Origin of the sequence: Facklamia sp. 7083-14-GEN3 (genome assembly GCF_024742075.1) — a bacterium.
Taxonomy (GTDB): Bacteria; Bacillota; Bacilli; order Lactobacillales; family Aerococcaceae; genus Facklamia.
Map to the genome: position 1 here is coordinate 1 of NZ_JANSGD010000001.1, position 57,671 is coordinate 57,671.

The following is a 57,671-nucleotide window of genomic DNA, read 5'->3' on the forward strand; positions in this document are numbered from 1 at the left end:
GACCATCAGAGAATAAACCAACTAATCCTAAGCCAGAAGAAAAGCCAAGCACGCCATCAGAACCAACGACAAGAAAGACCTACACTGTACGTCCTGGTGATTGGCTAGGTAAAATTGCTAATATGCACGGCATTACCGTGTCTCAATTGAAGTTATGGAATAATTTAAGAAGTGATTTAATTCACCCAGGTAATGTATTGGTAGTGGCTAAAGGAGAAGCGCCAAAAACAGAAAGACCATCAGAGAATAAACCAACTAATCCTAAGCCAGAAGAAAAGCCAAGCACGCCATCAGAACCAACGACAAGAAAGACCTACACTGTACGTCCTGGTGATTGGCTAGGTAAAATTGCTAATATGCATGGTATTACCGTGTCTCAATTAAAGTCATGGAATAATTTAAGAAGTGATTTAATTCACCCAGGTAACGTATTGGTAGTGGCTAAAGGCGAAACAGCAACTTCAATACCAAAGCAGCCATCTAATTCAGATACAGATACACAAGCTAAAGTAAAAACATATGTTGTCAAAAATGGAGATTCTCTGTATTCTGTTGCCAAAAAGTTTGGTGTCTCTATTTCAAATTTAAGAAAATGGAATGAGATGACGTCCAACACACTGTATGTAGGTTACACTTTAATTGTTAATAAAGCTCAGCCTACAGCACCGATTATTCAAATTGAAGATCAAGGAAAGCAATATAGAGAAAATCAATCAATAAAACATACTCCTTATGAATACAATTATCATATTGTCCAAGAAGGAGATAGTTTAGAAACGATTTCATGGCAACATGAAGTCAAATTAAGTGAGTTAAAAAAACTTAATAATTTATCTTCTTCAAATATAAAAATAGGACAAAAGATAATTATTTCTAAAGTTCCTACTCAAGAAAAAGTAAATATTGAGCCAACAGAAGTAACTAATGCTAATGTTGAACGTTTACTAGACATAGCACGTAGTTACTTGGGTGTAACCAAGTACTCACCTGAACACAGAGCACTCGTTGATGCATATAATCGTATTTATCCCAAACCAGTTGGTTATAGTTTAACTTACGATGATGACTGGTGTGACGCTTTTGTTACGCATATAGCAGATGAGGCTGGACTTTCTAGACTAACTGGGCGTGAAGTAGGTGTAGAACGTCATAAAAATATTGTAAAAAATAAAGGAGTTTGGATGGGACTTACAAAACCCAAAGCTGGGGATCTTATCTTCTATAATTGGGATGGATATCGTAATGGTTGGGGACATCATATTGGTATTGTTGAATCCTATAATAACGGCTTGATTACTACTCTTGAAGGTAATACAAGAATCAACGATTCTAAACTGATGGTGGCTCGTAAAGAATTCGCTTGGGATTCTATCTATATTCAAGGATATGGACGTCCACGCTATTAAATTGATCTTTTTAAAAGATCGGACATTTAATTATGTTCGGTCTTTTTTTAATTGGAATTCTTTAAATTTTACAATTATAATCATTAATATGAGATGAATTTAAATTATTTTGAAGTTTACTTATAAAATTGTACTTGTATTTTAATCTAAAGGAGTTTCCAATTGAAATTTTATAAAAATAAAGACGTATTTAAAAAAAGAGGCTTAAATTTACTACTAATACTTCTTTTTTATCGTATAGGTCAACTGATCCCGCTACCTTTTATTGAACCAGAATTTTTAAAACCATTATCAGAAGATTCAACTTATTTAAATCGTATCAGTGAGATGACAGGCGGGCAGTTTGAAAATTTATCACTCTTGTCCCTAGGTTTATCTCCTTGGATGACGACGATGATTATTTGGTATGTGTTCACGATGAATCGTCGTTCAGAATTAAAGCGTTATCCATCAAGGATCTTAGATCGTTATAAGTACAGCCTAGCTTTTTTTCTTTCTATCATACAAGCATGGGCTTTGATTTTAAGGCTCGATGCGCAAGCATGGATCACAGTAAACGGCTTATCAATTACCTTTGTAAAAGTATTTGTAATCATTATTTTAACAGCAGGGGCTTTTCTAATGATCTGGTTAGCTAACTTAAACTCACGCTATGGTATTGGAGGATTAGCGAGTTTGATATTGGTAAATATTTTGATGCGACTAATAACAACATTCAAAGAAATGGCTAATATACTGTTAGAACAAAACAACCTAGCTCTGCTATTGACGATAATCGTTTTATCAATTAGTTTAATTCCTTTTTGGATAATCATGGATCGAATAGAGATACAATATCGCCTCAAACGGCCGATGATAAATAATGAATTTGCTCAAAATGTTTTCGTTCCAATAAAACTAAATACAGCCGGAGCCATGCCAATTATGTTTGCCTATTCCTTTTTTATGTTACCTCAAAATATTTTGAAGATACTCAGTCGAATCTTTCCAAAAAATAATGAATTTGCTTCAATAGGAGAAAATTTAACTTTAAATCATCCATTTGGCATTTTTATTTATTTGATATGTCTATTACTTTTGATTATTGCTTTTGCATTTATTCAATTTAACCCTGATGACTTAAGCGATAAATTATTGAAGAATGGGGATTATATCATTAATTTGCGGCCAGGAAAGACCACCAATCATTTTTTAATGAGACAATTAATCAAATACTCTTTAATAGGTGGAGTGTTTTTGATAATTATAACGGTTGCTCCTTTAATAGTGGCTTTGAGGCTTGAAGAATTGAACAGTTTTTCAATGCTACCAGGAACGATGTTCATAGTCGCTTCTTTAAGTTTAACAATAATCGAAGAAATGCAACTTTATCGAGTGATTCATCATTATAACCCCCTGTTTCCTCTGGAAACTAACATTAATAAGAAAGGATAAATCAATGTATTTCTTAGTTTCTTCTTGGTACCACAAAATTGATCCTTGGCAGAGTGTTACTCAACCACATTTTTTTGCTTCGGACTATGAGAATTTTGATGAAATGGTTAGTTTATCGCAAATGATGCTTAGGGAATCAAAAAACTGTCAACTGTGTGTCTTGAATTATCACCCACATCTTAGAACTTTCTTACAAAGGAAAAGTTTACGAGAACTTCCTTATTTCTCTTTTTTTGATTTTATTCAAGGATTTAAAAATGAAACAACTGTACCCTTTAACATTGACAACCTTTTTTTACCTGAAAAAAGTGAAATCCTTTATACTCCTCATAAGACAAGAATTCAAGTAGATAATAAACCCTATATTGACGCTTATTATGGACAATCTGGAACAATTATATATTTAGATTTTTTTGAGAACGAAATTTTTTCTAAACGTATCTATGTGGACGATCGCGGCTATTTATCGATGATAGAAAAATACGAAAACAATCAAGTTATTACCAGAGAATTTTTAGATAAATATGGACAAGTTGTTCTTAAAGAAAATGTATTGTCAATGACTGTTGAATTAGCTAATAAAATAGCAGGACTACAAACTGTGTATTCTTCTATGACAGAATTAATGGCTGAAGTGGTTAAAAAACTAACAAAAGAATATTTAGACCCGGATGATATCATTGTTGTTTCTTCTGCTTATCAGCACGACAATTTTTTTCAAGACTGTCCACAAAAAATAATCTATACAATCAATCAACAAAAAGTAGATCAGTTAATGAGTGAACAAGTACTAACTTATTTGAATCGGCAACTAATAATTGTTGATTCAGAAGTCACAAGACACCTACTGACATCAAAAATTACCAGTAATTTTCCCAACCAAAAGGTTCCTCAATTACTGATGATTCCACCTTTTGATACAAGATTTTCTTTAGGAATTAGTTCACAATTAAGCGAAATGAAAATCCTAGTTATGATGGATGATCTAGAAGAAGAATGGTTAAAAGGCCTTTTGCTAGTTTTTGAAAAATTATTAAGTCAAAACAGATTACTTCGTTTGCAATTTGTTTCTTTAATTAATCATTCACCTTTTAAAAAAGAAGTTGAACAATGGATGCTTGAGCGACAGATTGAATTTAATGACTATATGAAGAATGATTTTGAAGATTTTGTTGAAACGGATATATTCTTAGTCGCAGAGTGGCTAGATTTAAATCAAGAAGAGACTTTAATGGCTTGTATTAATGAAGCGCGAATCGTAGTTGATCTTAGCGAGAGGCCAAATCTTTTTGTCGAATTAGCTGCAATAAGTTGTGGAATACCTCAAATTCACCGAGTGGAGACCGGATTTGTGATTCAAGATAAAAACGGTTGGATCATTCAATCTTCTGAGGAGTTAGTGGCTGCCATTCAATATTATTTAGAAGAAATTACGCATTGGAATCGAGCTTTAATTGAAAATGTTCAAATGATTGAGAAATATCAAAGTGATAAGATATTGAATAATCTACAACAGGCAATTGAGGAGAATAAGTAATGGTAAAAAAAATTAACGTTCTTCAAATAGGTTTTATTGAATGGGAATTGCCAATCGGACAATGGCATTTATTCGATTGGAATTTTGTGATGCTCCCAATAGACAAGAATGTTATTGAGGAAGCAGTAGCAGGAAAGTCTTTTGATTTGGTGATTATTGAAGGTCAAGTTGCAGATGGTATGTTAGAAATACTGTCCAAATGTACAGAACCTTATCGATTATGGGTTGATTCATCAACTTTAAAAGAAGCTAGTCAATTGTACGAGAACTATCTAAAGAGAAAAGTGGCAATCTGCAAAGACTTTAATGATAAACAAAGTATTTTTGATGAGATTCTCCATAGTTACTTCCATCGACAATATGGAGAAAAGTTAAAAAATCATGCGATGAAAGTCTCTCCAAATTTTAAAGGTAAGCAGTTTTTTTATGGGAACAATTCACTTTTTCTAGCAGGTGATTTTTCAAATGACTATCAACAAATCATTACATGGAAACAATTTATTAGAAAAGATGACTATCGTAACATTGATTTATGGTTAGAATTCACCTGTGACAAAGAGGTTCAAGTTTATTTAAAAGTTTTTGAATGGGAGTCACAATCGGGAAAAATGTTGAATCAATTTGAATTTGATCTTGATGATGCTCGTTTGAAGACTGTCCGAAGTTCAAAATATTCTGAAGTAACCTATTTATCTGTTTCTTTAATGGCAAAGGGCCATGGAAAGCTTTCAGTAGGAGCGTTACACTGGAGGCATAGTCGCGAGAATCAATCTACTTTAATTCCTGGAGGCAAACGCTATTTTGATCAAAATCGAGAAGAGATTTTATATTATTTTTCTCCAGGCAATTTAAAGCCTCCTTTAAACATTTATTTTTCTGGATATCGTCCAGCTGAGGGTTTTGAAGGTTATGGAATGATGAAAGGTCTGAAGCATCCTTACTTATTATTGAGCGACCCACGAGTAGAAGGGGGAAGTTTTTATATAGGGAGTAAAGAGTATGAAGAAGGGGTTCTTGCCATCATAAAAGAACATATAGAGCTTCTGGGCTTTTCGAATCACCAAACCATTTTTTCTGGTCTTTCAATGGGAACATTTGGCGCACTTTATTATGGAAGTCAGTTTTCTCCTTATGCAATTATTATTGGGAAGCCAATTATTTATTTATCTTATGTAGCAGAGCGCATCGTCTTAGAACGACCAGACGAATTTTATACAATCTTGGATGTCGCTTTAAAAAATAAATATCGATTAGAGAATTCTCAAGTGAAAGATTTAGATCGGATTCTTATGCAAAAAATTAAGGCTGCTGATCTTTCTCAAACGACATTAGCAATCGCTTATATGTTGCATGATGATTATGATGATCGTGCACTTTCTTCACTTTTAATGGGATTACAAGATCAAAACACGCACATCATAAGTAGAGGTTTTGAAGGTAGGCATAACGATAATTCACCAGCCATCAACCGCTGGTTTTTAAGTCAATATCGTCGACTTTTAAAGGAAAGTTACGGGAGGGGTATGTAATGCAGTCGCATAAAATTTTTTGGGGCCCCTTACAACCAGAAACCTTCATGTATGGTAGTGTGATAAAAAAGAAAAGTAATCATGGTATTTTATTTAATAATTCTGATTTACCTTCTGGAACCATTATTCATCAGTGGTCTTCTAAATCAGACTATTTTGTTTATAAAGAAGTACCCTTGTTACCCCAATTACAAACCAATCAATCTTATTGTTTGAAGATAATAGGGCAGCCAACTCCGGCAGGTACAACTTATATCAGGATTAAGTTCTTTGGTCCAATGGATAAACTGATTGACCAGATATATAGTAATGATTTAGAGGTTTTGTTTAAATTTCCAACAGGAACTATTCATTATAAAATTGAGTTAATTTATGCTGGCTTTAAATCTTTTGACTTTGATTATCTCTACCTTACTAATCAAGAGCTAGATGCTAACCAGGTTAATGTTTTCGAATATAAAAATTTATCACAGTCTTTACTAGATGGTAGAGAAATTGTTGCCAAAACAAAGCGCCCTTTAAAAATTATTTTTGAAGAACCTTATTTTCGAAAGCAATCTTTATACTATGATTTTCAAGCTCAAAATGCCTGCTTAATCAAGTCGCCAGCTAGGACACTTGAGGAATATTTAAATGATCCATACATCAATTGGATTGGAAAAATTTTAAACCGTCTTCAGAAAAATCAATTAGCTATTGAACTCGTTGGATATGGACCCATTAGTAACTTTGTAGCCTTATATTTTGCTAATCGTTATTCTACAAAAACAGTATGGTTGAATTCCTATATGCTAAATAAGCAATCCTATCAAAGGATGTTAGTGGAAAAGACAGCGATTGATGTTGAAGAAATCTTTTCTTTAGATAACCTACGAACTAAGAATTACCAAGAAGATATGCAGATTACTGAAAATTGGAAAATTCTATCTTATTACATTGATTTTTCTAAAACGCTTGATGAATTATTGAAAAAAGTGAGTGATTGAGTATATGTTTAAAAAGTTGAGTCTCAATCAATGGAGACTAAACAAACTAAATAAAGTCTTAAAGCAAGTCAATGACCTTCAAGAAGAGATGAGAGGATATTCAGATCATCAATTACAAGCACAAACCATCAAGTTAAAAAAGTTGATTAAGCAAGGTTCAACTTTAGACCAACTTTTACCACAAGCATTTGCAACAATTCGAGAAGCGGCTTACAGAGTTTTGGGTATGTTTCCCTATGATGAGCAGGTTCTTGGAGGGATTGTCATGCATCAAGGGAATATTGCAGAAATGTTGACAGGCGAAGGCAAGACACTTACCGCCATTATGCCTCTATACTTAAATGCACTGACAGGTAAGGGGGCAATGTTAGTTACGGCCAATGACTATTTAACCGTTCGAGATGGAGAAGAAATGGGGGCCGTTTTTAAATGGTTAGGATTGACTGTAGCCATTGGGGTTAAAAGATCTTCAAGAGATCCCGATTTTACGCCCAAGCAAAAAAGAGCTATCTATCAATCCGACATTGTTTATACAACTTATGGTACTTTAGGCTTTGATTATTTGATTGAAAATTTAGCCAGTGAACCAAGCAAACAATTTTTGCGCCCTTTTAATTATGTGGTTATTGATGAGATTGATTCCGTACTGCTTGACTCCGCTCAAATGCCTTTAATTATATCTGGAGCTCCACGTGTACAATCAAATTTATATAAGTTAACGAATCAGTTCATCGAATTAGTCGATGATAATGATTTTGAAATGAGTGAAGAGGAAGATCAGGTATGGTTCACAGACCAAGGAATTTCAAAAATTGAAAAGTTTTTCAACATTAAAAACCTATATGAAGCTTCTAATTATGAATTGAACCGTCATTTGCTTTTAGCTTTAAAAGCCCATAAACTTTTTCATTTAAATAAACACTATATTATTCGTAAAGATGAAATCTATTTACTTGATCAGACTTCAGGACGTGCACTAAGTGGAACTAAATTACAAGCTGGACAACATCAAGCAATTGAGAGTAAAGAGCAATTAGAAATTTCAGAGGAAAAGCGGGCAATGGCTTCAATTACCTATCAAAATCTTTTCCGTAAATTCAACAAGATGTCAGGAATGTCAGGGACAGTTAAAGTAGCTGAAGCAGAGTTTAATGAGATATATGGTATGGATGTCATTGTGATACCTACACATAAGCCGGTTCAGCGTAAAGATTTAGCTGATCGTATTTATCCAGATTTAGAGAGCAAGATTCGTGCCTCTATGAGATTAATTATTGATGAGCATCACAAGGGGAGACCCATTTTAATCGCTGTAGGTACGGTAAATATGTCTAAAATATACTCTAACCTTCTCTTAAATGAAGGAATTGCTCACAATGTTTTAAATGCCTATCATGCTGCTAAAGAGGCTGAAATGATAAAAAGGGCTGGCCAAAAATATGCCGTTACTATTGCAACCCCAATGGCAGGAAGAGGAACCGATATCAAATTGAGTCCAGGAGTAGCGGAACTAGGTGGTTTATTAGTCATTGGAACTGAAAAAATGCCATCAAAACGTACGGATCTTCAATTAAGAGGACGGGCAGGTAGGCAAGGAGATCCAGGTGAAAGTATCTTTTTCGCTAGTTTTGAAGATGAATTGATTCGTCGGTGGGGCTTGGATTTAGAGGCTAAACATTCAAGTGTTTTTAAAAATAAAAAATTGTTTCGAAAATCTCAACTTCAAAAACGTATTGATTTAGCTCAAGAAGCGAGTGATTCCTTTTCAAAAGAAAGGCGTCAACAAGCATTGTATCTTGATGAAAGTTTATCCTTTCAGCGAGATTATATTTATCAGCAAAGAGATCTTTTTCTGGATGAAAACTATCGGATCTCACTCGATTATTTAGTGGAAATCGCCAATGTCTATCTAGATGACTTTATCAAAGAATACCAAATCGACTCTTATACATTGATGCGTTTTATTGCAGAGCACTTGAGTTATCAGCAACAAAAGATTCCTGAAACCATATTAAATATTGATAGTAATGATTTAAAAAAATTTTTATTAGGACTATTTGTTCAAGAATTAAATAGAAAAAAGACTTTGCTAAATGATGAGACATCATTTCAAGCCTTTATGAGAAAAGCAATTCTTAAAGCAATTGATGAAGGGTGGATTGAACAAGTAGACTATCTGCAACAGTTCAAACAAGTCGTAGGGATGCGTCAGTTAGCTCAAAGAAATATTTACTTGGAATATCACAAGGAAGCTTTAGAAGCTTACAATAAAATGCAACGATTGATTTATAAGAAAATCATTCAATTTCTTTGTTTGAGTAATATTGAATATAATGAAGATAATGAAGCTGTAGTTATTTTTACTTAATGAGGAGATATTATGACAATTTATAATTTTAATATGGGAATAGGGTGGGCAAGTTCAGGAGTCGAATATGCCCAGAGTTATCGAGCGCAAGCTTTCGAAAAATTAAAGGTAGATAACAAATTTATTTTCACAGATTTAATTCTAAATGAGAATATTATTCATTTAACCAATAATATGGGTTTTAAAAAAGAACATATTATTTGGCTGTATCAATTCTTTTCAGATATTCCTTTAACAGAAACTACCGTCACCGTGGAGCAAATTCTAAGTCAATTTAATGAGCGACCTATCCGACAAGAAAACGGACGAAATTATAGTCGATTTTACTTTAATGAAGAGGGAGACTTTATTACTTGTTATTTTGTTAAAGGATCGGATCAAATGGTTCATCGAACCGAAGTGGTTACCAGACACTGTCTCATTAGAAAGGACTTTTATTCGGACCAAAAATATCTTTGTGAGTATTACATTCCTCATGAAGGTCGGGCGACTGTTTATTATAGAAGATGGTTAAATTCAAATGGACAAACGGCCTTGGAAGAAATTGTGAATGATAAAGAATCATTGTACAGAGTTAATTCTCACACCTTTTATTCCAAGACGGACCTAGTGGCCTATTTTATTAGCTGCTTGAAATTGACCAATGACGATATAATCATTATTGATAGAAGTAATCAAATAGCACCTGCTGTCTTTGCTAATCACGGACAAGCTAAAATTGGGATTGTCGTTCATGCAGATCATTTTAGTGAGCCCTCCACTAATGATACGACTATTTTATGGAATAATTATTACGAATATGAATTTCATTATATTGATGAAGTCGATTTTGTGATTTGTGCAACGCAGCCTCAAACGAATCTTTTGAAAGAGCAATTTTTACATTATAAAAACAAGCAGCCTAAAATATATACCATCCCTGTTGGCAGTTTAGATAAGATTCACTATCAAGAAGAAAGAGTGCCTTATTCTTTAATTACTGCCTCTCGTTTAGCTAAAGAAAAACATATTGATTTGCTTATAGAGGCTGTGGTTGAAGCTAGAAAAGCATTCCCTCAAATCCATTTAGATATTTATGGAGAAGGTGGAGAAAGGGAGGATTTAACTAACTTGATAAGCCAGCATAATGCTGGGGAGTATATAAAATTGAGAGGTCACCAAAATCTTACAAGAATCTATAAAGATTATGAAGCTTATCTTTCTGCTTCAATGTCTGAAGGATTTGGACTGACTTTAATGGAAGCCTTAGGCTCTGGTTTGCCAATCATTGGTTTCGACGTTCGATATGGCAATCAAAACTTCATTAAAGATAATTGCAATGGTTATCTCTTAAATCTTGGAGATCGAAGTAAGAAACATTATGTAGAAGTCCTTGTCAATGCAATTAAAATGCTGTTCAATCAAGATAGAGTAAAACTTAGAAGTTGTTCTTATCAATTAGCTCAAAATTATACACTTGAATCCGTTTCGAAATTATGGAGTCAATTAATAGAGGAGGTCAAGAATTGCTAAACCTATTTGATAATTACTCTAAAGATTCTAGAAAATTACAAGAAACCTTGTGGAATGCGGGTTTTCATCATCCCACTCTTGTTTTAGATGAACAAGGTGATTTGCCAGAAGGCGTATTTAATATCTTTCATTATTTTATGGGAGAGTTAACAGACGGACTTGAAAGAATCAAAAAACAAGGACTCGGACGTCCACGGTATTTTAATGAGATTCCGATTCAGAAATATTGGGAAATAGCTGGAGACAATCAAAGTGCGACCATTAAAGATGATTATCGCCTTAGAGCAAAGATTTTTTATCACTATCCTCATCATTTACGCCAAGTTAAAAATGTGGATTGGTACGATGAGCAAGGGAATGTTCGTTATATAGATAGTTATAATCAGTTTGGTCGGCTATATAGCCAAATTATATTTAATGATAAAAAAGAACCTCTCGCAACAAGCTACTATGATTTGAATGGTAAAGAAGTTGTGGTTGAAAACCATGTTACTAAAAGTTTGATTATTAGTTATAAAGAAAAAGAATATTTATTCGAAAACCGCTTAAGAGTCATTCTTTTTTTACTGTCAGAATTAAATTTATGGCAAGAGGATATGTTATTTAACTCCCTCCATTGGAGTTTTATGATAGCCAATCAAAGGCAAGGAAAGGCTAAAAACTTTCTTTTTTGGCAAGAGGGTAAAAGAGAAAGTCTTCCTGGAAACATGGAAGTTTTGCTTTCTTCTCAAACTCATCCAGGATTTGTCATAATACCGAACGAGCCCGTCTATCATCAGATGGTTCAACTTAGTCCTGAAGAATGGCAATCTAAATTTTATCAAGCAGGATATGTCTATCAATATAAACAAAAGGCAAAGAGTGGTAAAAACATTTTAATTTTTACCAACACAGATCAGATACAAGATATTAGAGAAATTATACAAGCATTACCACAAGCACATTTCCATATTGCGGCACTGACAGAGATGTCTAGTAAGCTCATGCAGCTTGATCGATTCGCGAATGTCAGACTTTATCCAAATGTTACTCCAGAGCAAATAGATGAGCTCTGGGAAGAATGTCAAATATATCTTGATATTAATCATGCCAATGAGATTTTAAATGCGGTTGAAGAAGCTTATCTAAACCAATTATTGATATTTGCGTTTGAAGAATTAGGTCATAATATGACTTATGTGGCAAAAGAGCATCGCTATAAAATCATGAATGTTAACGGAATGGTTCGTCAACTTGAATCAGTTTTACTTGATGAGAGTAAGTACTTTGAGGCACTTGATAAACAGCACCTTCAAGCGGATTCAATCTCACGCCAGCAGTTTAATAATGCATTAAGGAATGATGTCTAATGGGGGACAAAAAAAGTTTAGAAAAAATTATTGAAGCTGATATAAAAAAAGAAAAGATTCATAAAAGCAATGACGAAAAAAAGAAGAAACGCCCTTTAGCAAATATGTTTATGATAATGTTTATTCTGACAGTAGTAACATCTATGATTATTAGATTTTTTTAATAAAAATCTTATGGTAATTATATTTAAAGAGATAAGTCTACATTCTAAATTTTAAGCTCTGACAAATATGCGAACATTAAATGTAATTATTGTGGAATTTCAAGAAAAAAGACTATTTTATTTGTTAAAATTTTTGTGTTTAATTATAATTTTAGTAGCATCGTTATATTCGATTCTCAAAATATGGAATGGAGCGGTAAAATGAAGAGGAAATTTCCAGTGATGGATCGGAAGGAAAGGTTTAAACTATATAAATCTGGGAAAAAATGGATTAAGTCGGGTTTGTCGAGAATAAGTTTCATGAACTGTGCAATGGATGAAGAATTAAATGTCTCTGAGGAATTCACAGATCTTTCGAAAAATATGATGAAAGGTATTGTTTCTTTTGGAGCCTTGCTTGGTGGTGGGGCATTAATACCAGATGATACTGCTTATGCTATGGATATGGAAGAAGATGTTTTAGCTACTGCTGAGTCCATGATATTACCTCAAACTTCTAATTCAGATTCGACTGAACAGTTGACTTCAACTGCAGAAGCTATCGAAATTTCCAGTGAGACAATATTTGAAAAGGAGACGAAATCTCTTACTGAAAAGGAATTTTCTTCTTCTGAAGAAAAAGAAAATTCATCTTTAAGTACAAGTAGTCAATCTTTAGGGTCAGATAGTAAAGTTGATTCTGAAAGTTTATTTAACTTTAAAAGTCTATCTAAGTCTGAAAGCTTGGTTAAATCTGCTAGTACTTCTACATTAAAAAGTGAATCGCTTTCTTTAGAGGAGTCAGAAGCAGATTCTCTATTAGCATCTGATAGCGAGTCTGAAGTAGATTCTCAGAAGGCCAATGATTCAAAACTTTTATCAGAATCATTAAGTTTGAGTCAATCTAATTTAGGAAGTGAGTCTCAGCAATCAGATTCTTCTGATTCTAGCAATAGTGATTCTAATGACGAGATTCAGTCACTCTCATTATCGGATAGTGTCTTAGATAGTTTAGCTACCAGTGAATTTGAATCAGTTAGTGAAAGTATATCCGTTGCTTTAAGTCAATCACCTGCTAGCAATCAGTTTTTTTCAGTTAGAAGTTCTGATATGAACTTACGAGCTTTTGCGACTTTAGCTAATCCAATTACCGATGTTTATACAGGTGAAGGGCTAGATACAACTTATAATGTACCCATTTACTACATTTTAAAAGTAACCAGTAATGGTGAGAAGTTAGATTTCGTTTATACTGTTACTTATGATAATCCTGCGACAACTGAGATAGAAAAGTTATCATCCGGTAGCTTAGGATACTCAATTAGTAATACAAGTACAAGTAATAACCCAATGATAAAACTAGGTTCTGGTTTACAAAAACCAGACTCTGTTAAGACAGATCTTACTGACACCAATGGAAATGTTGCTTTGCTTGGTGTCAGCAAGAATATGGATAATGTTCAAGATGGTTATTCATGGTCTACAGGTTTTTCAATGAATGGATACTATGCAAGACGTGGATATGGCTTAACAACGACCTTTTCAGCTCCAATTGTTGGTGGGGATACTGAGTGGACTTTTAATCCTTTTGCTGCACGTAGTTCTGATTCACCAAACTATTTTGAAAATGTTGATACAGTGGTAGGCTATGACCCGGTTGCATCGACTTCCACGAGTAACTCAGTGAGCAATTCAATATCATCAAGTAATTCTATAAGTAGTTCTAAGTCTTTAAGCAATTCAATCAGTGGCTCAAATTCTTTAAGTAAAAAAGCGAGTGACGCATTATCTACTAGTATTTCTAAATCGGCTAGCACATCAGTAAGTACTTCGAATTCAATTAGTAGTTCAATCAGTGGCTCTCTATCGGATAGTCTATCTACTAGTAAATCTAACTCAATTGTTGATTCTGATAGTGTTTCAAGGTCAACGAGTCTATCGACTAGCTTGTCAAATTCATTAAGCAGTTCAATCAAAAACTCATTATCCACTAGCACTTCAACAAGTGTGTCTAAATCGACGAGCGGCTCGAAGAGTATTTCTGATTCAACAAGCGTGTCGATTAGCAATTCAATTTCTTTAAGTGCTGCAACAAGCACTAAAATATCAGAAAGTGTTTCCACTAGTACATCCACTTCAATAAGTGCTTCTAAGAGTGTTTCTAATTCTTTAAGTGACTCTGTAAGTGGTTCGCTTTCTTTAAGTTCCTCTTTAAGTAATTCCTTGTCTAAAAGCATTTCAATTCGTACCTCTGAATCTACTAGCGAGTCAGTCAGTCTCTCAACGAGCCTAAGTGAATCTAAAAGTGAATCGACATCTTTAAGTTTCTCATTAAGTAAATCTTTATCGGCAAGTGAATCTACTAGCTCATCTGACTCTCTAAGTATTGCAATAAGTAGTTCAGAGTCTTTAAGTAAGTCTGCTGTTGATTCTACTTCATTAGACGATTCAACAAGCTCATCTATTTCAAAGAGTCTTTCAGAAAGTAATTCGTTATCTCTGATTAAATCAACTTCTTTATCTAAATCTATGAGCAATTCAAAAATTGAATCGGCCTCGTTGAGTGAAGTTGTCAGTGATTCACTATCAACTAGCGATTCGAAGAGTACCTCACTATCAACCAGTATTGTTGCCTCTGATTCGCTCTCGGCTAGCAAATCTACAAGTGATTCGAAATCTTTGAGTAATTCGCTAAGTCAATCAGTTTCAGCAAGCACATCAACATCACTATTGGAATCAGAAACCCTTTCAGATGAAATCAGCTTGTCTAGCAGTACTTCGACATCGTTGAGTGCTTTAGAAAGTGAGTCACTGTCTAAGAAAAATTCGCAGTCAATCAGTACTTCAGAAAGTGATTCTCAATTCATTAGTGACTCCATTAGTCAGTCCAAGAGTAAGTCAGTAAGTTTATCTATAGTAAATAGTAAGTCAACAAGTGACTCTCTATCTACTAGTCTTTCTAAAAGTGCTTCAGAATCCTTATCATCTTCGAAGATACTGTCAGAATCAATCAGTGATTCAATAAGTCTCTCAACTTATTTAAGTGACTCCATTAGCGATTCTCTGTCTGTGAGTGTTTCTGATAGTCTGTCGACCTCTTTGAGTAAGTCAACAAGTCTTTCTGATTCTGTAAGTACTTCAACAAGTGGCTCTGTGTCAGCAAGTATATCTGATAGACTTTCAACTTCAGAAAGCAAGTCATTGAGTGAATCGGAATCGGTGAGTGAATCTAATAGTGACTCTTTATCTGAAAGTATTTTTAAATCAGCTGTAATATCAGCAAGCATTTCTGATTCTAAGAGCTTTTCAACAAGTGACTCATTATCTGCTAGTGATTTTATTAGTACATCCTTATCAACAAGTATTTCTAAATCGACTAGCACCTCAATAAGTGATTTCACCTCAACTAGTAGTTCAACCAGTGGCTATCTATCGGATAGTCTATCTACTAGTAAATCTGTCTCGACTTCTGTAAGTACTTCATCAAGTGAGTCTATATTAACAAGTAGCTCTACTAGTCTTTCAATTTCAGAAAGCAAGTCACTAAGTGAATCAGAATCAATGAGCGAATCTACACTTCTAAGTGAGTCCTTAAGCACTTCGCTATCCATGAGTATCTCATCAAGTGTAGCGGTTTCTCTTATAAAATCAGCAAGCATTTCAGAATCCTTAAGTGACTCGATTAGCGAATCGATCTCATTAAAAAATTCATTGAGTAGCTCACTGTCAGATAGTAGTTCATTAAGCACATCAATCTCTTTAATAAAATCAGAAAGTGTCTCAGGATCACTCAGCGACTCTCTTAGTCAATCTGTTGCTTTAAGTGATTCGATCAGTGATTCCATTTCAACTAGCACTTCTTTAAGTGCCTCGACTTCTTTAATCAAATCAGAAAAAGTGTCTGAGTCCATTAGTGGATCGCTTAGTGATTCAGTATTACTCAGTGATTCAATCAAAGCATCACTATCAACTAGTGTATCCAGCAGTGTATCAACATCCATCAGTACATCTGAAAGTGTCTCAGATTCTACTAGTGAATCGATAGTTGAATCATTATCTATAATGGATTCAATCAGTGTGTCTTTATCTGAAAGTATCTCGTCTAGTATTTCAAACTCATTAAGTGAGTCAGAAATCCTTTCAGACTCATACAGTGAGTCAACTAGCCAATCGGATTCTTTAAGTGATTCTAAGAGTAATTCGGTATCTTCAAGCTTTTCTATGAGTACTTCTCTTTCTGCAAAAGAATCAGAAAGTCTATCGACGTCTTACAGTGTTTCAATTAGTGAGTCAATTTCTCTAAGTAATCTCGAGAGTCTTTCAGTCTCAAACAGTGTCTCAGTTTCAGTTGTTAAATCTGAAAGTATAGTAGAGTCTCTAAGTGATTCTATTATTAAATCCAATTCTATCAGTGAATCTATTAGAGATTCATTGTCGCAAAGCAGAAGTCTAAGTGATTCATTATCAAAGGCTAAATCAGAAAGTCTTTCACTTTCCTTAATCGACTCACAAAGTAATTCAAATAGTCTATCGGCTTCATTAAGTGGCTCGTTATCTGAGTCTTTATCTAACAGTCAATCTATTTCTGAAGATGAATCATTGTCTGTAAATGAATCAATTAGCAAATCTTCCTCATTGGTGGGCTCAATAGAAGACTCACAAAGTATAGCTAATAGTAAATCCTTGTCAGAGGCTTCCTTGATAGCTTCTAATTCTGTGAGTGTCTCAAATAGTTTGTCTGATAGTATAAGTAATTCAATCATTGACTCACTTTCTGACAGCATAGCTGAAAGTCAATCATTATCCGAAATAATTTCTTTAAGTGAATCTAAAACTATTAGCCAATCTATTGAAGCTTCAGAATCAGTCAGTGCCGAATTAAGCCAAGATATTTCTAATAGCTTAAGTAGTAGCACATTAGAATCAGAAAAAGAATCTCAAATCATTTCGGATTCAATTCAAGCTTCGGTTTCATCAAGTAAAACTATTAGTGAATCTTTATCTAATAGTATTGCAGAAAGTATTACTGAATCTGAAAAGATGTCAGAGACCATATCTAATTCAATCAGTGGATCTATTAGTACTTCTTTAATGGATAGTCAGGTGATTAGCATCTCACTATCGGATAGCTTAGCTAATAGTAGTTCAACATCTCTAAGTCAATCAATATTTATATCTAATTCGCTCTCAGATTCGACCAGCAACTCTATCAGCTTATCTTTAGTTGATAGTCAGCTAGATGATGATTCTCTATTAGAAAGTTTGTCGAATAGTCTAAAAGAGTCAATTAGTTTATCAAACAGTCTATCTGAATCAATGAAAGAATCACTCAGCAGCTCTTTAGAAACTAGTGAACTGATTAGCCAATCACTCCTGAATAGTGAGTCTAATAGTGACTCAGAATCCGAAAACATTTCTACAAGTTTATCTGATTCTGTAAGTTCCTCAATTAGTACATCTCTGTTAAATAGTCAGTTGAATAGCCAATCGCTTTCAACAAGTGGATCTACAAGTGTGTCAGACTCAGTTAGCATATCATCAAGTCTATCGGATTCGATTAGTAATTCTATAGTTAGTTCATTGGCAGCTAGTCAATCAATCAGCACGTCATTTTCAGCTAGTCAATCGACAAGTTACTCAGGTTCACTAAGTATATCAATAAGTTTATCTGATTCTGTGACTGATTCTATTATGACGTCATTATTAGATAGTCAGTTGGTTAGCAGTTCCTTATCATCAAGTATGTCTAATAGTAGTTCACGGTCTACAAGTACTTCGATTAATATCTCGAACTCTTTAAATGATTCGACTAGCGTTTCTCTATCACTAAGCAATGCAGGCATTGAATGGATTTCTTATAGTACTTCCCTCAGCAATTCCATTAGCGCATCCACTTCTTTAAGTAATTCGATAAGCACTTCGATATTATTAAGTAATGCTGTAGCAACAGATTCAATTTCATTAAGCAGATCAGAGTCTATTAGTAATTCAATCAGCACATCAATCTTATTAAGTGCGGTAGCAGCAAATTCACTTTCATTAAGCAAGATGGTTAGCCAGTCGCTAAGTTCATCAATTTCAGAAAGTCAATCAAATAGTATAGCAAATAGTAATAATCCTGAAAGCAATCTTTTACCTAATACGGGTGAAGATGAGGATTCTTATGGAGCAGCAGGTTCTATCCTATTAGGAATTGGATCTTTCCTAGGTTTATATCGCAAGAAAAAATAGTTAAAAAAATCATATATAAGATTGGTGGATTTTCAAGGCAAACCCCCCCTGTCAGATGACAGAGGGGGTTAAATTAAAATATAATTTAAATTAATACGATGTGTAAGTAAAACCACCTGAAACTCAGGTGGTTTTCTTTTAAATTTATTTATGGCTAATTCCAGGGCTTGTCATTTTTTCTGGAGCTAAAATATTTTCCAATTCTTCTTCATTTAATAAGTTTTCAGATAGGATGATGTCTTTCACACGTTCGTTGTTGTTTAAGGCACGCTTAGCAATCTCTGCAGCTTTTTGGTAACCAATATGAGGAACTAAGGCAGTGATTGTTCCAACGCTTTGATCGACAAGTTCTTGACAGCGATCAGGATTGGCAGTGATATCTGCAATACAATTATCAATAAAGGTTGCGATACCATTTTGAAGAATTTTTATTGATTCAAAAAGTGAATAGAAAATGACAGGTTCAAAAGCATTTAATTCTAATTGACCTGCTTCGACAGACATCGAGATAGTAGTATCATTACCGACTACTCGATAAGTAATTTGACTCACTACTTCAGGAATAACAGGGTTTACCTTGCCTGGCATAATAGAAGAGCCATTTTGCTTTTTAGGTAAATTAATTTCATTAAATCCTGTTTTCGGTCCTGAAGACATCAAGCGTAAGTCATTAGCAATTTTAGAAAGACTAAGAGCGAATGTTCGTAAGACACCTGAAACAGCTGAAAATGAATCAATATGCTGAGTCCCATCTACTAGGTCTTCATTTTGAGTTAATGAGAGATTAGTGATCTCAGCTAGAGTAGGTACGACTTGTTTAACATATTCTACGTCGGCGTTAAGACCTGTACCAATGGCTGTTGCTCCCATATTTACTACTAACATTTCTTCAATTACTTGAGTAAGTCTTTGATGCGAGCGACGTACAGCACTAGCATAAGCTTTAAACTCTTGACCTAGACGAATAGGAATGGCATCTTGCATTTGAGTCCGGCCCATTTTAATAACATCATTGAACTCTAAGGACTTTTGAGTAAGTGCTTTTTCTAAACGTTCCATTTCATTCAAAAGGCCTTGACTTAATTGGTAAATAGTCAATTTACCTGCAGTTGGGATAACGTCATTTGTGGATTGGCCATAATTTACATGGTCATTTGGGTGAACAGGATTGTATTTACCTTTTTCTTTGCCAAGAATTTCATTGGCACGATTAGCAACAACTTCGTTAATATTCATATTCATCGAAGTCCCTGCTCCACCTTGGATAGGATCTACAATAAACTCTTGGTTAAATTCACCTGTAAGAACTTCCTCACAAGCTTTAATAATTGCTTGCATAACTTCTTCACTTAAAAGACCTAATTTACCATTTGTCATGGCTGAAGCTTTTTTAATATAAGCTAAACTTTGGATAAAGATAGGATCGAGTAATTGCCCGGTAATAGGAAAGTTTTCTTTTGCTCGGATGGATTGAACGCCATAATAGGCAGTTTCCGGCACTTGATGAGAACCGATTGAATCAAATTCTTCTCTAAATTCCTTGTTTTCAGGGTTTTTCATGGAATGCCTCCTAAAGTATTAGTATTTCTTGTTTATTATATAATGAAAGGGCTTTAACTTCAACATGGATTGAGTTATACTGGATATAACATAAAATTTATAAAGGGGTGCGGTAATGTTTCACGGAAAAGAATATGTTATGACCGTTTTTGAAGAGCAATCCTTTTCAAAGGCATCAGAACGTTTATTTGTCTCTCAGCCATCACTAAGTGCAAATGTTAAACGGATCGAGAAACGTTTAGGTCATGATATTTTTGATCGGTCGACCATTCCAATCAAATTGACCGAATTTGGTGTGGAATACATTCGTAATGCTAAGGAAATCCAAAGAATAGAAGAAGATTTTCAGCAGTACATATCGAAGGTCGATAATTTACAATATGGACGCATTGCAATTGGCGGAACTAGCCTCTTTGCTTCAATGATTTTACCTAAGTTAATGGCTAAATTTAACGAAGCTTATCCCGAAATTCAAATTGATTTATTTGAAGAAACATCAAGTAAATTAATTGCTTTATTACATGAAGGTGAAATTGATTTACTACTAGATAATACCTTTTTAGATAGCCGTTATTATGATCATTTTCAATTTGTCACTGAATCCTTATTATTGGCCGTTCCTGAAAAATTTCAAGTTAATGATTTGTTAGCAGATTATCAATTAAGCTTAGAGACGATTAAAAAGAATGCTTCAGATTCTATTAGTTTACCGCTTAAATATTTAAAAGAATTTAAAGACGCACCATTTGCTTTCTTAAAAGTAACTAATGATACAGGAGCTAGAGCACGAGCAATTTGTCAAGAAGGTCAATTTGTTCCTAATATCGCTTTTGAAGTAGAACAGCAATTAACTGCTTATAATATTTCTTCATCAGGTATCGCTATTTCCTTCATTGGAGAAGCCTTGATTCAACACATTAGTCATACTGACCAAGTTAAATATTATCGTTTAGAAAGTGAAAATGCTAAGCGACCGGTTAATTTCTATTGGAAGAGAGACCGTTACCAATCAAAAGCTGTGACTGCTTTTCTAGATATTATACGGAAAAAGTAAGAATTTTTTGTAAAGGGTTTCATTTTAGAGCTTAGAGTGTATAATTGGTGATATAAGCTAAATGTTATATATTTTAGAAGGAGGAAGGTTTGTGAAAGTTAGAATTGAGCATGATTCGCTTGGAGAAATTCAAGTTCCAGCAGATAGGTATTGGGGGGCAGTTACGCAACGGTCTTATCAAAATTTTGAGATTGGTAGTGAAAAAATGCCTCGCGATGTGATTTGTGCGATTGCTCTAGTTAAAAAAGCGGCTGCAAGTACTAACCAAGCATTAGGTGTACTCGATCAAGAACGCTCAGAACTGATTCAGCAGGTTTGTAATGAAATATTAGCAGGCGATTTAGATGAACACTTCCCATTAATTGTTTGGCAAACAGGGTCAGGAACCCAATCAAATATGAATGTCAATGAAGTGGTTGCCAATCGAGGAAACGAGCTTGCAGGCAAACAATTGCTTCATCCAAATGATCATGTCAATAAATCTCAGTCTTCGAATGATGTTTTTCCAACAGCCATGCATTTGGCTGCATTAGTAAAAATTCATTCGCAACTGTTTCCGGTTCTTGATCATATCATGGATACATTAAGCAAAATGGAAGAAAAATACCGCCATGTTGTTAAAAATGGAAGAACCCACTTGCAAGATGCTACACCAGTTACCTTTGGACAAGAAGTCAGTGGATGGTTAGCATCTATTGAGCAATCCAAACGAATGATTGAATTAAGTTTACAACCACTTTATGAAGTGGCTTTAGGCGGAACAGCAGTTGGAACTGGATTAAACACACCTGAAGGTTATCCTGAAAAAGTAGCACAAGTCTTAGCTGAAATAACGGACTTACCAATCGTTACTTCATCAAATAAATTCCATTCTTTATCCAGTAAAGATGAATTGGTCTTTGCTCATGGAGCGCTAGCAGCTTTGGCAAGTGACATGATGAAAATCGCTAATGACGTTCGTTGGTTAGCTTCCGGACCACGTAGCGGTATCGGGGAGATTACTTTACCAACTAATGAACCGGGATCCTCTATTATGCCTGGTAAAGTAAATCCAACTCAATGTGAAGCATTGACAATGGTGTCAGCTCAAGTGATGGCTAATGATAGCCTGATGACCTTAGCCAATTCTCAAGGAAACTTTGAATTAAATGTCTATATGCCGGTGATGATTTATAATTTCATTCAATCGGTTCAATTGTTATCTGATGCGATTGCTTCATTTGATCACAAGTGTTTAGTGGGAATTGAAGTGAATGAAAGTCGTATGAAAGAATTAGTTGATCAATCACTTATGCTAGTAACTAAATTAAACACGCATATTGGTTATGAAAAGGCTGCTGAGATTGCTAAAAAAGCTTTTAACGAGGACACTACGCTTAAAGAAGCATGTTTGGCCTTAGATTATTTAGAAGCAGAGGAGTTCGATCGCTTAGTCGATCCGTCTACAATGGTTTAATTAGAAAGGAAGTTAAAAAATGGATGTATATGAAAAATCACTGAAATTACATTATGATTTAGCTGGTAAAATTGAAGTTAACAGTCGTGTGAATATCGATACAGCTGAAGATTTATCTTTAGCATACTCACCAGGAGTTGCTGAACCGTGTCGTGTGATTGCTAAGGATTATGAAGAATCTTTTAAATTAACGCGTCGTAACAATCTAGTAGCTGTTGTAACAAATGGGACAGCGGTTTTAGGATTAGGAGATATTGGTCCAGCAGCTGGTATGCCAGTAATGGAAGGTAAATGTGCTTTATTCAAACGTTTTGCTGATGTTGATGCTTTCCCAATTTGCGTGGATAGTAAAAATGTTGATGAAATCGTTAATACAATCGCTATGATTTCTAAAAGTTTTGGCGGTATCAATCTTGAAGATATCTCAGCACCCACTTGTTTTGAAATTGAAGCTAAACTAAAAGAACGCACTGATATCCCTGTTTTTCACGATGATCAACACGGAACAGCCATTGTAACTGCGGCAGCATTGATTAATGCCATTAAATTGACCAAAAAACCAATGGGTAAATTGAAAATGGTTATTAATGGTGCAGGAGCGGCAGGAATTGCTATTGCGAAATTATTAATTCAAATGAAATTTGGAGAAATCATAATGGTGGATCGAAAGGGAATTATTTATGATGGGAACCCAGATTTAGATTCAGCTAAAGCAGATATTGCAAAATTGACAAATTCTAGTAAAATGCAAGGTGAATTGGCTGATGCTTTGAAAGGAGCAGATGTCTTAATTGGCGTTTCTGCGCCAGGGGTAGTTAGCAAAGAAATGGTAGAATCGATGAATGAACCATTAATTTTTGCTATGGCAAACCCGACTCCTGAAATTATGCCTGAAGATGCTTTAGCAGCAGGTGCAAAAGTGGTTGGAACGGGTAGATCGGATTATCCAAACCAAATTAATAATGTTTTAGCCTTTCCAGGGATATTTAAAGGTGCTTTATCAGTGCGTGCAAAAGAAATTACTGATAAAATGAAAGAAAGAGCAGCTATTGCAATAGCTGATATGTTAGCAGAAGAAGACTTACGTCCGGACAATATTATTGTCTCACCCCTAGCGGATGGAGTGGCTGATGCTGTAGCTAAAGCTGTAGCAGATTGCGCAGTTGAAGAAGGCGTCGCTAGAATTTAGGGGTCATTTTAATAATTTATAGGAGTCAGTTAGCATTCTGCTGATTGACTCCTTTACTTATAGGAGTGTTTAAGATTGAAGCAAAAGATTAATAACAGGGATTTTCTAACGCAAGGCCCTATGTTGAAGGTTATCTTGACAATTTCGGCCCCCTTGATGATTAACAATTTGGTCCGTACTTTTTATACCGTTGCAGACGGTTTGTTTTTGGCTCAACTTTCTGCTGAGGATTTTGCAGCCTCTGCTTTTTCATGGCCTTTAAATTTTCTTTTTATTTCATTAGGTATGGGAATAGGTGTGGCAGCTACAGCCCTTTTATCAAACTTTTTAGGGTCCAAACAATATGAGAGAGTTCAAGTATATGTGGATAACACTTTGCTGTTGACATTAAGTCTGGGTATCATTCTTGCTATCTTAGGTTATCTAGCAACTCCTTGGATGCTTTCAATAATGGGCGGGAGTGGAAGTTTTTTAGACAAAGCAATTATTTATTTTAAAATAAGCTTTATTGGTCTGGTGTTTGATTTTGTTTATTTTACCTATCAGGCCATTTTAAACTCTCAAGGCAATACCAAAATCATGACGGCTATCTCTGGCATTTCAATGACGATAAACATTTTATTAGATCCTCTATTTATTTATGACCAAGTTCCCGTGATAAACATTCCTGGTTTAGGTTGGGGGATAGCAGGTGCTGCCTGGGCCACCGTTGTATCAAAGATTGTTTTAATTGTACTGGCTATTTATGTAGTCAACCAACAATCTAGAATCCAACCACAACTTAAGGGAATTCGCTTTGATTGGCCAACAAGTCAACATATTATGAAATTGGCTTTACCATCATTTTTAGGCTATGGAGGATCCTCGCTCGGTTTTACGGTTATGAACGCTTTAATTACCTCTTATGGAACAAATACCCTGGCAGCTTTTTCAATGGTCAATCGTATTTCTGATATTGTGATGCAACCGCAAATGGGAGTGGGAATGGCACTTACTTCCATTATTGGTCAAAATATGGGAGCTAAACTCTATACTCGAGCTAACCAAATTTTTAAACGAGCAATTATTTTTATTTTATTCATGTCGATAATCTCTTCAGCTTTGATGATTCTCTTCCAACAACCGATATTGAGTATTTTCATTAAAGAGTCAGCAGATAGTGACCTCTGGATGCAAGCTCAAGAGTACCTTGCTTATACAGCTTTTATTATTTTCTTTATGGGTCTATTTGCTGCCCTCAATGGTTTTTTCCAAGGCTGTGGTCAAACCAAATATTCTATGTTAATGACATTAGGACGTTTATGGTTTATTCGTGTACCAATTGTGATGTATCTACGTTATTTTACAGATCTAGGATCGACAGGTATTTGGATTTCTATGCTCGTTTCTAATATGCTGATTGTGGTATGGGGCTTTTATATCTATCGTAAAAAAGATTGGAAGACCTTAGTACAAGCGCAGATGGGCTAGTGTAAATAGTTAATTCAACAAAAAAGTGTAGGTGAAATTTTCACCTACACTTTTTATTAACATTTTATACAAGGCCATGCATTTGAATGAGTTGAACAATCTTTTGATATGCAGCTATATCTGCTGCCACTGCATAATTTTTACCTAAATCAAACGCTAAGCATGTTTCCTTACAGCGAGTAAAAATATCCGACATAATAGTTTGTAGTTTTTCATCGACTTCTTCAAAAGACCACTTTAGACGCATAGCATTTTGTGACATTTCTAAACCAGAAACTGCTACTCCCCCCGCATTGGCCGCTTTAGCTGGAGCCCAGATAAAATCTTTACTTTGGTTGAATACTTCAATAGCTTCCGACGTACAAGGCATATTGGCACCTTCAGCTAGAAAGCGCACACCATTAGCGATTAATTTTCTGGCTTGCTCAGCATTGATTTCATTTTGTGTAGCACAAGGTAGGGCGATATCTGCTTCTATTTGACGCGACCAGATGGAGTCTTTAGAAAAAGAAGCATGAGGACGCTCTTGTGTATAGATTGACAAGTCTTTGTTATGATTCACAAGAATATCTTCTAAACACTTAATATTAATGCCTTGTGGATCATAAAGCGATCCTTGACTATTAGAAACAGCTAACACAAGTCCTCCTAAATGAATAACTTTTTTGATAGCATTTAAACCCACATTGCCAAGACCCGAAATTATAAAACGCTTCTGTGAGACTTCTTCATTTTCTTCATTTAACATGGCTTGTAGGAAATAGATTAGACCATATCCAGTGGCTTCCTCTCTACCAAGTGAACCATTTGCTAAGACGGGCTTTCCAGTCAAACTACCTAATTCCACTCCCTTAAGCCGTTTATATTGACCATACATATATCCAATTTCACGTTTTCCAACTCCGATATCACCGGCAGGGACATCTAAGTTTTCATTTATGTGCTTAGCTAGCTCAGTCATATAGGATTGACAAAAGCGCATAATTTCTTGATCAGATTTACCACGTGTTGAAAAATCAGCACTACCTTTACCGCCTCCCATAGGTAGTCCAGTCAGGGCATTTTTAAAGGTCTGTTCGAAAGCTAAAAATTTCATTACACTCTCATTAACTGGTGTGTCAAAACGTAATCCACCTTTATAGGGGCCTAGTAAAGAAGAATGTTGGATTCGATACCCCCAGTTTATATGAACTTGACCTTGGTCATCTTGCCAGGGGACACGGAACTTAATAATTCTTTCCGGTGTAACCATGCGCTCAAGTATAGCTTCTTTTTCTAAACCTTTATCTTGTTCTACTAAAGGCTCGATGGCAGATAGAAATTCTTTAACTGCCTGCAGATATTCGATTTGTTCATTAAATTTTGTTTGAAGATCATTATAAACTCTTATTATATAGGGGTTTTTCAACATAACTCAGCTCCTAACTTATATTTTGAAATAAGTATAGCATACAGAACTAAACTGCAAGAGAATTTACCGAGTTGAATGGCAATAGATAATAGGTAATTATTTGAACGTCTGTGATAAAATAAAAAGAATTAGAAAAGATGTAAAGGGGATGAGAAAGATAAAAAAAAGAAATCATGCTCATGTTATATTGGGCCTAATCTTATTGGTGTTTGGTATAGGACTTCTTTTATTTAAATTAGGAACCGCAAATTTAATCATAAATAGTTTAGCTTTAATCCTTTTAATAATGGGAATTCTTCGTTTGTGGAAAATTAAATTTGTGTATAAATCTAAAAACTCATCGATAGCTAAGTCTTTTTTAACTATATTAAGTTTAGGACAAATTATTTTTGCTTGCGGACTACTGGTTTATCAGCAAAACTCATATCTTTGGATCGTGCGTTTAATTGGAAGTTATCAGTTATTAGTGGCACTTTTAAATTTCTTTTCTTATTACTTAATGCTTAAAGATGGTGCTATAGAGCGGTATCAACGTTTAGCTTTTGCTTTGGTGAATTTTATATTTGCGATTGATGGTATTTTAACAACGAATCAGGGATATCCTGCCTTACTTCGTTTAGGTATTTATCTTACTTTCATTGGAATTTCCTATCTAAATGATGGAGGATTTACTCTATTTGATTCAAGAAAAGAGCAAATTTGGCGAAGAAGTTTGCGATTGCCTTTGCCCGTGATTTTTTCAGCGCTATTCCCTCAAAAATTAATTAGCAGTATTGATGAAATAATAGTAGGGAATGTTCAAGATGTTGATACAGATTATAGGGATTCGCTTTATACTTTCAATCAGAGTTTTCCAGAGCAAGGAGAGAATCTAATCACTATCCAAATTCCTGTCGGTAAGTCAACTTTTGATAAGGTTGGTCATATGAATATTGCTTATAAAAACACTGTTTATTTTTATGGCAATCACGATGATGATACAAGAAATTTATGGGATTCAAGTGGAGAGGGTGTCTTAGCGTTAATTGATCGATCAGAGTATCTAACCTTTTCTTTAAAAAATCATCTCACAATTGCAGAATATGATATCGCTATTACAAGTCAGCAAGCTCAGAAGCTAGAAGAAAAGTTAACACAGATAAAAGAGCAAACAGTAAACTGGGTTCCTCAATCTAAAGCAGTCCTTAATTCTTTTGTTGGAAAACTGATGCGTCAAACTGAACATACCAAATTTTACAAATTCAAAGAAGGCCAATTTCAAACTTATTTTGTTTTTTGGACAAATTGTGTTTTGTTCTCTGATAATATGCTCGAAGCTATGGGATTGAATCTCTCTCCCTTAGTAGGAATTCAAACACCAGGGACTTATTATGATTTTCTAGAAAGAGAATATCAGCAAGAAAAATCAATTGTCTTAGAGCGGAGAATTTACAATCAAGATTTGGGAAAGTATTTAACGAAGATTGAAAGAGAAGAGTCTAAAAATATCAATTAAAAAAAGTGAAAGTTCAAAGTATTTTCACTTTTCATAGAGAATAGCAAGTAAGCTTTACCTAGGCATGAAACTTTCCTATAATAAGGCTATTGAATAGTAAAAGAGGTAAAAAAATGAAACGTAGTGATTTGAAAAATGCAAAACGCATTATTATTAAATTAGGAACAAATACAATATTATCCGATGAAGGAATTAATTTTACTAAATTGGATCGCCTAGCCTATGTCTGTGCTAGCTTGATACAAGAAGGGAAAGAAGTGGTCATTGTTTCTTCTGGGGCTATTGGAGTAGGAAGTATGGAGTTAAATGAAGCCAACTATCCGACGACCATCGCAGATCAACAAGCAGCTTCAGCAGTTGGTCAAACTTTGTTAATGGGACACTATTCTCGCTTCTTTAAATATTATGGCGTGAATGTGGGTCAAATTCTTTTAACACGAGATGTAGTGGACTATCCTCAATCGCTACAAAATGTTCAAGTAGCCATGGATACCTTACTAAGACGAAAAATTGTACCGATTATTAATGAAAACGACGCAGTAGCAGTGGAAGAATTAAACCATCAAACCAAATTTGGCGATAATGATACACTTTCTGCCATAGTAGCTAAAATTATAGAAGCCGACCTTTTAGTTATCCTTTCGGATGTCGATGGTTTATATGATTCAAACCCACAACAAAACCCTAATGCTCAACTAATTGATCAAGTCAGTGAAATTACAGACGAAATTCAGCAGATGGCTATGGGAAAAGGATCAGAATTTTCAACTGGAGGAATGGCTACTAAGTTAAATGCAGCTGAGGTAATTTTTACGACCGACTCTTCCTTAGTCATTACTTCAGGATCCGATCCTTCGATTATTTTTGATATTCTTAAAGGTGAAAGTATTGGAACTTTTTTCCATAGGAAAGGGGACAAATAAAATGGCGACATCAATCGATTTATTAACTATTGGAAAAAGAGCAAAAGAAAGCTCCGAAAAATTACGTAAGTTAGGCAGTCAAGCGAGAAACCAGGCTCTATTAGCCATGGCCCAATCGTTGGAGGAGAAGCAAGATAACATCTTAAAGCAAAACATTCAAGATGTGGAGAACGCGCGAGCGGATGGTATGGCAGTTGCTATGCTCGAGCGATTAACTTTGGATGAAAAGCGTTTTGCATCCATGGTAGCGGGTATTCGGAAAATCGCGCAATTACCAGATCCGTTAGCCAATACACGTAAGCAATGGATGAATGAATTGGGCTTACGTATTAGTCAAAGACCTGTTCCGCTGGGTGTAATTGGCATCATTTACGAATCGCGTCCCAATGTAACAGCGGATGCCTCCGGTTTATGTCTTAAAGCAGGGAATGCTGTTATTTTACGTGGTGGTAAAGAAGCCATCGCCACCAACCAAGCAATTGTTGAAGCCATTCAAGCGGGCCTTGAAGTAGCTGGTTTATCTAGATACTGTGTCCAGTTAATTACAGACCCTGATCGACAGTTAGTCACTCAATTAATGCAAATGAATCATTATGTTGATTGCTTAATCCCAAGGGGAGGGGCAGGCTTGATTCAAAATGTGGTGCAAAATGCAACCGTTCCTGTTATTGAAACAGGAGTGGGGAATGTCCACATTTATGTACATGAAAAAGCGGACTTTAAAATGGCACAGTCGATTGTTGTTAATGCTAAGACACAACGTCCTTCCGTATGTAATGCTGTTGAGACAATCATTGTTGATGAGACATTTGCTAAAGCTTACTTACCGCAAATAGGGAATGCCTTGTTTGATGCCAATGTTCAAATCTTAGGAGATGAGCAAACACGTGACTTATTGCCTTATTCCGTTCAAGTCAGTGAAGAAGACTATGAGACTGAATTTTTAGATCTAGTGGTGGCAATAAAAATCGTAAAAAATTATGATCAAGCGATTGATCATATTAATCGTTATTCAACTGGTCATTCAGAAGCTATTATTACGCAAGATTATTCAGTAGCTCAAGATTTTATGAATGATGTAGATTCTGCAGCTGTTTATGTGAATGCTTCAACTCGTTTTACTGATGGCGAAGTCTTTGGATTTGGAGGAGAAATCGGTATTTCCACTCAAAAACTTCATGCCAGAGGACCAATGGGGTTAGAGGCTCTCACCACTTATAAATACCTGATAGAAGGTTCTGGTCAAATTAGAGAATAATAAAAAAGCTGAGACATTGTCTCAGCTTTTTCTATTGTTTTATTGATTGTATTTGTCAGCGAAACCAGTTGTACGCATAATAAATTTAACAATTTCTACCACTACTACGATAGAGAAGGCTGCTGCAACGACAATGCCCCATTGTCCAGTTGTTAAGGCATGAACATCAAAGAATTGACTGATACCTGGAATTAATACCACACCTAAAAGCATTGCTCCTGATACTAAGAAGGCTAAATTTAACCATTTGTTGTCAAATGGATTACGGCTGAATAGTGAAGCAAAAACAGATTTGACATTATACGAATGGAATAATTGGATTAAACCAAGCGTAATGAAGGCCATTGTCTCAGCAAGAACATGGCGTTCCTCACCAACTAGGGTTGTTTGCATTGGTCCTTCAGCAGCATACCAGTATACAAATAGAGTGATTAAAGCTTCTAGAATTCCTTGATAAAGGATAGAAGGTGCGACCCCAAAGGATAAGAAGGAATCTTTTTTAGTACGTGGACGGTGTAACATGACATCGGATTCTGCTTTCTCCATACCTAGTGCAATAGCAGGGAAGACATCCGTTACTAAGTTAATCCACAAGATATGGATGGGTTCTAGAATAACCCAACCAAATAAAGTGGCTGTAAATAAGGTGATGACTTCTCCAAGATTAGCAGAAAGTAAGAACTGAACAGCTTTTTGGATATTTGCAAACACTTTTCGTCCTTCTTCAACTGCCACTACAATTGTTTGGAAGTTATCATCAGCTAATACCATGTCTGAAGCTCCCTTAGAAACTTCAGTACCAGTTATACCCATACCAACACCGATATCTGCTTGTTTTAGGGATGGCGCATCATTAACACCATCACCAGTCATTGAGACAACAGCATCATTAGCTTGCCAAGCACGGATAATACGCACTTTGTGCTCCGGTGAAACACGGGCATAGACTGAATAATTTCCAACTTCTTTAGCTAGTTGATCATCTGTAATCTCATCTAATTGTGCTCCGGTCATTACGTGGCGTTCATTATCGCTATCATTAGGGTCTAGGATAGTTAAACGTTCAGCAATAGCCTGAGCAGTCATTGCGTGATCCCCTGTAATCATAACAGTGCGAATACCAGCCAGACGCGCTTTTTCAATAGAAGCTTTAGCTTCTGTTCTTTCTGGGTCAATCATACCGACTAAACCAGTGAAAATTAAGTCTTTTTCTAGGGTTTCGGTTGTAACTTCTGTAGGAATTTCATCGATTATTTTATAAGCACCCGCTAAAACTCTTAAAGCTTGACGACCTAAATTAGCATTGACTTCAATGATTTCTTCTCTATCTGCTGCGGTCATTTCAATAACTTCTTGATCTTTTTGAATGGATGTTGAGCGCTTAATTAATTGATCAGGCGCTCCCTTTACAAATACTAGATAGCGACCATCATCTGTTTCATGAATAGTTGACATCAATTTACGACCTGAATCGAAAGGAATTTCCTCTACACGAGGAAATTGTCTTAACTGTCCTTTAAGATCCATATCATGGTCTAAAGCGTATTGAATGAGGGCTGTTTCAGTAGGGTCTCCGTTGACATTTCCTTGAGCATCGACTTTTGAGTCATTAGGGAAAGCGAATGAACGAATAAACTTGCCACTAGAATCAAGGGGGTCTTGAGCATAATGCAATTGTCCATCATAATAAACTTTTTCAACTGTCATTTGGTTAAGTGTTAAGGTACCAGTTTTATCTGAGCAGATGACTTTAGTTGATCCTAAAGTTTCAACAGCAGGAAGAGTCCTAACCAAGGCATTTCTTGCTGCCATTGTTTGCGTTCCTAAAGAAAGAATGATTGTTGAAATAGCTGGCAAGCCTTCTGGAATAGCGGCAACGGCTAATGAAATAGAAACTAATAACATTTGGATTGGCGAGAATCCTTTAAGAAAGACACCAACGATAAAAGTTAAGATAGCAATCGCTATGATTAAGTAGGTAAGTGTTTTTCCCAGTTTTTCTTGGTCTTTTTGAAGTGGAGTGAGCTGTTTTTCTGTTGAAGATAACATAGCTGCAATATGTCCAACTTCTGTATCCATCCCTGTGTGAGTAACGACTCCTAAGGCGCGCCCGTAGGTAATATTAGTAGAAGAGAAAGCCATATTGGATCGATCGCCAATCCCAGCTTCTTTTTCAATAACCGCTTCGGCATATTTTTCAACTGGAACAGATTCACCTGTTAGCGCTGCTTCTTCGACTTTTAAGGAATTAGTTTCAACTAAACGTAAGTCCGCAGGAACAATATCGCCAGCTTCTAAACTGACTACATCGCCAGGAACAAGTTCAGTTGATTTAATTTTCACATATCCTCCGTCGCGTAATACGTTGGCTTCAGGTGAAGACATATCACGCAAGGCGTTAATGGCGTCCTCTGCTTTAGCCTCTTGAAAAACCCCAAGAACAGCATTTAGCAAGACAACAATTAGGATGATGATTGAATCAGTAGGTCCTTCACCTTCCATATATCCAACAAATGCAGATATGACAGAAGCAACTAATAGAACAATAATCATAAAATCCTTAAATTGGTCAATAAACTTTTGAAGAAGAGACCTTGTTTCTTCTTCTTTTAGCGTATTTTCACCATATTGTTCCAAACGAGCTTCTACTTCTTTTTGACTCAATCCGCGCTGGATATTGGTATCTAATTCGCTAATAATCTCTTGACCAGATTTAGTATAGGCAACAAAATCTTTTGTAGACATCAACTTTCCCCCTTTTATTTCCGTGTTTATAAGTTTGACTTCGAATAGAAAAAAGACTCATGCCACTTGGGCAACACAAAGCTGCGCTCAACGGCATAAGTCTCACTTTTAAGACTGTACCAGTAGTAAAAACTACTTAACGTTGTTGATACAGCCAAGATAATATCTACCTTAAGTTACTCCCTTATGAACATCTAGCTAAATTATAATCAATCTGACTTTGTTATGCAAATTTTTTTTGCAAAGAAAGGTAAAGCATAAATTGGGAAATACAAGATGAATTTGAAGAAAGATTGATGAAATTAGGGAAAAATCTTTATAAATTGTGATAATTAAGCGATTTAAGAACCTTCTTTCCCAATTTATGGTAAAGTAGAATTGTAGATGAAACATAGTATTTAAGGAGGTAATCAGGATGTTTAAGAGAAAAAATATATTATCATTCGTTTTAGTTAGCAACCTATTGGCTGTGCCGATTTTTGAAACACAAGAGGTTTTAGCCCGAGTTGAAACACAGACACAAGAAAATGTGGTAGAGCCTACTTTTAATGTCTTTTTACAAGTGGATGAAAATGCCCCTCAATCTCAAAAGAAAATTTCATATGACATCATCGATATAACGAGTCAAGAAGTTGTTTACTCTCATCGTAGTGAGGATAAAGAAAAGCAACCAATTGAATTGACCGCTGGCGAATATATTTTCCGTTTATATGATGGAGGTAAATTCCAAAGAGATGACCAATCAATTAAGCCTTACCAGGTTCAAATTGGTCAGGAAAACCAAGAGAAAGCTGAAGAAATCGCTGATGATTCAGGTGAAATTGTTGAATTAGCTGACCAAACTATCGTGTATGATTATGCCTTTACAATTGATGAAAGTCATTTAGAAAAGGCTCCGGTTTTTGCCATTTATTTAGTCGGTGATCAAGTTCAAAATCCTCAAGTCCCAGAAATTGAATCACTCGCTGAAGATAGTAGTCAAGAGGCCGAAAGTAGTCAGGAAAGCAGTCAAACGGAGGTTGCTAATGAAGTAGGAGATATTAATGTAATTCTTCAAGACAGTGCAGGCAACCTCATTCCAAATGTAGGAATAGTTATCGATGATCAAGAAGTTTTGACGAATGAACAAGGGATCGCTCAGTTCCAAGGAATTGCTGCCGGTAACTATGTAATGACTTTTGGTCAATTGCCAGAAGCAATGACAGGATATGAGATTGAAGAAAATGTAGAGATCTACCCTGGCCAAGCGACAGAATTTAATCTTACATTGTCAGGTATAATTGAAGATTCAACAACTTCTCAAACAACTGTAGAAGCTAAAGCTGATTTACAAGAAGTAGGAGACGTTAATGTAATCCTCAAGGACAGTATGGGTAATGTTGTTCCAAATGTAGGAATTGTTATCGGTGATCAAGAAGTTTTAACGAATGAACAAGGGATCGCTCAGTTCCAAGGAATTGCTGCCGGTAACTATGTAATGACTTTTGGTCAATTACCAGAAGCAATGACAGGATATGAGATTGAAGAAAATGTTGAGATTTATCCAGGTCAGGCCTACGATTTTCCTTTGACATTGTCAGGTGTAATTGAAGATTCAACGACTTCTCAAACCACTGTAGAAGCTAAAGCTGATTTACAAATAGAAGTATACGACCAAGAGGAAGCACCGGTTGAAGGTGTTAAGATAGAATTAACTAATATGGATGATCCAGAATTTAAGCAAGAATTAGTATCCGATCAATCAGGTATCGCTCAAGCTTCTGAAATACCAGTGGGTAATTATCAATACAAAGTAATTGAAACACCCGAGACACATTCAGCTCAAGGCACATTGTTGGAAGCACCAGTGCTTGCCAATGAAGAAAATCGTCAAGTAATTGGTATTACCAAGTTAGACCAAGTTGGTCAACTTAATATCTTAGTTACTGATACTCAAGGCCAAGCAATTCCACAAGCTCAAGTCCAATTGTTAGGCAAAGTCTATACGACTGATGATAATGGATCTATCTTGATTGATTCATTAGCAGTTGGTAATTACGATGTGACCTTGGTGACTGTCCCAGGAAATGCTGATTTAGAAAATAATGTTCAAAGTGTTGAGGTGTCATTTAATCAATCTACTGATTTAACATTTGAAGTAGAAGAGACGACTACAACAATGGAAACAACAACAACGGTTGAACCAACGACTGAAGAGCCAACTACGACGACCCAGGAGCCCGAAGCTGTCTTGACTATTCAAGTGCAAGATCAAAATTCTGATGCTGTTGAAGGTGCCAGTATACGTTTAATGAATAAAGAAAATGGTCAAGAACAAGAAATAATCACCGACAGTCAAGGCTTAGCATCAGCGAGTGACCTTGCTTTGGGCAACTACCAATACCAAGTCAGTCAAACGCCTGAAGGATATGCAGCTGAAGGCAATCTAATAGATGTTGCTGTAGAAAATGAAGAGCCAGCATTACAAGCTGTGACTATTCAAAAAGAAGATGAAGTGGGTCAAATTTCAGTAGCTATCAGCAATGAGCAAGGTCAAGGTGTTGCAAATGTCCAAATGCAAATCGGTGAACTAACTGTTGAAACAGATGAGACAGGAATGGCTGTAATCGAAGAAATGCCAGTTGGAAATTATGAAGTCAAGATGCTTTCTGTTCCTGAATCTTATCGAACAGATCAATTCTCTCCAGAAACGATTGAAGTGGTTGCCAATCAAAAAGTTGAATTAGCTTACCAGTTGGAAGAAATTCCTACGACTGAGGAGCCAACCACAACAACAGTCGCACCAACCACTCAAGAATCAACAACTACAACGGTTGCAGAAGAGTCTAAGGTTCCTGAGATGGTCTTTAAAGACCTAGAGAATGGTGGAGAAGTTCTCTTAACAAAGGCAGAAGCTAAGAAAGTGAATAAAGTTCTTATTCAACCGGTTAACTTAGATCCCGCCAATCTTCCTTCTGAATTGAAAGGCAAAGATTTTATAGCTTATGAAATCAAGGCTTTTGACCAAAACGGCAGTGAAATAAGATTGGAAAATCCTACTTTAATCAAACTTCCTACCCGTCCAATTAATAGTCAACTGTTAGCTATGAAAGTTATGGGACAACAAGTACAAGGCTTAAAAGTACGAGTTAACCAACAAACGGCCAATGTTGAAAGCCAAGGTCTTGGTACCGTAGCTTTAGTATATGGAGACGCTAAAGCTGACCAAACAACAACTAATCAAACACAAGAAGACGGAAAAGCAGTTGTTGTTAAGAAGTCAACCGATCGTAAAGAGGCTGAGAAAGGTAATCTACCTACAACAGGTGAAATGACTTCTAAAGTGATTTACCTAGTCGCAGGTACATTAGTAGTTGGAGGAGCATTACTCATTGCTCTAAAAAGAAGAAATCAAGTTGAAGATAAATAAAATTTAGAAAACAATCCCTAAGATATTAGGGATTGTTTTTATTTTTTTAATAAATTTTATAAATGGTCGGTAATTAGATGCTGAGTAAATAAGAGTATGCTAAAATTGAGGGTGTGAATAGTAGAGGAGGCTTAACATGAATACACAACTTATGTTTGGATACGGCTCACAAGCGGTTGGATTAAATTTAGACAAGTTGAATCGACATGGTCTTATAGCTGGAGCCACTGGAACAGGCAAGACGGTTACTTTAAAAGTTATAGCTGAACAGTTAAGTTTGGCCGGAATTCCCGTTTTTTTGTCTGATATTAAAGGCGATTTGGCTTCTTTAGCTGAAGAGGGCAGTTCTCAAGCATTTATTGAAAGAATACAAGCCACTCACTATGAAAATTATGACAATCAAGCTTTTCCTATTGAACTATGGGATGCTCATGGGCAAGCTGGGCTGCCACTCAGAGTAACGGTTTCCGAAATGGGACCTATTTTACTCGCCAACTTATTAGGCTTAAATGATACCCAAACCAGTATTTTAAATGTGGTTTTTTCGGTGGCAGATGAAAAAGGGCTTTTATTAATTGATTTAACAGACTTAAGAGCAATGCTAAATTTTGTAGGGGAACATGCAAAAGAATTAAGCACTAGCTATGGGAATATTTTTAAAGCATCAATTGGTGTTATTTTACGTAGTATTGTTGTTTTAGAACAGCAAGGAGCGGATGCTTTTTTTGCTGAGCCTAGTTTAGAAATTGAAGATTTACTAAGAGTAGATGAAACAGGGAAAGGCATCATCAATATTTTGTATGCAAGCAAGCTTTATCAAACACCTACTCTCTATGCCATGGTCTTATTAGCACTTTTAGGAGAGCTGTTTGATAGCCTTCCAGAAGTAGGAGATTTAGCTAAACCCAAAATGGTTTTCTTTTTTGATGAAGCGCATGTTTTATTTGATGGGACCCCTAAAGTGCTGGTTGAAAAGATAGAATTGATGGTAAGATTAATTCGCTCCAAGGGAGTAGGCATTTTCTTCGTCACTCAAAATCCTATGGACCTATCAGACAGTGTGTCTTCGCAGCTAGGCAACCGAATACAGCATGGGTTGAGGGCATTTACGCCTAAGGAACTTAAAGTTGTCAAAGCAGTGAGCCAAACTTTTCGTCAAGCAGAATCCTCAGAAGTTGATTTAGAAAAAATCATCCAAGAGTTAGCAACTGGAGAGGCTGTTGTTTCTACTCTTGATTCAGATGGTGCGCCAAGCGTTGCTGAACAAATCGTCATTTATCCACCAATGAGTAAGTTGGGTCTTGTCGATCCTCAAGTTATTTTAAAGACGATTAACCATTCTCAGCTCTTAGATAAGTACAGTGAAACAATTAATCGTGAGTCTGCTCATGAGCAGTTAAATCAAGCCATGCAAGAAACTCAAGAAGAAATGATTGAATCGATTGATGAGAAAGTAGAAGGCTTTTCAAGCAATCAACGTATCAAAGAACTTGAAGCAGAGTTAGCTAAGCAAGCTAAGCAGTCAGTCAAAAAATCTTCAAGGAGAACCGATTCTAATTTTGACCGTTTTACTAAAAACATGATGAGTCAGGTTGGCCGTGAGATAGGCCGAGTAATCACACGTTCTATTACAGGGATGTTCAAAAAATAAATTTTAGCGATTAATAAAGGATGATGATTCTTTAAAAAATGTTATAATCAGTTAGGAATGCAATATGATAAATGTTTAAGATTTCTTCTAGCAAAATAAAAAAGGAGCATTAATTTCTATGACTTTAAAACTCATCACTATTGACCTTGATGAAACTCTCCTCAGAACAGATAAGACTTATGATCGTGATCGCTTTAACCGCGTTCTGAAACGATTACGAGAAGCAGGAGTGATCGTTGCGATAGTTACTGGCAATTCCTATCAGAAAATTGCGGATTACTTTGAAGAATCTGTTTGGCCAGAATTATATTTTGCTTGTGATAATGGAAATTATATAGTTAAGAATAATCAAACCTTAAAAAAGGTTGGCATTCCATATCAAGACTTTACCCAGATTATTGATTTTTTAGATGAATTTCACGCCTATTCTCCTGTTTTGGGATTAGGAGATGCGGCTTACTTTAGAGAGACTAAGGGGCCATTATTTGATTTTATCTCACGCTACGCTAAAGATGTGAACTACATTCCTCAATTTTCAGAGCTTTCAGAAGATTCTGTGGTAACAAAAATTGCGATTGCGACCCAAGACACCCTCGACCGTAATAAAGTCTTAGCTCGTATCATCAACGAACGCTATGAAGAAGTTACAGCAGTTACTTCAGGAGACGGATGGGTAGATGTATATAATAAAGAGGGCGGTAAAGGAAGCGCTTTGCTTTATCTTCAAGATAAATACAATATCAAAGCTGAGGAATCAATGGCTTTTGGTGATTCGTTGAATGATGAGAGCATGATGGCTCAGGTTCATTATAGTATAGCAATGGATAATGCCGATAAAGATTTAGCTATGCAATGCCGGTATAAAATTGGAAATAATAATGACCAGTCAGTTATTTGTGTTTTAGAAGAATATATACAATCATTTGAATTAGACTTTTTAGAAAAATATCGCACAATTAAAAAATAGATAGGTTGGATTAAATGGCAAAGAAAATAAAGAAGAAAAACGTCAAAAACAGAATGGATGAGATGGTTCAAATCGATGCCTTCTTAATTCCAGCGCACCAAGCAGAAATGTATAAAGTTTTAAGAGAAGCAGTAGCCGAAGAAGCCATCAACTATTGGCAAGCTAAGTATCCTTACGTTTCTCGCATGAATGATAATCCTGATGAAGGCGAAGCCATCCAGATTAAAAATGCAGAGGATCAAGAAGTTTTCCGTTTTTATCTTAATCCTTCCAATATTTCTCAAGCGCAAAAGGCAAGAGATAAAGATCAACTCGATAAATTTTTAATCAAATTTGAAAATATAGACTAAAAAATTCCCACCTTTGGTTTGATCAAAGGTGGGGCTTATTTTTATAACTTCATTCGTAATGCCTCTTGATATATTGAAAATAGCTGTCGACCAATTTGAGGAAGATCCCGTTCGATGGCTATTTCGTATGCTGGTTCTACTAAGGAAGGCAAGTTACCTTCGTAAGCCAGTTGAATTTTATCTAAAAAAGCTTGAAGATCTTTGGCTTTATGGACATTAACACCATCTTCTAACCAACCATCAAATACAGGGATATCACGAACAATAAAATCTGCCTTCATAGCGCAAGCTTCAATTGCAGGAATGCCTTCAGTTTCTTCGAAGGTAGGGAAAATATAGAGATTGCTAGCTATTAAACCGGCCCGTATGTCTTCACTAGGAACATAGCCAGCAAATTTTAAATTTGGTAATTTAGTAGTGACAGCCTTTTTTATTTCATCCGGTACATAGCGTAAATCAAGATAGCCAAACCAAATAAATTGGATATGAGGCATCCGTTTAGCTAATTCAACAAAGTCAAGGATACCTTTACGTTTTAAGTAGAGGCCAATCCCCATCACTATAAAATCATTGGCTTGATAGCCATATTTTTGACGAAAAGTGTTTGTAAGTTCCTCAGTGTTTAAAGCTTGAAACTTTGACAAGTCAATGCCGTTTGAAACCGCATAAATCGGTTGTTCGAGGCCGTAATTTTCGAGTAGATTCTTAGAATATGGAGTGGGAGTGATAAGTATATCGCCCAAACGGTAACACGTTAATAGCCACTGTTTAAAGCTAGGTGCCAGAAGGTTTGAAAATCGGAAGGAATTCTCAAAGTCTTCTTTAGTCGAGTGAGCATGATAAATGACAGGAATATTCTTTCGGCGACATTTCGCTGCCAAAAGATAGGACTTAGGAAAGTAGGTATTAATATGTAATAGGTCAAAAGAGTCTTTTGGGTTCATCGTATAATCGATTCCCATGTATTCTAATGCTTTTTGCTGATGCTGGATAGCTTTGCCTAAACCTGAGCGTTTGATTTGCTCGAGATTGCCTGAATAAAGTAAAACGCGCATCTAGTTACCTACTTTCTCTTTGTAAAGATCTTAAAACTACTTATTTTTAATAACTGTATTCCTTATTCTATCGAATAGGTCTTTTTTTAACAAGTTTTACTGAGTCTTGATAAAGCAATTTAGTTTTTATGAATGATTTGATGTATAATCCAATAGATGAGTAAAATTGACTTTGAGAGGGGGGCCTTATGATGACAGGACATTTTGGGCAAATATTCTTACTACCAGGACGTTCATTACTTGAAAAAGAAATTAAGAGGTTGCAGGCTGATTTACTACAAGCCGTGTTTGAATACGATGAATTGATCTATAAAGATTGTTTCTATTTAGAAAAACACTTCTATTTTAATTTTGGTAAAGAATGGTTCAGTTTATTAAAAGCTCATTTTCAAACTATCTACTTAGAAAGAAAGTATGGAATAATGCGTCGTTATAAGAATAACGATCAAAAACTTAGACTTCAACAATTAGAAAAAGATCTATCAGTCTATCAGCAGTTAATTACTAAAACTGAAGAAAAAATTCAATCAGCAGAACTCTGGATTTATGAAGATAAGCTTACAGATGAAGAATCGCGATTGATGCGGGGCATGTATCGCCAAATAGTCTCGAATGTTCATCCGCTTTTATATCCTTTGCAAACAAAAAATCAAGAAGCTCTCTATCAAAAAGCTTTGACTGCCTATAAAAGAGATAATAAAGAAATTCTTCAATTGGTTTTAGATCAGTTAAATGAAGATTATGCCCAAGCGTCCCCACTAAAATTAAGCCAATTAGTCGATGTGAGGAATACTTTACTAGTCTCTTTATATGAAACGAGGAACCAATTGGCTATAAGACGATCTGATTTCCCATATCTCATTCGAAACTACATTTTAAATGATAATTTAGGTGAGAAAATGCGCCAAAGTCTGATTCATAGACGAAGTCAATTTACCCATAAAATAAACCAATTGGAGTTAGAGATTGCTAAGTTGAAAGAGCGTTAATACTCTATTTATCCAATTCATTTCAAGATTTAAGTTTCAACAAAGACCTAAAACAAATGACAGAGGAGCAATACATGACAAATAATTTTGAAAAAAACCAACTTTTAAAAGCAAAAGTAGAAGACCTAACGCATGAAGGAATGGGTGTCGCTAAAATTGAGGGCTTTCCGTTCTTTATTGAAGGAGCCTTACCCCAAGAAGACATTGAATTTAAAATCATTAAAATCGGTAAAAAATATGGCTTTGGTAAATTAGTAAAAGTAATAAAGGAAAGTCCTGACCGTGTAGCTATAACAGATGATATCGGACGACAAACGGGAACGATGACCTTACAACATCTGTCTTATAAGGCACAATTAGCATTTAAAGAAAAAGTTGTGCGCGATGCTTTTGAACGTATTGGGCATTTTAAAGAATTGACGATTCAACCTACTATGGGCATGGATGATCCTTGGGGATACCGTAATAAGGCTCAAATCCCAGTTCGTATGGTTAAAGGCCAATTAGAAACGGGATTCTATCGCAAAAATAGTCATGATCTCATTCCAGTTGAAGATTACCATATTCAAGATCCCGCTATCGATCAAGCCATTTTAATTGTTCGAGACCTTTTAAGAAAGTTCAAAATTCCAGCTTATGACGAGCGGGCTCATACAGGCTGTATCCGTCATTTAATTGTAAGAAAAGGACATTATAGTGGTCAATTAATGGTCATTTTAGTTTCCAAAGCAAAAAAAATTCCTCAACTTGAAGAATTGCTGCAAGAGATGATTGAAAAAATTCCTCATCTGGTATCAATTATTCAAAATATCAACCCCGCTAAAACAAATGTCATTATGGGGAAAGAGACTTATTGTTTATGGGGACAAGAGTACTTTGAAGATCAAATGTTAGAGATGACATTCCGTATCTCACCGCAGTCTTTCTATCAAATTAATACGCCACAAGCAGAACGCTTATATCAGATGGCTATTACTACGGCAGAACTTGATGGGAGTGAGACTGTTTTGGACGCTTATTGCGGTATTGGTACCTTGACCTTAGCGCTTGCCAAACATGCTAAAGCGGTCTATGCCATGGAAGTAGTGGTTGAAGCGGTCAAAATGGCGGAGAAAAATGCCGAAATCAATCAGATAGAGAATGTGCATTTTGAAGCAGGTTTAGCCGAAGATTGGTTAGCAAGATGGAACCAAGAAGACATTCATTTTGATGTGGTGACAGTCGATCCACCACGCAAGGGATTGGATCCTCAATTTATTGAAAGCTTAGTGGATCAAGATCCAGCTAAGATTGTTTATGTCTCTTGCAATCCAGCTACCCAAGCGCGTGATTGTCAATTGCTTGCTCAAGCAGGTTATCATATTCAAAGCATTCAACCTGTTGATCTTTTCCCATTTACTAATCATGTGGAGACTGTAGCTTTATTAACAAAAGATAAATAAATAAAACTTTATATCAGTGAAATTAAGAGCCCTTCCAATTCTCTTTAATAGAGAATTGGGAGGCCTCTTTTCTTTATTGAGTATGGATAATTTGTATTAATTAGTAAAGAATACAACCAAATCAAAGTTTTATAGGTTGATCTTCGATTATAATCGGTTCAGCTTACTCCTATAATTAAGCTATAAAGAAAAATACATTTTGAAAGGAAACCATTATGATAGGAGAAAATATTTTACTCAGTTCCGTTTTTATTGCCGGACTATTGTCATTTTTTGCACCATGTACCTTCCCTTTAATTCCGGTCTATATCGGTTTTATGACAGACGAAGCAGGAGAATATCAAAAATTAAAAATTGGCAAGTTCGAAATTAATAAAGGAGGCATTATTAAAACCATGTCCTTTGTTTTAGGCCTATCAACCAGTTTTATTATCTTAGGCTTTGGTGCCGGATGGTTAGGACAGGCCTTAAATAATTCGTATATTCTAGTTTTTGCAGGCTTTTTAGTTTTTTTACTGGGTGTCCACCAAATGGATATCATCCACTTTAAAAAATTGGACCGTATGCGTGGGATACAAGTGAATGTAAAACAGAAAAAAGCCTTAGGAACCTATCTGATGGGTGTTTCCTTTAGCCTTGGCTGGACGCCTTGCGTAGGCCCCATATTAGGAGCCGTTTTAGTCACTTCCGCCAGCGGAGGCACTCAATTTTACGGAGCATTTCTAATGTTGATTTACTCATTAGGATTAATGATTCCCTTCTTGATTATGGCGATTCTGTCTACTTATATGTTAGACCGTGTGAGCTTTTTCAAAAAACATCTGGTAACCATCAAACGAACAGGTGGCTTCTTGGTTATGCTAATGGGAATCGTCCTCATGACCAATCAATTACCCAACTTAGTCGCTTATTTTAATAACTTATTCAATTAGGAGGAAATACCATGAAAAAATTTATATTAATACTGGGTGTTGCGTCGATAACAAGTGGGTGTGCCTTAGCATCCAACCAAAAGACTACAGATAGCGAATCAAACGATTCAGCCCAAAAGCTTAAAAAAACAAAAAAAGCTTCAGAGGAGTCAACTATGTCAACCAAAAAAGAAAGTGCCTATGATTTCACCTTAAAAGATTTAAAGGGTGAAGATTATTCCTTAGCAGACCAAAAAGGTAAACCAGTTTATGTCAAGTTTTGGGCTTCTTGGTGTCCGGTTTGTTTAGCGGGATTAGAAGATTTAAATACTTTGGCTAGTCAAGACAATGACTTTGAAGTCGTAACAATTGTTTCTCCTGGCTATAACGGAGAGAAAAACAAAGAAGATTTTGTAGAGTGGTTTAATTCGTTAGAGTACGACAATATGAAAGTCCTTTTAGATGAAGAGGGGCAGACCTTTGCTGATTATGGAGTGCGTTCAATGCCAACTAATGCCTTGATTGATAGTCAAGGAGTCCCAGTAAAAATTATACCAGGTGAAATTCGCAAAGAAACTTTGACACAATTGTTTGAAGCCTTAACAAAGGAGAATTAAGATGAAAAAGATACTCGTCTTATTAGTATTTGCCTTATTTTTAGTTGCCTGCTCTCAAGTGAGTTCAAATAATAAAGCAAATGATAGTAAATTAGCTGAAATTGATGCCATATTGGATGAAGAGAAAGCCAAGAGCAAAGTGAATCCTAACAAAAATATCGATTATACTTCCGCTGATTTGAAAAAAATCTATTTAGCTGGTGGCTGTTTCTGGGGTGTGGAAGCCTATATGGAAAGAGTTTATGGCGTGGCTGATGTAATCAGCGGCTATGCGAATGGAGATAAAAAAGAAGTCAGTTATGAAGAAGTTATTAAAGGGTCGGGGCATGCCGAAACGGTTGAGGTGACCTATGATCCAGAGCGAATTTCTTTAGAAGGACTGCTAGATTATTATCTAAAAGTGGTGGATCCAACGAGTAAGAACCGTCAAGGAAATGACCGTGGGGTTCAATACCGGACAGGTGTTTATTTTACTGAAGCGGATGAGCAAGCGATTATTCAAGCTCGCTTAGATAAAGAACAATCAAAATATCGTAAAACCATTCAAGTAGAGGTAGAAGAATTAAAAGATTTCTATCCAGCTGAAGAATACCATCAAGATTATTTAGAGAAAAATCCCAATGGGTATTGTCATATTGACTTGAATAAGGCTAATGAGCCTTTAATTGATCCAGCTTTATATCCAAAGCCAAGTGATCAAGAGCTTAAAGATAAATTAACAGCCATACAGTATAAAGTAACGCAAAAAAATGATACAGAATCTTCTTTTTCTAACGAATATTGGGATAATGAAGCAGCGGGCATTTATGTCGATGTGGCTACAGGCGAACCTCTCTTCAGTTCCAAAGATAAGTTTGATTCTGGTTGCGGATGGCCATCTTTTTCGCGCCCCATCGCTAAGGAAGTTGTGACATATAATGAAGATTTAAGTTATAATATGAGTAGAATCGAGGTTAGAAGCCGTGCAGGTGATTCACATTTGGGTCATGTGTTTGAAGATGGACCTGAAGAATTAGGTGGTTTGAGGTACTGTATTAATAGTGCTTCCATTGATTTTATTCCACTAGAAGATATGAAAGCTGCAGGCTACGAATCCTTAATAAATTTTGTGAAGTAGGTTATTATGTTTAAATTATTGATAGCGGATGATGAGTCAATCATTCGGCGGGGTATTAAACAATTAATTCCATTAGAAGATTTAGGCATTTCAGACGTTTATGAAGCAGAAGATGGTGAAGAAGCTTTAGATGTGGTAGAAGAATTTCAACCTGATATTATGCTTTTAGATATTAATATGCCTAAGCTGGATGGATTGAGTGTGGCTGAATCTATTAAGGCTAAGTATCCAGAGACTTACGTTATTATCTTAACGGGTTACGATTATTTTGAGTACATGCAAAAGGCCATTCGTGCTAAAGTGGATGATTATATTTTAAAACCAGTATCTAAAAAAGACATTGAGTTTATCCTACAAACAGCAGTCAGTAAGCTGAAAGATAGCCGCCAACAAGCTGAAATTAAAGCACTGGGCAATCAGACAGTCGATATTGAGAAACGCTCTGATATCATTGAAGAATATCTAAAAGAATATATTTTTCAATCAGAGCTTTCTTTGAATCTGATGTCAGAAGCGATTGGTTATAATAGCAATTATTTATCAGTTTTGATTAAAGATTTTTATGGCATGAGTTTTCAAGACTATATTAATAAAGAGCGAATGGAAAGAGCCAAATTACTCTTGTTATCGACCGATAAAAAGAACTATGAGATTGCTCAAGAAATTGGGATTGAAGATGTCAATTATTTTATCACCAAGTTTAAAAAATATTATCACATTACTCCCAAACAGTTTAGGCAGGGTAAAAAATGAAAAAAATGCGCAAACGATTTGATCGAAAATTAAGTCTGTATTTTTTTAGTATTGCTATGATGATTGTTTTATTTTTATCCTTTGCCAATTATCAATCCTCGCTTAAAATCATTAAACAGAATATCGAAAGTGAAAACAGCCAACAATTAAAAACGGCCAGTCTTTATATTGCCTCCTATTTAGAAAAGATGAAGAGTTTGAATAGCTTTTTAGCCATGACACCTGAAATGAACACTGATGAGAAAGAGGCCGTTGACAAACAAAATCTCAAAAAGACACTCGACTTAATTAAATCCAGCGATACCATCATCAAAAACATTATGGTAATCACTAAATCAGGTCAGTTAATTACTCAAACAGACAGTGTGATGGAAGAAAAGTCCAATGTAAAAACAGAGGATTGGTATCAAGCGGCTTTACAATCGAATAATATGGCGCAAATCACGCGAGAAAATCATACAGGTTTCACTATGAACAAAAGTGAGCGAGTGATTTCTTTAAGTCATAAGATTGAAGATAGTAAGATGAACTTTCAGGGATTATCAATCATCGATGTTTCCTATAAGTTTATAGAAGATTACATTTCTACAGTGAATTTAGGGGAAAATGGTTTTGCTTTTATTGTGGATGAAAATGGGCAATTAATTTTTGATTCCGAACAGATGAATAGTAATTCTTTAACAGAAAAGAAAGAGTATTTAGATTTAATAAATGATGTGACCGCAACCAATGAGAGTGACTACATCATTTCAACGATTTATGTACCGAATACTAATTGGCAGTTAACGCAAGTCAGAAGTCCTGAAGAAATTTATCAATTAAAACAAAAGTTATTTACCGAAATGATTTTATGGGCGCTTTTGATTTTAACCTTAAGTATTTTTTTAGCTATTTTTGTATCTAAAAAAATAACCAATCCGATTGTTAATTTAATCGATGAAATGAAGCAAGTGAATGAACAATTCGCTACCATTCCAGTGGATCAACAAGCCTCTTTTGAAGTGAAAGAGTTAACCCAGGAATACAATTTGTTATTGGAACGAGTAAAAAGATTAACAGAGATGATTGAAGAAAAAGAAAAGGCCAAGCGAACTTTCGAGTTAAAAGCCCTCCAAAGTCAAATCAACCCGCATTTTATTTATAATACTTTGGATACGATCTTATGGTTAGTAGAATTAGGCGAAAAAGCCCAAGCCATACAAGTGATTCAAGCTCTAGGTAATTTATTGCGAACGACCTTGAGCGTCGATGAAGATCAAATTGAACTTAAAAGAGAAATAGACCACGTCAAGCACTACATGGATATTCAAAAAATTAGGTATGACAATAAATTTGATTACACTATTTCTTTAGGTCTACATACTGAAGAACTATTAGTTCCTAAGCTAATCATCCAACCCATTGTTGAAAATGCCATCTATCATGGCATCAAAACTAAAAAAGGAAAATCACTTATTCAGATTTCGACCAGTATCCTAGATGAGGTATTGATTATTGAAATCCAAGATGACGGAATTGGTTTTCAAGAAAAGCTAAGTTCGTCGCATAACAAACCAGAATTAGGCGGTATTGGCATGGGGAATGTCGATCAACGCTTAAAAATTCTTTATGGCGAAAATTCCGGTTTGACTTATACAAGTGATGAATGCCTGACTAGGGTAACATTAAAAATCAGAATTTAAGATAAAAGTGAAAAATACGTTTAAACTATTAACTTGAAAATAATTGAACCAGCCATAGAGACTACTTGGCTGGCTTTTTGTGTGAAATGATTAGTGATTAAATTTGTTATCCAAAATTTAATCCTCTATGATGGTAATCACAAGATTATCTTAGAAAGACTATTAAATAAATGGGAGAATTTCAATGTATAAGATAGGAAAGTTATTTAATCCGGAACTTTTTCAAGGGAAAAAGAAAACAAAGAATTATTTTGAAGGTTGGTATTATAAGTTAGTGACTCACGATAAAAGTCAATCCTTGGCTTTAATCCCAGGCATTGCTTATAACAAAGAAGGGGAAGGACACGCCTTTATTCAATTGATTGATAGTATACATTATCAGACCGAATATTACCGCTTTCCTATTAGTGATTTTAAATATTCTGAGAAGGAATTGGATATCAGTATTTCTAAAAGTAATTTTCAGCAAAATCAAATTCAGATTGATTTAAGTGATCAACCTTTTCCCATTGAAGGTCATTTAACTTTTGATGAAATTGATTCCTTTCCTAAAACGTTTCTGAGACCAGGCATAATGGGTCCTTTTTCATTCGTGCCTTTTATGGAGTGTTATCATGGGGTAGTGAATATTCATCACCGTATTTCCGGACACTTAAGGCTGAATAACCAAGTGATTGATTTCACAGATGGTTATGGCTATATTGAAAAAGATTGGGGACGGTCCTTCCCAGACTGGTATGTTTGGCTACAGTCAAATCATTTCAGTCAAGAAAAGACTTCATTGATGTTTTCGATTGCTAAAATCCCTTGGTTGGGCAAACACTTTACAGGCTTTTTGACCTTCTTGAACCACCAAAACCAATTTTATTTATTGGCAACTTATACGGGAGCAAAAGTAAAACAGTTGAATTATCAAGCAGGTGATATTGAAATTGAAGTAGAGGACAAACGTTATCGTCTATTAATAAAAGGTCAGTATGACCAAGGAGGCATCTTAAAAGCCCCCAAAAATGGCTTAATGGCAAGGAAAATATCTGAAAGTATTTCATCAGTGGTTCATGTGACCCTTTTTGATAAGAAAGGTAACATCCTTTTTGAAGACCAAGGAAAAAATGCGGGCTTGGAGGTTGTAGGCAAGCAGTTAAATGGATAGTGAGGCGATTATAAATTATTGATAGGAGAAATTATTTTATGACTAAAGACAATAAACAAGATTACCAAACTATCAAGCACCCTCTTCAGCCACTATATAATGAAGACTCGCAAATTTTAATTCTAGGTTCATTTCCCTCAGTAAAAACTAGACAGTATGGTTTTTTCTATGGCCATCCCCAAAATCGGTTCTGGCCCTTGATGGGAAATTTATTTAAGGTGGAATTAAGCACAAATATAGAAGAAAGAAGAAATTTTCTGTTAAAACATCGAATATCTGTTTACGATTCAATCTATCAATGCGATATTGTTGGATCGAGTGACGCCAGTATTAAGAATGTGATTCCGTCCGATTTAAAAGTGATTTTTGATAAGGCGTCTATTCAGCAAGTTTTTTGTAATGGTGCGACCTCTTACAAGTACTACCAAAAGTACCATGCTAAAGAGACAGGGATCAAGGGAATTAAATTACCTTCTACCAGCCCAGCCAATGCTAGATTTCGCTTAGACGACTTGGCCTTAGAATGGAAAGAAATCCTTAAATATCTTGATTAAAGAATAGCTTAGAAAGGAGCTACCATTGAATACAACTTATAATAAACATTACCAGCAAGAAGATTACTTTGGCCAACCTTATCCTGGGTTGGTTAAGTTTTTTAAAGATTATCCAAGTCGACCAACTGTTTTAGACTTGGGTTGTGGACAGGGAAGAGATGCACTATTTTTGGGGAGATTAGGGTATAAAGTCTTGGGTATAGATATAGCTGAAGTAGGTATTGAACAGATGAATCAGGTGGCTAAAGCAGAAAATCTACCAGTTGTAGGAAGAGTGGCTGATTTATATTATTATTATTCAATAGAAGAGGAATATAAGATTATTCTATTGGATTCTATCTTCCATTTCTATAAAAACGATATACTTAAAGAAAGTAAACTATTAAAACGAATTCTCACAGAAATGCCCAAAGGCGGTTTACTTTGTAATTTTATGCTTAAGGGAGACAAACGAGAGGCTCATTTGAAAAAGATTGTCAAAGATCATATTGAATCCTTTAAGGTGGAGGCTGACCAGTACACAGATTATCCAGAATATGATGCACAGTTTCATGTATATATTTTAAGAAAAACCTTATAATATAAATAAACGAACATAAACAGATATATGAAAATGGAGGAAATAAATGAAACGTTCCAGTGGTGTATTAATGCACATTTCTTCTTTACCAAATAAATATGGGATTGGATCCTTTGGTCAATCAGCTTACGATTTTGTTGATTTTTTATATGAAAGCAAACAAAAATTTTGGCAAATATTGCCATTAACAACGACATCCTATGGCGATTCACCTTATCAATCTTTTTCTGCCTATGCGGGTAATCCCTATTTTATTGATTTAGATTGCTTGCAAGAAGAAGGCTTATTAAAAGCTGAAGAAATTGAAGGGATAGACTTTGGAGAGAACAATCAATCGATTGATTATGGTTTGATTTTTAAAAATCGCCAAACGATTCTCGATAAAGCAGTAGAAGCTTTTAAAAGAAAGAACTTCAGTGAAGAATATCATCAATTTTTACTAGAAAATAATCACTGGTTAGAGCCTTTCGCTGAATATATGGCTATTAAGGAAACTTTTGGTCTTAAAGCGTGGTATGAGTGGGATGAACCCGCAAGAAAGCGTGAGGCAGGAGCTATGAATAAGTACCGTGAGGACCTAGCGGATCGTTTAGACTATTACCGAATTACTCAGTTTTTCTTTAAACAACAATGGCAGAAGTTAAAAATTTACGCCAATCAAAAAGGTATAGAGATTATTGGTGATATACCTATTTATGTTGCCAGAGATAGTGTTGAAATGTGGTCGCAACCGGAGTTATTCAAAGTAGATAATCAAGGGAATCCAACTATGGTAGCAGGGACACCACCAGATAACTTTTCAGAAGATGGACAATTTTGGGGGAATCCTATTTATGATTGGGAGTACCATCGAAAACAAAATTACGAATGGTGGATTGAGCGATTCAAGGAAAGCTTTAAACTTTATGATTGGGTGCGAATTGATCATTTTAGAGGTTTCGAATCCTTCTGGCAGGTTCCAATTACTGCTAAAACTTCAGCAGAAGGGTCTTGGACTAAGGGGCCTGGTTACGAATTGTTTGCAAATGTCAAAAAAACGTTAGGACAACTAAATATTATTGCCGAAGATTTAGGTTTTATGACGCAAGAAGTAATCGATATGAGAGAGAAGACAGGTTTTCCAGGTATGAAGATTTTGCAATTTGGTTTTGATGATTTAGGAGACTCACCAGATTTACCTCACCATTACTCTGAGAATTCGATTGCCTATGTTGGTACACATGATAATGAAACAGCTATCGGATGGGCTATCGATACGGCTAGTCCAGAGAGTCTAAGAAAGTTAGAAGATTACCTCGGAAAATTAGAGTCTGAAAGCATAGCTGATTGCTTAAATCGCGGTATCGCTATGTCAACTTCTTGTTTAGCTGTCTATCGTATGCAGGATCTATTAAACCTAGATAACCATTCTCGGATGAATACACCTTCAACATTAGGTGGAAATTGGCAGTGGCGAATGACTGAAAATCAGTTAACAGACGGACTTAAAAATATACTACTGAAATTAACCCAAACTTACTATCGTGAAAATCACTTTGATAGTCTTTCGAAAGAACAATTTATTTAATAGCTCCATCAACCATCCCTTTAAGAATTTGTTTTTGTGTGAAAAGGAAAACGATAATAATTGGGATCATAATCATTAAAGGTGAAGATATGAACATATTACACTGCTTATTATAAGATCCATCAAAGCTGGAAATGGCAATATCGAGTGTTAGAATCTCATTACCTACACCTAACAATTGTTTAGTTAGAAAGAAATCATTCCAAATCTCATTTAAGATATTGATTGACACATATAGCGGCTTCATAATATATGCATAATCACAAAGAAGAAGGTTTGCATTTTGGTTGGTGCCATCTATTTCAGCTGATTCTAGGATTTAAAGTGTTGCACCTTTAAAAAACATGAACATAAAGACAGACATTCCCATACTAGGCTAAGAATATTCCAGATAAATCCTTAAAAGTGAAAATTCATGTATGGTCCAGTTACCTTCATTGATAGGATTTCAAACCAAGTAATGAGTGAATATATAACAACTTGGAAAGAAATAACCATCGAAGCGACAAATATATAAAGATTAGTGAAGAAGTTTTTGATTTGTATCTAACTAATCCCCCAGTGGCTAATGAACTGACTAAGTTAATTAAGGACAAAGAAGTGACAGTAGGTTGACTAATATTTAACGAGATAATTTGGTCAGAATATCTAGCTGACTCAATTTAAATTAGTAGAAATATATCCCTTGTGAAAGATACTTTAAGGTGGGCAGGGATGATGATCATTAAGCAGTTTTTGTTGTGTATCAAGACAATGAGAAGGTTTTATTGAGTATCTTTGCTTTCAATCATACAAAGCAGGGTTCAATCAAAGTACCTCTTAAAGACGGAGAGTACCGTCATCTATTTGAGGCTAGATGGATCAAAGTAGCTAAAGAAGAAATAGCCTTATCTGATAGGCCCCAATACTTATTTTATAGACAATGTTAGGGCACATAGTCTCATATCAAGAAAAATTGATATGAGACTTCATTTATTATACAATGAACATATCAATAAGATTTAATGTGAGGTGATAAAATGGAAGACTTAAAGGTGATAGTTGATCAATACAAAGCACTAAGTGATGAGAACCGTTTAGCTATTTTGCAGCTTTTAAAGAATGGGGAACAGTGTGCTTGTGTTTTACTTGAGCAACTTGACCTTTCTCAATCGGGTTTGTCTTACCACATGAAAAAATTAGTTGAGTCCGGCATTGTTAAAGAACGTCAAGAGGGGAAATGGGTTTACTATCGTATTTCTAATCAAGGGCGGAGTCGCTTTATGTCAAATTTCAATGCTTTAACTGAGCGAAAGGAAGAAGATCAACAAGTTTTAAGCAGTTAGAAATTTAAAGGAGTTGGAAAATGAAAAAAGTAGCATTTGTTTGTGTGCATAATTCTTGTCGGAGTCAAATAGCTGAAGCGCTTGCCAAACGCTATGGTCAGGGAGTAATAGAGGTATATTCAGCTGGCACAGAAGAAAGAGAACAAATCAATCAAGATGCAGTGCGTTTAATGAAAGATCTCTACCAAGTAGATATGGAAGCCGACCAGCATCCTAAACTAATCACTGAATTGCCTGAAATCGATTATCTAATTACCATGGGTTGCAATGTCAATTGTCCATTTCTCCCCTTCAATGACCGTAAGGAAGATTGGGGTTTAGAAGATCCAAGTGGTAAGTCAGATGAAGAATTTAAAGAAGTGATTGCTGCTATTGATCAAAAAGTTAAAGAGCTAGTCGCTGAAATTAGTTAATTATAGGAGGATTTTATGAATCAAGTTGAAATGAAGTCGTTTGAAAAAAACTTAACACTTTGGGTGTTAGTATGCATGGTGATTGGTGTATTAATTGGAAAATTCATTCCACAAATACCAGCCTTTCTTGGACAGTTTGAATTTTATAATGTTTCGATACCCACAACTATCCTCTTATGGATCATGATTTATCCAATGATGTTAAAAATTGATTTTAATAGTGTCAAAAATATTGGAAAAAACCCTAAAGGTCTATACATTACTTGGATGGTTAATTGGGTAATTAAGCCACTATCCATGTATTTAATTGCTTACTTATTCTTTAATATAATCTATGGCAGCTTTTTATCATCGGAATTAGCTTCTGAGTATGTAGCGGGTGCCGTTCTCTTAGGGGCAGCTCCTTGTACAGCTATGGTCTTTGTCTGGTCGAAATTGACACGAGGAAACAGTGCTTATACTTTGGTTCAAGTGGCAACCAATGATTTAATTCTTTTAGTAGCTTATGTGCCGATTGTTAGTTTCTTACTAAAAATGGGGAATATTACCATTCCTTGGGAAACGCTGTTATTATCCATTGTTCTTTTCATTGTTATTCCTCTTTTAATGAGCATGGTTACGCGTCGTATTACTATCTCAAATAAAGGAAATGATTATTTAGAAAATAAATTTATCCCATCCTTTGACCGCTATACCACATTAGGTCTATTACTGACTTTGATTATTATTTTCTCTTTCCAGGGTAATCATATTATTAATCAACCACTTAATATACTCTTGATTTCAATTCCTTTAATTCTTCAAACATTATTAATCTTTGGAATTACTTTTGCGATAGCTTATAAAGTTAACTTACCATACTCAATAGCAGCACCTTGTGGTATGATTGGCGCTTCTAACTTCTTTGAATTAGCAGTAGCTGTAGCTATTTCACTTTTCGGACTTTCTTCTGGAGCTACCTTAACGACCGTTGTCGGTGTCTTGGTAGAAGTGCCGGTTATGTTAATGTTAGTTCGCTTTGCCAACAGTCAACAGCATCATTTTAGAAAAGAAGAGCAATCCATTTAATGGATTGCTTTTTCAGCTATCATTCGATTAAAAAATTAGCTATGCTATAATTAAAAAAAGATTAAAAGGGGGTGAGTAAGATGGATACAGGAGAAGATGTTCGAGTCAAGGATACTAAGAATTGTAAAAAACATTCACTATTTGCATCGCTTACTCGCCTTGTTTTTAGTGGGTGTTCTTTAATTGTTGAACTTAAAAATGATTGTGATATGAAGAATCACAAGTAATTTAAAAAAACTTTCATTTCAGGAGGGAAGCAAATGAAGAAATACCAAATTAATCAAATTAATATCTTGCAAGAAAAAATCAATCGTATGGATCCTATTGATATTGCTGAACAATTTGATAACTTAACGGCCTACGAAATAACTTTAAGGATTAAATTGTTGAGTAAAGATCTCTTAGCTGATACCTTTGCCGAGCTGAGTAAAGAAAAGAAAATGGAAATCATTGAGATTCTATCTGATGAAGATACTAGTGAGCTGATCAAAGAACTTGATGAAAATGAACTAGTTGACACTTTGCAAGAACTACCAGCCAATATGGTAAAAAAAATCATGCAATATTTCGTGACTGAGGACCGGCGACCGATTATCAATCAGTTATTAGGTTATCCAGAAGAAAGCGTTGGATCAGTGATGACTGTAAACTTTTTAGCTGCAAAAGATCGCTTATCGCTTAAAGAGATATATAATTTGGTGCTCCAATCAGACTTAGATGCCAATAAATTAGAGCAAATATGGATTACAGATAGTTCGCTACGCTTGTTAGGGTTTATCCACTTAGGCGATTTAATTCGTTATCCTCAGGCTAAAGTTTCTGAATTATTAAAGGGCTTGACACGCACAGTATTAGCGACGGATGATCAAGAAGTGGTAGCTAAGTTGGCTCAAAAGTATGATTTATCGGAAATCCCTGTTGTCGATTCTGAAAATCGTTTAGTAGGAACAGTTCCAGTCGAATGGGCCATTGACATCTTAGCGGAAGAGTATCATGAAGATTTTGGAAACATTCACGGGATTAACGATTCGGAAGAAACGCAATATTTAAAGCAGTCGGATTTAGTCATTGCTCGCAGTCGAATTACCTGGTTAATTATTTGTTTAATCACTGCTTCTGTCACTGGTTTTATTATTCAACGGTACGAAGTGACCTTAGCCACAAACGTGGCTTTAGCCATGTATATACCCATGTTAATGGATAGTGGTGGGAATGCAGGAAGTCAATCTTCAACCACCATCATTAGAGCTCTCTATTTAGGGGAATTACAAGGCATTTCTTTTGTAAAAATTTTGCTAAAAGAATTAAGAATAGGTTTTATTGTTGGATTAGCATTGGTGGCAGTTAATATGGTCAGGATTTTGATTTTAGATTCCGTTTCATTCCAAGTGAACCTGGTTGTATCAATCACTTTATTAATGACTGTTATGTTATCTAAAGTAATCGGTGGTTTATTACCAATCTTGGCAGACAAATTAAAGATTGATCCGACTGTTATGGCAGGCCCTTTAATTACAACGATTGTCGATACCGCCTCATTATTAGTTTATTTTGAGGTTGCTAGTCGCTTACTTAATATATAAAAGATAAATAACTGAGTAAAAAGTATTAAAAATTTTTCATTTGAACTGATAAAGTATATTATTAAGATAAAAGCACTTAATAAATAGGAGGTAATACAATGAAAGTTTCTAACTTTAATGAATTACTGGCTGCTTTAGCCATGAAAGAAGATAAGATTGAAGTGGTACGAAGTTTTATGGCGACACATTCTGTCATTTTACCGCCTAAAACACATGTCGGAGGAATTGCGCAAGAAAATGGTAAGTTGCCAATTATAATGTTCGAACATTCTGACGGCTTTGGTCTCACAGCTGATAATCAGATTCATGACTTAATTATTCAAACTCCTGTAACTCATAAAGCTATTTTCAATGCAGGTACTCAAGAAGACTTAGGAACCTTCGAATTTTCAAACTTAAAAGTAACTGGTCAATTTTCGTTTATTATGCGAAATGGAAGTCGAAATGCCAACATAAAGATAGATAACCTCCATGTTTTATCTGCAGATACGCGTGGCTACTTAGAGCAACCACAGAAATATGGCGTCAATGTCTTACAAGGCGCATTGACTATTTATAACTTTAATCCAGATGCAAGTAGTCTCATTCGTTTACAGGCAAAAAATATTTCGATAGGAACCGAATTTAATCCAGTAACGGGGTCTGGACTATTTGTAGGCGGCTTTGGTGATAATGGAGGAAAGGTTGAAGCAGAGGAAATTCAAACCGATACCATCTATTCAACCGGGAGGATACCTTATGGTGTAGCGGATATTATTACTGGAGCGGTTTTCATTGTCAATAGTGCACACGTTAAACAATTGACACATAAAGGACCTACAGTTACTTACGGTGTCAATGATATGGTCTTGGATGCATGGGGCCAAGTAGACAATTGGTTGGTTGAAGCGCCGGTTATTTCTTATGGCCCTTCAGGTGTAGGTTTCGTTAACTTTGGCTTAGTGAAAAACTTCGTCGCTAAGTCCGCCATTGAAACCTATGGTCAAGGAGCACGAGGGTACAATCAATATGACGGTACTTTAGAAGAGGGACAATTTGATTCAATCCGAACATATGGTGATGGTTCAATTGGTATCCAAGTATCTAAGCGGGTAGGGAGCATCCACATAAACGGGGATGTGACAACTCAAGGAAGTATAGGGAACTCTTTAGTAAAAGGGGTAAATGTGAATTTACCGGCCTATGCGCTAAGCGTTAAAGATGGCGGAGAAATTAATAATTTCACGCTTAAAGGTAAAATGTCAACCGCCGGAGATAAAGTAACGGCACTTTATGTTGAAGATGGCGGAAAAATTCAACAATTAGATTTATCGACTGTTCCACAAGCTACGGGTACAAATAGTAAATCGCATGAATTCTTAGAAGGTAGCTATATTGGTAATTTAGAGCAAGTAAAAGAATTTTTATCTTAATAAGATTTCGTATTGAT

44 protein-coding genes and 1 pseudogene are annotated in these 57,671 nt (G+C 35.5%); 40 read left to right on the top strand and 5 right to left on the bottom strand.

What is annotated here, in order from left to right; all coding sequences use genetic code 11:
• From NW240_RS00010 to NW240_RS00055, 11 genes and pseudogenes are all read left to right on the top strand, one after another.
• On the top strand, positions 1 to 1,406 hold a 1,406-nt coding region (locus tag NW240_RS00010), incomplete at its 5' end, for a LysM peptidoglycan-binding domain-containing protein (protein WP_309302385.1).
• Positions 1,407 to 1,568: 162 nt separating this feature from the next.
• On the top strand, positions 1,569 to 2,840 hold the full coding sequence (gene secY2, locus NW240_RS00015) for an accessory Sec system protein translocase subunit SecY2 (protein ID WP_258435373.1): 1,272 nt from the start codon (positions 1,569 to 1,571) through the stop codon (positions 2,838 to 2,840).
• Between the two features lie 4 nt (positions 2,841 to 2,844).
• A complete protein-coding gene (asp1, locus tag NW240_RS00020; RefSeq protein WP_258435374.1) occupies positions 2,845 to 4,377 on the top strand; it encodes an accessory Sec system protein Asp1 in 1,533 nt (510 codons plus the stop codon).
• Positions 4,377 to 5,906, top strand: a complete 1,530-nt coding sequence (asp2, locus tag NW240_RS00025) for an accessory Sec system protein Asp2 (RefSeq protein ID WP_258435375.1) — start codon at positions 4,377 to 4,379, stop codon at positions 5,904 to 5,906. Before asp1 ends, asp2 begins: the two co-directional genes overlap by 1 nt.
• Complete coding sequence (asp3, locus tag NW240_RS00030) at positions 5,906 to 6,892, top strand: accessory Sec system protein Asp3 (protein WP_258435376.1); 987 nt, start codon at positions 5,906 to 5,908, stop codon at positions 6,890 to 6,892. The genes asp2 and asp3 overlap by 1 nt, the downstream gene beginning before the upstream one ends.
• A 4-nt stretch (positions 6,893 to 6,896) precedes the next feature.
• Positions 6,897 to 9,260, top strand: a complete 2,364-nt coding sequence (secA2, locus tag NW240_RS00035; RefSeq protein ID WP_258435377.1) for an accessory Sec system translocase SecA2 — start codon at positions 6,897 to 6,899, stop codon at positions 9,258 to 9,260.
• Positions 9,261 to 9,272: 12 nt separating this feature from the next.
• Positions 9,273 to 10,772: an accessory Sec system glycosyltransferase GtfA gene (gene gtfA, locus NW240_RS00040; protein WP_258435378.1), complete on the top strand. Its 1,500-nt coding sequence runs from the start codon at positions 9,273 to 9,275 to the stop codon at positions 10,770 to 10,772.
• Complete coding sequence (gene gtfB / locus NW240_RS00045) at positions 10,766 to 12,121, top strand: accessory Sec system glycosylation chaperone GtfB (protein ID WP_258435379.1); 1,356 nt, start codon at positions 10,766 to 10,768, stop codon at positions 12,119 to 12,121. Before gtfA ends, gtfB begins: the two co-directional genes overlap by 7 nt.
• Entirely contained in the window at positions 12,121 to 12,285 is a 165-nt protein-coding gene (locus NW240_RS00050) for a hypothetical protein (protein WP_258435380.1), read from the top strand. Before gtfB ends, NW240_RS00050 begins: the two co-directional genes overlap by 1 nt.
• Before the next feature lie 222 nt (positions 12,286 to 12,507).
• Positions 12,508 to 12,576: pseudogene (locus NW240_RS08540) on the top strand (KxYKxGKxW signal peptide domain-containing protein); the annotation flags it as partial.
• Between the two features lie 9 nt (positions 12,577 to 12,585).
• Positions 12,586 to 18,495 (top strand): LPXTG cell wall anchor domain-containing protein, encoded by a 5,910-nt coding sequence (locus NW240_RS00055; RefSeq protein ID WP_258435381.1) that lies wholly within the window; start codon positions 12,586 to 12,588, stop codon positions 18,493 to 18,495.
• A 144-nt stretch (positions 18,496 to 18,639) separates the two neighbouring features.
• Here the strand turns inward: NW240_RS00055 and NW240_RS00060 are convergent, their stop codons facing one another.
• The gene (locus NW240_RS00060) at positions 18,640 to 20,055 is read right to left on the bottom strand and encodes an aspartate ammonia-lyase (protein ID WP_258435382.1); all 1,416 of its coding nucleotides are present in this window, start codon (positions 20,053 to 20,055) and stop codon (positions 18,640 to 18,642) included.
• 115 nt (positions 20,056 to 20,170) lie between these two features.
• On the opposite strand from NW240_RS00060, the gene NW240_RS00065 reads away from it, so the two are divergent.
• From NW240_RS00065 to NW240_RS00080, 4 genes are all read left to right on the top strand, one after another.
• A complete protein-coding gene (locus NW240_RS00065; protein WP_258435383.1) occupies positions 20,171 to 21,109 on the top strand; it encodes a LysR family transcriptional regulator in 939 nt (312 codons plus the stop codon).
• A gap of 91 nt (positions 21,110 to 21,200) precedes the next feature.
• Positions 21,201 to 22,565 carry a class II fumarate hydratase gene (gene fumC / locus NW240_RS00070; protein ID WP_258435384.1) on the top strand — a complete coding sequence of 455 codons (1,365 nt, stop codon included), beginning with the start codon at positions 21,201 to 21,203 and terminating at the stop codon, positions 22,563 to 22,565.
• Positions 22,566 to 22,584: 19 nt separating this feature from the next.
• Complete coding sequence (locus NW240_RS00075) at positions 22,585 to 23,754, top strand: NADP-dependent malic enzyme (RefSeq protein ID WP_258435385.1); 1,170 nt, start codon at positions 22,585 to 22,587, stop codon at positions 23,752 to 23,754.
• A gap of 156 nt (positions 23,755 to 23,910) precedes the next feature.
• Entirely contained in the window at positions 23,911 to 25,224 is a 1,314-nt protein-coding gene (locus NW240_RS00080; RefSeq protein ID WP_258435386.1) for an MATE family efflux transporter, read from the top strand.
• A 64-nt stretch (positions 25,225 to 25,288) separates the two neighbouring features.
• Here the strand turns inward: NW240_RS00080 and gdhA are convergent, their stop codons facing one another.
• Positions 25,289 to 26,635 (bottom strand): NADP-specific glutamate dehydrogenase, encoded by a 1,347-nt coding sequence (gene gdhA, locus NW240_RS00085; protein WP_258435387.1) that lies wholly within the window; start codon positions 26,633 to 26,635, stop codon positions 25,289 to 25,291.
• A 319-nt stretch (positions 26,636 to 26,954) separates the two neighbouring features.
• Here gdhA and NW240_RS00090 point away from each other — a divergent pair, with 319 nt between their 5' ends.
• The 3 genes from NW240_RS00090 (at position 26,955) to NW240_RS00100 (ending at position 30,311) form a co-directional block, all read left to right on the top strand.
• Positions 26,955 to 28,130, top strand: a complete 1,176-nt coding sequence (locus NW240_RS00090; RefSeq protein WP_258435388.1) for a hypothetical protein — start codon at positions 26,955 to 26,957, stop codon at positions 28,128 to 28,130.
• A 113-nt stretch (positions 28,131 to 28,243) separates the two neighbouring features.
• Entirely contained in the window at positions 28,244 to 29,053 is an 810-nt protein-coding gene (gene proB, locus NW240_RS00095; RefSeq protein WP_258435389.1) for a glutamate 5-kinase, read from the top strand.
• A gap of 1 nt (position 29,054) precedes the next feature.
• A complete protein-coding gene (locus NW240_RS00100; RefSeq protein WP_258435390.1) occupies positions 29,055 to 30,311 on the top strand; it encodes a glutamate-5-semialdehyde dehydrogenase in 1,257 nt (418 codons plus the stop codon).
• Positions 30,312 to 30,350: 39 nt separating this feature from the next.
• On the opposite strand, the gene NW240_RS00105 is transcribed toward NW240_RS00100, so the two are convergent.
• Positions 30,351 to 33,056 carry a cation-translocating P-type ATPase gene (locus NW240_RS00105; RefSeq protein WP_258435391.1) on the bottom strand — a complete coding sequence of 902 codons (2,706 nt, stop codon included), beginning with the start codon at positions 33,054 to 33,056 and terminating at the stop codon, positions 30,351 to 30,353.
• Positions 33,057 to 33,471: 415 nt separating this feature from the next.
• Here NW240_RS00105 and NW240_RS00110 point away from each other — a divergent pair, with 415 nt between their 5' ends.
• From NW240_RS00110 to NW240_RS00125, 4 genes are all read left to right on the top strand, one after another.
• Positions 33,472 to 36,465, top strand: a complete 2,994-nt coding sequence (locus NW240_RS00110) for a SpaA isopeptide-forming pilin-related protein (RefSeq protein ID WP_258435392.1) — start codon at positions 33,472 to 33,474, stop codon at positions 36,463 to 36,465.
• 136 nt (positions 36,466 to 36,601) lie between these two features.
• Entirely contained in the window at positions 36,602 to 38,116 is a 1,515-nt protein-coding gene (locus tag NW240_RS00115) for a DUF853 domain-containing protein (RefSeq protein WP_258435393.1), read from the top strand.
• A 118-nt stretch (positions 38,117 to 38,234) separates the two neighbouring features.
• Positions 38,235 to 39,083, top strand: a complete 849-nt coding sequence (locus NW240_RS00120) for an HAD family hydrolase (RefSeq protein WP_258435394.1) — start codon at positions 38,235 to 38,237, stop codon at positions 39,081 to 39,083.
• 14 nt (positions 39,084 to 39,097) lie between these two features.
• Entirely contained in the window at positions 39,098 to 39,433 is a 336-nt protein-coding gene (locus NW240_RS00125) for a hypothetical protein (protein WP_258435395.1), read from the top strand.
• 41 nt (positions 39,434 to 39,474) lie between these two features.
• Here the strand turns inward: NW240_RS00125 and NW240_RS00130 are convergent, their stop codons facing one another.
• Positions 39,475 to 40,488: a glycosyltransferase gene (locus NW240_RS00130; RefSeq protein ID WP_258435396.1), complete on the bottom strand. Its 1,014-nt coding sequence runs from the start codon at positions 40,486 to 40,488 to the stop codon at positions 39,475 to 39,477.
• A 188-nt stretch (positions 40,489 to 40,676) separates the two neighbouring features.
• Here NW240_RS00130 and NW240_RS00135 point away from each other — a divergent pair, with 188 nt between their 5' ends.
• From NW240_RS00135 to malQ, 11 genes are all read left to right on the top strand, one after another.
• The gene (locus NW240_RS00135; RefSeq protein ID WP_258435397.1) at positions 40,677 to 41,477 is read left to right on the top strand and encodes a hypothetical protein; all 801 of its coding nucleotides are present in this window, start codon (positions 40,677 to 40,679) and stop codon (positions 41,475 to 41,477) included.
• 56 nt (positions 41,478 to 41,533) lie between these two features.
• A complete protein-coding gene (gene rlmD / locus NW240_RS00140; protein WP_309302386.1) occupies positions 41,534 to 42,919 on the top strand; it encodes a 23S rRNA (uracil(1939)-C(5))-methyltransferase RlmD in 1,386 nt (461 codons plus the stop codon).
• Between the two features lie 215 nt (positions 42,920 to 43,134).
• Positions 43,135 to 43,851, top strand: coding sequence for a cytochrome c biogenesis CcdA family protein (locus NW240_RS00145; protein WP_258435399.1), 717 nt, complete (start codon positions 43,135 to 43,137; stop codon positions 43,849 to 43,851).
• Positions 43,852 to 43,862: 11 nt separating this feature from the next.
• Positions 43,863 to 44,447 (top strand): TlpA family protein disulfide reductase, encoded by a 585-nt coding sequence (locus NW240_RS00150; RefSeq protein WP_258435400.1) that lies wholly within the window; start codon positions 43,863 to 43,865, stop codon positions 44,445 to 44,447.
• Position 44,448: 1 nt separating this feature from the next.
• Positions 44,449 to 45,564, top strand: a complete 1,116-nt coding sequence (gene msrB, locus NW240_RS00155) for a peptide-methionine (R)-S-oxide reductase MsrB (protein ID WP_258435401.1) — start codon at positions 44,449 to 44,451, stop codon at positions 45,562 to 45,564.
• Positions 45,565 to 45,570: 6 nt separating this feature from the next.
• A complete protein-coding gene (locus NW240_RS00160) occupies positions 45,571 to 46,317 on the top strand; it encodes a response regulator (RefSeq protein ID WP_258435402.1) in 747 nt (248 codons plus the stop codon).
• Positions 46,314 to 47,999, top strand: a complete 1,686-nt coding sequence (locus tag NW240_RS00165) for a sensor histidine kinase (protein WP_258435403.1) — start codon at positions 46,314 to 46,316, stop codon at positions 47,997 to 47,999. The genes NW240_RS00160 and NW240_RS00165 overlap by 4 nt, the downstream gene beginning before the upstream one ends.
• Before the next feature lie 184 nt (positions 48,000 to 48,183).
• Positions 48,184 to 49,152, top strand: a complete 969-nt coding sequence (locus NW240_RS00170) for a tocopherol cyclase family protein (protein ID WP_258435404.1) — start codon at positions 48,184 to 48,186, stop codon at positions 49,150 to 49,152.
• 38 nt (positions 49,153 to 49,190) lie between these two features.
• Positions 49,191 to 49,706, top strand: a complete 516-nt coding sequence (locus tag NW240_RS00175; protein WP_258435405.1) for a DNA-deoxyinosine glycosylase — start codon at positions 49,191 to 49,193, stop codon at positions 49,704 to 49,706.
• 25 nt (positions 49,707 to 49,731) lie between these two features.
• Positions 49,732 to 50,286: a methyltransferase domain-containing protein gene (locus tag NW240_RS00180; RefSeq protein ID WP_258435406.1), complete on the top strand. Its 555-nt coding sequence runs from the start codon at positions 49,732 to 49,734 to the stop codon at positions 50,284 to 50,286.
• 46 nt (positions 50,287 to 50,332) lie between these two features.
• The gene (gene malQ, locus NW240_RS00185; RefSeq protein WP_258435407.1) at positions 50,333 to 51,853 is read left to right on the top strand and encodes a 4-alpha-glucanotransferase; all 1,521 of its coding nucleotides are present in this window, start codon (positions 50,333 to 50,335) and stop codon (positions 51,851 to 51,853) included.
• Here the strand turns inward: malQ and NW240_RS00190 are convergent.
• Positions 51,846 to 52,085: a hypothetical protein gene (locus tag NW240_RS00190; protein ID WP_258435408.1), complete on the bottom strand. Its 240-nt coding sequence runs from the start codon at positions 52,083 to 52,085 to the stop codon at positions 51,846 to 51,848. The genes malQ and NW240_RS00190 overlap by 8 nt on opposite strands.
• A 508-nt stretch (positions 52,086 to 52,593) precedes the next feature.
• Here NW240_RS00190 and NW240_RS08545 point away from each other — a divergent pair.
• From NW240_RS08545 to NW240_RS00220, 7 genes are all read left to right on the top strand, one after another.
• Positions 52,594 to 52,782: a hypothetical protein gene (locus NW240_RS08545; protein WP_396134498.1), complete on the top strand. Its 189-nt coding sequence runs from the start codon at positions 52,594 to 52,596 to the stop codon at positions 52,780 to 52,782.
• A gap of 90 nt (positions 52,783 to 52,872) precedes the next feature.
• Complete coding sequence (locus NW240_RS00195; RefSeq protein ID WP_258435409.1) at positions 52,873 to 53,178, top strand: helix-turn-helix transcriptional regulator; 306 nt, start codon at positions 52,873 to 52,875, stop codon at positions 53,176 to 53,178.
• Positions 53,179 to 53,198: 20 nt separating this feature from the next.
• Positions 53,199 to 53,591, top strand: a complete 393-nt coding sequence (locus tag NW240_RS00200; protein WP_258435410.1) for an arsenate reductase ArsC — start codon at positions 53,199 to 53,201, stop codon at positions 53,589 to 53,591.
• A 15-nt stretch (positions 53,592 to 53,606) separates the two neighbouring features.
• A complete protein-coding gene (gene arsB, locus NW240_RS00205; RefSeq protein WP_258435411.1) occupies positions 53,607 to 54,659 on the top strand; it encodes an ACR3 family arsenite efflux transporter in 1,053 nt (350 codons plus the stop codon).
• An 80-nt stretch (positions 54,660 to 54,739) separates the two neighbouring features.
• Positions 54,740 to 54,886 carry a hypothetical protein gene (locus tag NW240_RS00210; protein WP_258435412.1) on the top strand — a complete coding sequence of 49 codons (147 nt, stop codon included), beginning with the start codon at positions 54,740 to 54,742 and terminating at the stop codon, positions 54,884 to 54,886.
• Positions 54,887 to 54,919: 33 nt separating this feature from the next.
• Complete coding sequence (mgtE, locus tag NW240_RS00215; RefSeq protein WP_258435413.1) at positions 54,920 to 56,242, top strand: magnesium transporter; 1,323 nt, start codon at positions 54,920 to 54,922, stop codon at positions 56,240 to 56,242.
• A gap of 98 nt (positions 56,243 to 56,340) precedes the next feature.
• Positions 56,341 to 57,654, top strand: coding sequence for a hypothetical protein (locus NW240_RS00220; RefSeq protein WP_258435414.1), 1,314 nt, complete (start codon positions 56,341 to 56,343; stop codon positions 57,652 to 57,654).
• The last annotated feature ends 17 nt before the right edge of the window (positions 57,655 to 57,671 follow it).

Excerpts from the sequence above, each read along its gene's own strand:
- gdhA (WP_258435387.1), bottom strand. The coding sequence starts at position 26,635 with ATGTTGAAAAACCCCTATATAATAAGAGTTTATAATGATCTTCAAACA.
- malQ (WP_258435407.1), top strand. The coding sequence starts at position 50,333 with ATGAAACGTTCCAGTGGTGTATTAATGCACATTTCTTCTTTACCAAAT.
- asp3 (WP_258435376.1), top strand. The coding sequence starts at position 5,906 with ATGCAGTCGCATAAAATTTTTTGGGGCCCCTTACAACCAGAAACCTTC.
- msrB (WP_258435401.1), top strand. The coding sequence starts at position 44,449 with ATGAAAAAGATACTCGTCTTATTAGTATTTGCCTTATTTTTAGTTGCC.
- NW240_RS00195 (WP_258435409.1), top strand. The coding sequence starts at position 52,873 with ATGGAAGACTTAAAGGTGATAGTTGATCAATACAAAGCACTAAGTGAT.
- NW240_RS00210 (WP_258435412.1), top strand. The coding sequence starts at position 54,740 with ATGGATACAGGAGAAGATGTTCGAGTCAAGGATACTAAGAATTGTAAA.
- NW240_RS00175 (WP_258435405.1), top strand. The coding sequence starts at position 49,191 with ATGACTAAAGACAATAAACAAGATTACCAAACTATCAAGCACCCTCTT.
- arsB (WP_258435411.1), top strand. The coding sequence starts at position 53,607 with ATGAATCAAGTTGAAATGAAGTCGTTTGAAAAAAACTTAACACTTTGG.
- NW240_RS00115 (WP_258435393.1), top strand. The coding sequence starts at position 36,602 with ATGAATACACAACTTATGTTTGGATACGGCTCACAAGCGGTTGGATTA.
- NW240_RS00065 (WP_258435383.1), top strand. The coding sequence starts at position 20,171 with ATGTTTCACGGAAAAGAATATGTTATGACCGTTTTTGAAGAGCAATCC.
- NW240_RS00125 (WP_258435395.1), top strand. The coding sequence starts at position 39,098 with ATGGCAAAGAAAATAAAGAAGAAAAACGTCAAAAACAGAATGGATGAG.
- NW240_RS00055 (WP_258435381.1), top strand. The coding sequence starts at position 12,586 with ATGAACTGTGCAATGGATGAAGAATTAAATGTCTCTGAGGAATTCACA.
- NW240_RS00130 (WP_258435396.1), bottom strand. The coding sequence starts at position 40,488 with ATGCGCGTTTTACTTTATTCAGGCAATCTCGAGCAAATCAAACGCTCA.
- NW240_RS00080 (WP_258435386.1), top strand. The coding sequence starts at position 23,911 with ATGATTAACAATTTGGTCCGTACTTTTTATACCGTTGCAGACGGTTTG.
- NW240_RS00160 (WP_258435402.1), top strand. The coding sequence starts at position 45,571 with ATGTTTAAATTATTGATAGCGGATGATGAGTCAATCATTCGGCGGGGT.
- NW240_RS00200 (WP_258435410.1), top strand. The coding sequence starts at position 53,199 with ATGAAAAAAGTAGCATTTGTTTGTGTGCATAATTCTTGTCGGAGTCAA.
- NW240_RS00145 (WP_258435399.1), top strand. The coding sequence starts at position 43,135 with ATGATAGGAGAAAATATTTTACTCAGTTCCGTTTTTATTGCCGGACTA.
- NW240_RS00165 (WP_258435403.1), top strand. The coding sequence starts at position 46,314 with ATGAAAAAAATGCGCAAACGATTTGATCGAAAATTAAGTCTGTATTTT.
- gtfA (WP_258435378.1), top strand. The coding sequence starts at position 9,273 with ATGACAATTTATAATTTTAATATGGGAATAGGGTGGGCAAGTTCAGGA.
- asp1 (WP_258435374.1), top strand. The coding sequence starts at position 2,845 with ATGTATTTCTTAGTTTCTTCTTGGTACCACAAAATTGATCCTTGGCAG.
- NW240_RS00220 (WP_258435414.1), top strand. The coding sequence starts at position 56,341 with ATGAAAGTTTCTAACTTTAATGAATTACTGGCTGCTTTAGCCATGAAA.
- NW240_RS00135 (WP_258435397.1), top strand. The coding sequence starts at position 40,677 with ATGATGACAGGACATTTTGGGCAAATATTCTTACTACCAGGACGTTCA.
- proB (WP_258435389.1), top strand. The coding sequence starts at position 28,244 with ATGAAACGTAGTGATTTGAAAAATGCAAAACGCATTATTATTAAATTA.
- NW240_RS00105 (WP_258435391.1), bottom strand. The coding sequence starts at position 33,056 with ATGTCTACAAAAGATTTTGTTGCCTATACTAAATCTGGTCAAGAGATT.
- NW240_RS00100 (WP_258435390.1), top strand. The coding sequence starts at position 29,055 with ATGGCGACATCAATCGATTTATTAACTATTGGAAAAAGAGCAAAAGAA.
- NW240_RS00150 (WP_258435400.1), top strand. The coding sequence starts at position 43,863 with ATGAAAAAATTTATATTAATACTGGGTGTTGCGTCGATAACAAGTGGG.
- NW240_RS00075 (WP_258435385.1), top strand. The coding sequence starts at position 22,585 with ATGGATGTATATGAAAAATCACTGAAATTACATTATGATTTAGCTGGT.
- NW240_RS00110 (WP_258435392.1), top strand. The coding sequence starts at position 33,472 with ATGTTTAAGAGAAAAAATATATTATCATTCGTTTTAGTTAGCAACCTA.
- rlmD (WP_309302386.1), top strand. The coding sequence starts at position 41,534 with ATGACAGAGGAGCAATACATGACAAATAATTTTGAAAAAAACCAACTT.
- NW240_RS00120 (WP_258435394.1), top strand. The coding sequence starts at position 38,235 with ATGACTTTAAAACTCATCACTATTGACCTTGATGAAACTCTCCTCAGA.
- NW240_RS00170 (WP_258435404.1), top strand. The coding sequence starts at position 48,184 with ATGTATAAGATAGGAAAGTTATTTAATCCGGAACTTTTTCAAGGGAAA.
- NW240_RS00060 (WP_258435382.1), bottom strand. The coding sequence starts at position 20,055 with ATGAAAAACCCTGAAAACAAGGAATTTAGAGAAGAATTTGATTCAATC.
- NW240_RS00050 (WP_258435380.1), top strand. The coding sequence starts at position 12,121 with ATGGGGGACAAAAAAAGTTTAGAAAAAATTATTGAAGCTGATATAAAA.
- secA2 (WP_258435377.1), top strand. The coding sequence starts at position 6,897 with ATGTTTAAAAAGTTGAGTCTCAATCAATGGAGACTAAACAAACTAAAT.
- mgtE (WP_258435413.1), top strand. The coding sequence starts at position 54,920 with ATGAAGAAATACCAAATTAATCAAATTAATATCTTGCAAGAAAAAATC.
- asp2 (WP_258435375.1), top strand. The coding sequence starts at position 4,377 with ATGGTAAAAAAAATTAACGTTCTTCAAATAGGTTTTATTGAATGGGAA.